The organism is Streptomyces sp. NK08204 (assembly GCF_020400585.1).
GTDB lineage: Bacteria > Actinomycetota > Actinomycetes > Streptomycetales > Streptomycetaceae > Streptomyces.
In genome coordinates this window covers 692,059-748,608 of record NZ_JAINVF010000001.1, presented here as the reverse complement: position 1 = coordinate 748,608, position 56,550 = coordinate 692,059, and the positions used below count along the sequence as shown (strand labels likewise).

The following is a 56,550-nucleotide window of genomic DNA, read 5'->3' as shown; positions in this document are numbered from 1 at the left end:
AGCGAGGCCAGCGGCACCCAGTCCTGGCCGGTCCGGGTCTGTTTGCGGGTCAGGTACGCGTCGAACCGGTCGAGGTAGAGCTCACCGATCCGGGCGGCCAGCCAGCGGCCGCTGTCCAGCACCAGGGCGAGCGGGCCGGCGAGTTCGCGCAGCACACCGGCGCCGAACTCGGCGTGCACCTCGCGGGTGGTGTCCTCGTACACCAGGGTCCGGCCCGCGTACGTCTGCCCGTGCAGGCGGGTGGCGGACTCACCGGTCAGCGACTCGAAGACGCCGTCGAGTCCGGCGAGCGCGTCGGCCAGCCGCTCGGGATCCCCGGCCCCCGCGGCCACCGTGTCGCGCGCGGCGGTGAGCGCGTCGAGATCGCGCAGCGCGGCCCGGCGGGCCGGGGCGTCGGGTATCCGGGTGAGGCGCTCGCGCAGCCGCACCTCGGGGTGGGTCTCCAGCGGCCCGCCGAGGTCCAGGCAGAGCACGTGCTTGCGCTCCAGTTCCCGGACCACCTCGGCCACCCGCTGCTCGGGCAGGTCCAGCGCGGCGGCGATCTCCCGCACCGTCCGCACCCCGTCGCACCGTCCGAGCACCGCCGCTTCGAGCGGCGCCAGCGGCACCGGCGCACCGGTGGGCCGCAGCACCTCGTCGCCGCGCACCAGGTTGGCGGGGACGGGCCGCGGCGGCAGCCCGGGGAGCAGCTCGGGCCGGGCGGCGAACTCCCGGGCGACACGGTCGATCGCCCAGGTCTCGAAGTACACCGTGCGCCGGCCCAGCAGGTCCTCGCCCGGCGTGACGCTCGTGTGTTCCACCGAGGGTGCCCAGTCGGCCCAGCCCACCGGGCCGAAGAAGCCGATCGACTCGTTCTTGGTGGCGTAGCGCTGCGCGTAGGCGACGATCGACGATTCACGCTTGCGTGCTTTGGCGTCGCGGTGCGCCCCGGCGCTCTCCCGGTCCAGGCAGGTGTGGACGAACGCCCGGTTCTGCCAGGTGACCGCCTCGCGGAAGCGGGGGTCGCGGGTCAGTCCGGCCACCACGCCGGCCACCCGGTCGGCGGCCGCCGCGAAGCGGTCCGCGTACTCCGTGGCGCGTCCCTCCTCCGGCCGGCGGCGGCCCTTGGCGGAGGTGTCCTTGTTGAGCAGGTCGGCCGCCTGCGCCAGAGCGGGGTCGGCGACGGCCTCGACGACCTGCCAGGGAAAACCGGCCCCGCGCAGCACCGCACCCTTCCACAGCCGCCAGCGGCTCTCGCCCAGCGGGATGTGATCCTCTGTCACGACTTCCTTCCCCAGTCCTCCAGAGCCCCTCCGCAACGCTCCAGACGTCGCAGATAGGCGGCGGCCAGCTCCTCGGCGTCCCGGTCCGGCAGCAGGGCGCGGCGGTGGACCACCGCGCCCGCGGGTCGCGCCGTGGAGGCGTCCAGCTCCAGCGCCACCAGCCGACGGCTGGTCAGTTCTCCCGGAATGCGCAGCGTGCGGGCCTCGAGCCCGGGTACGGCGAGCTCGGCACGCGGCTGCGCGTGGTAGCCGATCCGCACGTGATAGGCCGTCGGCAGCTCCAGGGCGCGCAGGACCCGCTGATAGTGGACGTCGAGCCGGCCCAGCGCCGCATAGTGTTCCGGGTGCAGCGTCCCGAGCAGCTCCCGCTCCGTCATGCCCGGTGTCACCCGCAGCGGGCAGAGCAGCATGTTGGTCAGGTCCCCGACCATGTCCTCGCAGCCCGGGGCGTGACGCAGCGCCACCGGACTGGCCAGCAGGAACGACTGTTCGCCGAGGACGTCCGCGATCCCCAGCGCCCAGGCCGCCGCGTGCGCCACGTACGGGCTGACCCGCACCTTCGCGGCGGCCGAGACCACCGAGTGCTGCAGCCCCTCGGGAACCTCGAGCCATGCCTTTCCGGCCCGGTGGTCCCCGGTCGTGGCGGCCGCGTCGACGAGCGCGCCCTGGGGCCGGAAGTCCTTCAACCTGCCCGCCCAGTAGTCGAGATGACGCTCCCATGACGCGCCCCGGGACCGCTCCCGCTGCCAGGCCGCGAAGTCCCGGAACCGGCCCGGCTCCGGGAGTGCCCGGCCCGCGTACAGGGCGCCGAAGTCGCGCAGTGCGAGCGCCATCGACCAGCCGTCGCAGGTCAGGTGGTGGAACAGGAACAGGGCGACATACCGCTCGGCACCCGTCTCGTACAGCCGTACGCGCACCTGTGCCTCTCGGCGTACGTCGAAGCCCCGCGCCCGCTCCTCGGCGATCAGCGTGAGCGCCGCCGTCCGGTCCCCGTCGGCGACCCGGATGTGCTGGACATCGACCGCGCCGGGCGCGAGTACCCGCTGCACCCAGCCGTCCGCACCCGGTTCGAACACGGTCCGCAGCGCCTCGTGCCGTGCGGCCAGCGCCCGGGCCGCCGCGGCGAACCGCGCCGGGTCCACGGGGCCGCGCAACTCCAGGACCCGGGCCAGTACGTACGGGTCGCCCTCGCCGTCACCCCGGGCCGCCGTGAGGAAGCCCAGGATCGACGCCTGGGTGTCCGATATCTCCGCTGTCTCCGGCATGTCCCGTGGCGCCGGTGTCCCGATCACGACCGTCCCCCGGCCGCCGCACGGGCGGGCAGCGCCTCGGTCAGCGAACCGAGCAGCTTCGCGCCCGCCGGATAGGCGGCTGCCGGCACACCCGGCGCCGGGACGACCAGCAGCCGCAGTCCCGCGCTCACCGCCGCCTGCGCACCGGTCACCGAATCCTCGAAGGCGACGCACGCCGACGCCTCGACCCCGAGCAGGGCACAAGCCGTCAGGTACGGCTCCGGGTCGGGCTTGGGCCGGCAGGAGCCGTGCGCGCCGACCACGGCCGAGACCCGGTCCGCCAGGCCCGTGGCCCGCAGCACGGCGCGGACCGCCGTTTCCGGACTGTTCGACACCACGCCGACCGGGAGCTCCTCGGCGAGCGCCTGCACCAGCTCCACCGCGCCCGGCATGGGGCGCACCCCTTCCCGGGCCACCGCCTCGGCGTACCGGTCGAGCAGCCGCCCCTCGACCTCGCGCTGCGTCAGCCCGGGGACGTCCACCAGCTCGTGCAGGCGTTCCACGGTCCGGGCGATGGACGCCCCGGTCAGCTCGTGCGTGAGCGCCGCCGTGTCGGTCTCCCGGCCGAACGAGCGCAGCACCAGCTCCATGGCGGTGCCCCACAGCGGCTCGCTGTCCACCAGCAGGCCGTCGCAGTCGAAGAGCGCCGCCGCCGGCCGCCTGCCCGGTTCGAACAGATCCCTCACGCCGCGGGCCCTTCCATCTCCTCCCGCAGCCGCGCCATCGCCGCGAGCGGCACACGCGGCCCGGGGTGCCCGCACTTGACGGCGCCGGCGCGGTTGCCCCAGGCCGCGGCCTCGCGGACGTCGGCGCCGCGCAGCCGGGCGGCGAGGAAGCCGGCGTGGAACGCGTCCCCCGCGCCGGTGCTGTCGGCGACCTCGGCAGGGAAGGCCGCCACGGTGAAGTGCCGCCCCTGCTCGTCCAGGCCGGCGCAGCCCTCGGCGCCCTTGGTGGCCACCACGACGGCCGGCCCGAGCGCGCGGACGTACGCCAGCGCCTTGGCCTCGTCGTCCGTGCCGGCCAGGGTGCGGATCACCTCCAGAGGGGCGGCCAGCTCGTCCACGTGGGCGAGCAGACGGGCCGCGTCCTCGCGGGCGACCTCCAGGTCCGCGAAGACCCGTACACCCAGGGAGCGGGCCAGTTCGGCGGCGGCCACGGAGGCCTCGAACTCGTGCCCGTCGGTGTAGAAGGCACGTGTGCGGCGCAGTGCATCGGCCGGGACCAGGTCGGCGCCGGCGGTCAGCCGCGGATCCTTGCACATCACGATCGACCGGGTGCCGGAGGTGGTGGCGACCGCCACCACCGCAACGTGGTTGGGACAGTCCGGCACGGTCACCGAGCCCTCCACGCTGATGCCGGCGTCGGTCATCGAGGCCCGGACCTGCTCCCCCCAGGCGTCGTCGCCGAACATCCCCAGGTAGTGGACGGCCAGCCCCAGTCCGGCCAGGTCCACAGCGACGTTCGATCCCTGCCCGCCCGCGTGCTGGGTCAGGCTGTCGGCGTAGACCTTATGGTCGGGGCGCAGTGCCTCCCGGCCGGTGAACACCAGGTCCATGGTGTTGAAACCGATCACGATCACATCGCTGCCGGTCATGGTCACAGCTCCTCTCCGGCGGACGCCGGGGTCAGGCACACCTTGAGGTGGCCGGTGGGCTCGGTACGGCATCCGGCTGCCAGGTCCACGCCCAGCAGGGCGAAGGCGCGGGCGAACTCCTCGAGGGGGACCTCGGCCGTCACGGCCCCGTCCAGCGGGAGCGCGCCGGCCGCCAGCAACTCCACCGCGTCGCCGAAGGTGCCGAGCGAGTCGATGGAGCCGAGCACCTGGATGCTGTTGTCGGCGATCCACGCGGGATCGATGGTGGCGCTGCCGCCGCTCAGCCCCACGAGCAGCAGCTGGCCACCCGGATTCAGCAGGGGGAGCGCCTGCTCCAGCAGGACGCCGGTGGTGTCCACCACCACGTCCAGGCCGCTGCCCGGCCGGGCCAGCCGGTCCACCGCCTCGGGCAGGTTCTCCACCACGGGCCACAGGCCCGGCAGCGTGGTGCGCAGTACCTCGGCCCGTGCGGCCGAGGCCTCCACCAGCACACCGGTGAGGCCCTGCTGGGCCAGCAGGGACGCGTACATCACGCCCATCGGGCCGCCGCCCAGGACGGCCGCGCGCAGTTGCGGGGTCAGCCGGAGCCGGCGTACGCCCGTCAGCGCGCAGGACAGCGGTTCGCTCAGCACCATCCCGGCGCGGTCGGTGCCTGCCGGGAGCGGATGGACGAACGTGCGCGAGGTCAGGTAGTACTCGGCGAACAGGCCGTCGGCCGACACCCCCGCCTCGGTCTCGTGCTTGCGTGCGCAGTGGTTCTCCCGGCCCGAGCGGCACGGCGCGCAGGAGCCGCAGAAGAAGGTCGGGTTGACCACCACCTGGGTGCCGACCGGCAGGTCGGTCACCCCCGGGCCGGTCTCGGCGACCTCGCCGACGCTCTCGTGACCGAGGACGACGCCCGGCTTGGCGGAGTACTTCCCGGTGGCGATCCCGATGTCGGTGCCGCAGATGCCGGTGCGCCGCACCCGCACCACGACATCGTCGGGTCCGAGGGCCCGGGGCCGGGGGCGCTCCTCCACCCGCAGATCGAAGGGGCCGTGGTAGACGAGGGCCTTCATCGTCGGTCACTCTCCAGGGTCTTGGTCGCGTCCAGCAGGGCCAGACGCAGCCGGGCGCAGATGTCGTCCAGATCCCGCTCCTCGGCGACGAGGGCGGGCCGGACCTTGACGACGTTGCCCAGTCCGTAGCGCGAGCCGCGCACCACCAGGTCGTGCCCGGACTCGGCGGCGGCGATGGTCTCCCGGGCGAGCTCCGGGTCGGGGGAGCCATCGGGCCGGGACAGTTCGATGCCCCACATGTAGCCCAGGCCGCGCACGTCGCTGACGGCCGGCACCTCGTCGGCCAGGTCCCGCAGCCTGGCGCCGAGCGTCTCGCCGAGCGCGTCCACCCGCTCCAGGAAACCGGGCTGTTCCAGCACATCGAGGGTGGCGTGGGCGGCGGCGAGGCCGAGCAGGCTTGCGCCGCTGGTGAAGGAGTGCTCGTGGGCGTCCAGGACGTCCAGTTCCTCGCGCATCAGCACCGCGCCGATCGGCAGCCCGATGCCGCCGAGTCCCTTCGCCAGGGTGATGACGTCCGGCTCCAGGCCGAGCCGCTGCGAGGCGAACATGTGGCCGGTGCGGCCGAGAGCGGTCTGCACCTCGTCGGCGATCAGCACGATCCCGTGCCGGTCGCAGATCCGCCGCAGCTCGCGGAAGAACTCCGGCGGCGGCACGATGTTGCCCCCGTTGCCCAGGACGGGCTCCACCAGCACCGCGGCCACGTCGCCGCTGCTCGCGTACTCCAGGAAATCCTCGATCCGGGTGGCGCAGAGTGCCTGGCAGCTCGGGTACGAGGAGTTGTAGAAGCAGCGGTGGCAGTACGCGCCCGGGACGACCAGCGTCTCGGTGGTGGCGGTCGCGGGGAAGTGGCGGCGGCGGAAGGCGTTGCCGGACATGGCCGTGGTCGCCATGGTCTGCCCGTGGTGGGACAGGAAGAAGCTGACGACCTGCCGGCGTCCGGTGTACTTCTGGGCGATCTTCACCGCGCACTCGTTGGCGGTGGATCCGGACACGTCGCGGATCCAGCCGCGGGACAGCTGCTCGGGGGCGTGCGCGAGCAGCCGGGTGGCCAGCGCAGCGCCGGCCGGACGGGTGAAGTGCGAGCTGGCGTGGGAGACACGGCCGGCCTGCTCCTGCACCGCGGTGACGACGTGCGGATGGGCGTAGCCGAGCGGCAGGTTGAACGTGCCGGACGCGGCGTCCAGGAGGCTGCGCCCGTCGGGGGTGTGCAGCCACAGGCCGTCCCCGCTCAGCGCGGAGTCCGCAGTGAGGGCACCGAGGCCCGAGGAGTCCCTGGTCACGGTGGTGTGGGTGGGATCGGTGGTCACTGGGCCCGCCACCACGCGGCCGTGTCCGCCGGAAGCGTGATGCGTTCGCCGTCCGAGACGTCGAACGGCGAGCTGGCGAGGAGGAGTTCACCCGGCCGCGGCAGTTCGGCCGCCCGGTCGCCGGTGTTGACCGTGCAGACGAAGCCGTCGCCGCGGCCGAAGACCAGGGTGCCCTGCGGGCCGGTCCGCCAGTCGAGGGGACCGTCGCCGAGGCCCTCTTCCTCCCGGCGGATCTGCAGCGCCGCCCGGTACAGGGTCAGCATGGACGCCGGGTCTTCCGTCTGGGCGGCCACGCTCAGCTTGGCCCATGCCTCGGGCTGCGGCAGCCACGTGGGCGCGGCGTCGTCCGGGCCGAAGCCGTACGGCGCGGCGTCGCCGTTCCAGGGGAGGGGCACCCGGCAGCCGTCGCGGCCCCGCTCGGTGTGCCCGGAGCGCTCCCACTGCGGGTCCCGGAGGGCCTCCTCGGGCAGGTCGAGCACCTCGGGCAGGCCCAGCTCGTCACCTTGGTAGATGTAGGCGGCGCCGGGCAGCGCGAGGGTGAGCAGGGCTGCGGCACGGGCCCGGCGCAGGCCCGGTGCGTCGTCGCCGTAGCGGGTGACCACGCGGTGGACGTCGGCGTTGCCGAGCCCCCAGGTGGCGACGGCGCCGACCGCCCCGTGGGCGGTCAGGGTCCGCTCGATGGTGGCGCGGAGCGCCTCGGCCTCCCAGGGGGCGGACAGGTAGTCGAAGTTCTGGGTGTGGTGGAGCTCGTCGGCGCGGACGTACCGCGCCAGGCGGTCCGCGTCGGGGGTGACGGCCTCGGCGATGGCGATGCGTTCGCCCGGGTAGCCGTCGAGGATCCGGCGCCATGCGCGGTGGATCTCGTGGACGCCGTCCTGGTCGAAGTACGGCACGGCCTCGCTGCCCAGCAGTCCGGCCTGGGCGGTGCGGCCGAGGTCGGGCAGCCCTGCCGCCTTCACCAGGCCGTGGGCGTCGGCGATCCGCAGACCGTCGGCGCCCCGGTCCAGCCAGAAACGGATGATCGAGCGGAACTCGTCCTGGACCGCCGGGGAGTCGAAGTCGAGGTCGGGCATCTCGGGGGCGAACAGGTGCAGATACCAGTCGCCGGGGGTGCCGTCGGGGTCGGTGGTGCGGGTCCAGGCCGGCCCGCCGAACACCGACTCCCAGTCGTTGGGCGGCAGTTCGCCGTCCGTACCCCGGCCGGGACGGAAGTGGTACCGCTCGCGCAGCGCGGAGCCGGGCCCTTCGCGCAGCGCCCGCTGGAACCAGGGGTGCTGGTCGGAGGTGTGGTTGGGCACCAGGTCCACGATCACCCGCAGGCCCAGGGCGTGGGCGTCGTCGATCAGCGCCTCGGCGTCGGTGAGGTCACCGAACAGCGGGTCGATCGTGCGGTGGTCGGCGACGTCGAACCCACCGTCGACCATGGGGGAGGAGTAGAACGGTGTGATCCACAGGGCGTCGACGCCCAGGTCGCGCAGGTAGGGCAGGCGGGTACGCAAGCCGGCGAGGTCGCCCGTGCCGTCGCCGTTCCCGTCGGCGAAGCTGCGCGGGTAGACCTGGTAGATGACGGTGTCCCGCCACCAGGCAGCTCCCGCACTGCTGTGGACATGCTGCATCTCTGGAACCAATCGTCGGTGGTCAGGAGTTGGCGCGCCGCAGCGAGGCTAGGAAATGGATCTTGAAGCCGTCAACACTCAACCTGCAATTTTCTGCAAGGACTTGCAGGTCGATGCCGAAGAATCGGGCGAACGCGGGGCCATTTGGCGCGTGAGTTGCAGAAATTTGCAGCAAGATCTTCCAGGCGCTGGGGAAGTGGCACTACTGTCCTGCCGAACAGCAGTCCCCAGCAGAGGAGCTCCCTCAGTGACCCAGACCGTCGCTGACGCACTGTCACCCGCCCCCAGCCCGACCGCCGACGCACGCCCCCCGGCCGTCCCCGAGTGGTGGCGCGGTGCGGTGATCTACCAGGTCTTCCCGCGCAGCTTCGCCGACGGCGACGGCGACGGCGTCGGTGACCTCCCCGGCGTCCGCACCCGCCTGCCCCACCTGCGCGACCTGGGCGTCGACGCCGTCTGGCTCTCGCCGATCTTCGCCTCCCCGCAGGTCGACGCCGGCTACGACGTCTCCGACTACCGCCGGATCGAACCGGTCTTCGGCGACCTCGCCGACGCCGAGGCGCTGGTCCGCGACGCCCACGCCCTGGGCCTGCGGGTGATCGTGGACCTGGTGCCCAACCACTCCTCCGACCAGCACGAGTGGTTCCAGCAGGCGCTGCGCGAGGGTCCCGGTTCCCCGCTGCGCGAGCGCTACCACTTCCGCAAGGGCAAGGGGGAGAACGGCGAACTGCCGCCCAACGACTGGGAGTCCATCTTCGGCGGTCCCGCCTGGACCCGTGTCGAGGACGGCGAGTGGTACCTGCACCTGTTCGCCCCCGAGCAGCCCGACTTCAACTGGGAACACCCGGCCGTACGCGACGAGTTCCGCTCGATCCTGCGCTTCTGGTTCGACCGTGGCATCGACGGCATCCGCATCGACGTCGCGCACGGCATGATCAAGGCCGACGGCCTGCCCGACATCGGCAGCAGGGATCAGCTCAAGCTGCTCGGCAACGACGCCATGCCGTTCTTCGACCAGGACGGTGTCCACGAGATCTACCGCGAGTGGCGCCGTGTGCTCAACGAGTACGGCAGCGACCGTATCTTCGTCGCCGAGGCATGGACCCCGACCGTCACCAGCACGGCCAAGTACGTCCGCCCCGACGAGCTGCACCAGGCCTTCAACTTCCAGTACCTCGGGACCGACTGGGACGCGGCCGCGCTGCGCGAGGTGATCGACGTCTCGCTGGACGCGATGCGCTCGGTCGGTGCCCCGGCCACCTGGGTGCTGTCCAACCATGACGTCACCCGGCACGCCACCCGGTTCGGCAACCCGCCCGGTCAGGGAACCCAGATGCGCTCCCCGGGCGACCGCGAACTCGGCCTGCGCCGCGCCCGCGCCGCCACCATGCTGATGCTCGCGCTGCCCGGTTCCGCCTACGTCTACCAGGGCGAGGAGCTCGGCCTGCCCGAGGTCACCGACCTGCCCGACGAGGTCCGTCAGGACCCCTCCTTCTTCCGGGCCTCCGGCCAGGACGGCTTCCGCGACGGCTGCCGGGTGCCCATCCCGTGGACCGTCGAGGGCAGTTCCTACGGCTTCGGCAGCGGTGGCAGCTGGCTGCCCCAGCCTTCCGAGTGGGGCTCGCTCAGCGTCGAGGCGCAGACCGGCGACCCCACCTCCACCCTCGAGCTCTACCGCAGCGCCCTGGCGATCCGCCGGCAGCACCCGGCGCTCGGCGCCGGCGACGAGGTCACCTGGCTGGACGCCCCTGCGGGCGTGGTCGCCTTCCGCCGCGACAGCGCCGAGGGCTCGTTCGTCTGCATCACCAACATCACCGGAGCGCCGGTCGAGATAGCGGCCCCCGGCACGGTGCTGCTCGCCTCCACCGGCGCCGGTCCGGAGGGGCCGACCGCGGTGATCGAATCGGACACCACCGTCTGGTGGACGGTCTGACCGCACCTCGACCCGAGCACGGCGCGACCGGGCGGCCCCCGGTCGCGCCACCGCTCCTTCTTCCCGCCGCAGTGAGGAACTTCCCCCGCATGGACACAGATGCGCGACCCCACGTGGTGTGGGACTGGAACGGCACGCTCCTCGACGATGCCGCGTTGATCGCGGACGCCATGAACGCCGCCTATCGCACGGCCGGTCTGGCCGCCGTCTCGCACGACCGCTACCGCGCGGCCTTCTCCCTGTCCGCCACGGAACTGATCCAGCGCACCCACGGCGTGGTGCCGGGCCAGGACACCATGAAACGGATGGGGGCCGCCTACCACGAGCACTACCGGAGCAGGCGCTGCGCCCTCGCAGCCGACGCACGGGAAGCCCTCGCCCTGGCCGAGGAGCGTGGAGCGACCCAGTCCCTGCTGTCCCTCCACCCCGAGGACGCCCTGGTCAAGGCCTTGGCCGAGCATGGGCTGGCGGGACGGTTCGCGCTGGTCACCGGGCGCACGGGGGACGCGGCCGGCGGCAAGCACCGGCGTCTGCTGGACCACATGGGCCTGCTGGCCCAGGCGGGCGTGACGGCCGGCCGGATCGTCCTGGTCGGCGACACCGGGGACGACGGCGACGCCGCACGGCGCGCGGGCGTCCGTGCCGTCCTGCACACCGGCGGCGTACAGGACCGGACCGCCCTGGCCCGCACGGGCTGGCCCGTGGTCGACTCGCTGCTGGAGGCCGTCCGGATGGCGACCACCGACGTGTCCTCCAGGACCCGTACGCCTCCGCCCATCTCCACGTCAGGGGCGCAGACCCGCACGGTGTGAGCCGGGCTTCCCGCGGACCCTGGTGGCGCGCCGCATCACGGTCCGCTCCCCGCCCCGCCCCGTGGCGCAGGCGCAGCCGATGCGGGTACGCAAAGTCGCCAAGTGGACGTACCGGACAACCATGCTCAGTTCGTCTGTCCCATGGCCGTCCGGGGCGGCACCCGGCGTGCCGCCGTCCGGACGTCGCCGCACACCTGGTGGGTCCGTGTCATACGTGACCGTGACGCCGAGGGCCGGCCGAATGACTGAAACTCCTGTCCCGGGTCATCGCGGCACGCGCTCCTGCAGGGAAGCCGGCATCGAGCGGGGCGGCGGGCGGCGTGGCCGCCCGCCCGCTGCTCAGCGCCAGGAGGGCGTCTAGGAGGCGTGCCCCCGGCCGACCGGACGCCGGCCGGAGGCCGACCAGTGCGCGGGCCGGCCCAGCGTGGGAGGCAGTTCGGTGGCCGCGTCGCCCTTGGCGGCGTTCAGCTGCGCCTGGGTGAGGAACAGGGCGCCGGTCAGGACCGCGCCGCTCAGGTCGGCGTCGCGCAGATCGGCGCCGATCAGGTCGGCGTCGCGCAGATCCGCCCCGCTGAGGTCGGCGGCGACGAGGAGGGCGCCGCGCAGGCTGGCCCCTCTCAGATCGGCGCCGGACAGCTTCGCGCCGATCAGATCGGCTCCGCGGTGGTTCTTCTTGCGGCCCGGTACCTGGGCCCGGACGAGCTCGCTCGCCTTCAGCAGCAGCGTGTTGACCTCGCCGCGCAGCGCGTTCACGTCCAGCCCGGCGACCGACTCGGCGCTGCCGCGGGTCAGGCCGTCGATGCGGGTCAGCGCCCGCCGCAGCTCCTTGTGGACAGGGGCGGCCGGTGCGAGGCCGAGGGCCTCGGTGACGTACCAGAGCAGCTCGTGCAGCTGCCGCATGACGGGGAAGACCTCGAACATGGGGCGCGCCGTCCGCGGCGCCCGACGCCAGTCGGTGCCGCCGAAGGTCACCTGCGACACCTTCTGCCCGGCGCCGAAGCAGTCGAAGACGGTGCAGCCGGGGTAGCCGCGGTCGCGCAGCTGCGCGTGGATGCCGCAGCGGAAGTCCGCCTGGAGGTTCGAACACGGCTGCCCGGCGCGCTTGTCGACGGCGAAGTCGGCGGAACGGGCGAACGGCAGGGCCACGCAGCACAGGCCGAAGCAGTTGGCGCAGTCGGCCTGCAGGTCCCTGCGGTCCTGCGGTGCCCGGTCCTGCGGTGCCCGGTCCTGCGGTGCCCGGTCCTGCGGTGCTCTGCGGTCCTGCGGCGGCTGGTCCTGCGGTGCCCTGCGGTCCTGGGCCCCGCGGTCCGGCCGGCTCCGGCCGGCCTGCCGGGCCTTCCCGGCAGAGGACCGCGTACGTCCTTCGGCGGCGGAGGACCGCTTGCGGCCCCCGGGGGAGGGAAGGGCTCCGTGCTGTGGCGACACCGTGCGTGCTCCTGTTGGGCGAGGCGCACCGCGTACCGCGGCGCTCCGAGGACGGCTTCCATTCTCACAGACAGCGTGTGATCCCGAGCGGGCGCGGGAGCGCGGCTGCCGGAATTCCCGACGGCACGAGAGTCCGGCGCGGTGTTCGACAACGGCGGGCCGCTCGTTCGGCGTTCACCCTCCTGACCATTTCTGAGCGAGTCAGACCGGAACGGCTTTCCCTCGGTACGGACAATCCGGCTCTCTTCTCGCTCTGCCGTACGAGGCTTCATACCAGAGCGGGATGCTCCCCGGGGGACTTTGGCAACTGCCCACCGCGCATGGTGTTCGGGCAACTACCGTGAGTGTCCGTCGCGCGTGACCGCTTCGCACGCCGCGCGAACAATTCCGGCCCGACGGACCCGTACGAGGACGCAGATGTCTCAGCTCCGTGCACCGGCCACCCGTGCCGACCGCCGCGAGGGCGGCCGGCACGGCCGACCGGTCGCCCGACCCGCTCCCGCGCTGCCCGAGACGCACATACGGCCACAACTCATGCGGCTCGCCGTGCTGCCGCCGCTCGCCGTCGCGCTCAGCGCCGGCGCGGCCGTCCTGTTCAGCATCCGCTCCGCCGGTGTGCCCAGCGACCCGTCGCTGTGGGCCGTGCTCGCCGGAGCGGTCACGGTGACCGTCGCGGGCATCCTCATCGCCGCCGTGGCCGCCGAACGCGCCGCCCGCTCGGTGAGCGACCGGATCGACGCGCTGCGCCGCGGTGCCGCCCGCGGCGAGGCCGACCTGCACGAGCTCGTCGACACGCTGCGCAAGGGGCAGACCCCGCCGCAGCGCAGAACGCGCCGCCGCCCGCCCGAGGGCGCCGACGACTTCGAACTCCTCGCCGCCGACCTGGCCCGTGCGCACGACGGCGCCGTCACCGCCGTCGTGCAGGCCGCCCAGCTCTCCAGCCACGCGGGCAGCGAGCAGAAACTCGAGGTCTTCGTCAACCTCGCGCGGCGGCTTCAGTCCCTCGTGCACCGGGAGATCTCGATCCTCGACGAGCTGGAGAACGAGATCGAGGACCCCGAGCTGCTCAAGGGCCTGTTCCACGTGGACCACCTCGCCACCCGCATCCGGCGGCACGCCGAGAACCTCGCCGTGCTCGGTGGTGCCGTCTCCCGGCGGCAGTGGACCAACCCGGTCGGCATGACGGAGGTGCTGCGTTCCGCGATCGCCGAGGTCGAGCAGTACTCCCGGGTGAAACTGGTGCCGCCCGTCGACGGCGAGCTGCGCGGACACGCCGTCGCCGACGTCATCCACCTGCTTGCCGAACTCATCGAGAACGCCACGGTGTTCTCCGCTCCGCACACCCAGGTGCTGCTGCGGGCCACCCTCGTCACTTCCGGGCTCGCCGTGGAGGTCGAGGACCGAGGGCTCGGCATGCCCGTCGACGAGCAGAGCCGGATGAACGCCCTGCTCGCCCACCCCGACCAGGTGAACGTCGCACGCCTGCTGGCCGACGGCCGCATCGGCCTGTACGTCGTCTCCCAACTCGCCCAGAGGCACGGCATCGACGTGCGGCTCCAGACCAATATCTACGGCGGCGTGCAGGCCGTACTCGTCGTCCCGCAGGCGCTGTTGGGCACGGCTGGGGACGCTGTGGACACACAGGGCTCCGCTTCCGCGGCGGGGACGGCCGGGGCCTCGTCGCCGGCGTCACCGCCCTCCGAGCACCAGAGGCAACGCGCCCCCCGGCAACCGCGGCAGCGACCGCAGCCGCAGCCGCACTCCTCCGTACCCGCCCCGGTGCCGCGACCGCCCGGAGGCGCTCCGGCGCCGCTGCCCGTGCGCGGGGTCCACGACGACCGGCGCAACCCCGCCGAGGCCGTGCCCGGTACCGGACCCGAGGACCGGGCCCTGGCCGACGCACACGCGGGCACGGGCATCCTGCCCAGCCCGCGCGGCGAGACGGTGCAGGACACCACGGACAAGCCCCGACTGCCGCGCCGCCGTGCCCAGCAGCACCTCGCGCCCCAGCTCCGCGGCGGACCCGTCCCGCGCCAGGACTGCGACACCGTCGCGGGCCACGACCCCGGACTGATGGCCGCCTTCCAACGCGGAATCGGACTCGCCGAGGCCCAGCAGCAGTTGGAGTAGTCCCCCGTACTGAAGCCACACGTCCCTGTGCCCCGTCCGACGGCGGCCACGCACCGGCCGCCCCAGGAGCGCACCGGCCGGTCGACCCCTGCATCCCACCCCCGTCCCCCTCACCCGCGCTCCGGCAGACCTTCGTGACCAAGGAGTCGATCCACCATGGCGAGCGATGCGCCGACCGTTCAGGCATCCGACCTCGACTGGCTGCTGAGCGGCCTCGTGCAGCGCGTACCGCACACCAGCAGCGCGGTGCTCCTGTCCTGCGACGGACTGGTGAAGTCCGTGCACGGCCTCGATCCCGACAGCGCCGACCACATGGCGGCGCTGGCCTCCGGCCTGTACTCCCTCGGCCGCAGCGCGGGCGCCCGGTTCGGTGACGGCGGGGACGTACGGCAGGTCGTCGTCGAACTCGACTCGACACTGCTGTTCGTCACCACCGCAGGCTCCGGCACCTGTCTCGCCGTCCTCGCCGGCCGCGAGGCCGACGCGGCCGTCCTCGGCTACGAGATGGCGATGCTCGTCAAGAGCGTCCGCCCCTGTCTGACGACCGCACCCCGGCAGCACGCCGTCGAACAGACCGCGATGAGGCCTTGAAGGTGGCCGCAGCCGGCGACGGACCCTGGCTGGACGACGCGGCCGGCCGGCTGGTGCGCCCGTTCACGGTCAGCAACGGCCGAACCGAGCCCAGCGTCGCCCTCGACCTGATGTCACAGGTGATGGCCACCGGCGTCACCCCGCTCGGCTACCTCGGCCCCGAGCACGCCCACGCGCTCGACCTGTGCCGGGGCCCCGTCTCGGTCGCCGAGGTCGCCGCGCAGCTGAGACTGCCCGCGGTGGTCACCAAGGTGCTGCTGTCGGACCTCGTCGACTGCGGGGCGCTCACCACCAAGGCGCCCGCGTACCACCACAACCCCACCGACCGGTCCCTGCTGGAGGCAGTGCTCGATGGACTACGACGACAGCTCTGACCCGTTCCCCACCGCGCTCAAGATCCTGGTGGCGGGCGGGTTCGGGGTCGGCAAGACCACCTTCGTGGGCGCGGTCAGCGAGATCGCCCCGCTCAGCACGGAGGAACTGCTCACCACGGTCAGCGCCGCGACGGACAGCCTCGACGGCATCGAGAACAAGCTCGAGACGACGGTCGCCATGGACTTCGGCCGGATCACCCTCGACGCGCAACACGTGCTCTACCTGTTCGGCACGCCGGGACAGGAGCGGTTCTGGTTCATGTGGGACGAGCTGTCCGAGGGCGCGCTCGGCGCTGTGATCCTCGCCGACACCCGGCGCCTGCAGGACTGCTTCGCCGCCGTGGACTTCTTCGAGGAACGCGGCCTCGCCTTCATCATCGCCGTCAACGAGTTCGAGGGCGCCCACCGCTACGACCCCGAAGAGGTACGCGCCGCCATCGGCCTCGCCCCGGAGGTCCCGGTCGTCCGCTGCGACGCACGGATCTCCAGCTCCGGCGTCCAGACCCTGCTCACCCTCGTACGCCACCTCCTCGCCCACACCCCCGAGCCCGCACCCAGCCACGGAGCACGGCCATGAGCTACGAGCCGCCCCGGCCGGTCCGGGGCCTGCTGCTCACCCCGGAGGACAAGGAAGCCCCCGCCCGGATCCACCGACTGCGCCGACTCGGCCTGGTGGACCGGCCCCAACCCGCGCTCGACGCCTTCGCGGACCACCTCGCCCGGCTCGTCGCGGCGCCGTACGCCATGGTCAACTTCATCGGCGAGGACCAGCAGTTCTTCGCGGGCCTCGTCACCCCCGCCGTCCCGCCCGTGCGGGAGGACGGCAGCAGCGCCGTGGTGGGCCGGGTGCTCCCGCGCGAGCACGGGTTCTGCCCCCATGTGGTGGTCCGCCGCAAGGCACTGGTGCTGGAGGACGTCCGCGACTACCCGAGGTTCGCCGGGAACCCGGTCGTCGACGAGTTCGGGATCCACGCCTATCTGGGCGCCCCGCTCATCGACAGCTCCGGCATGGCGCTCGGCACCCTGTGCGTGGCCGACACGGCGCCCAGGGCGTGGGGGAGAAACGTCCTGGACACCGTCAAGACGCTCGCCGCCGACCTCGTCGTGCGCCTCGAACGCGGCGCCGCGGACGGGCTACCCCTGTGATCCGAAGGCCGAGCCGCCTGGGGGCAGGCAGGCATGAAGCAAAGCTGAGGCGGCGGTTAAGAAAAGCTCGATGGACCCTGGCCCGCGCATACGGCAGATTGCGGGGTGATTCCACCCCCTCTTCCCGGTGCGGGCCGCCTCGACTCGCCCGCGCCCCGGGACCTCACCCACAGGAGCCGTAGCGTTGAAGGCGCTGGTCAAGGAGAAGGCGGAGCCGGGACTCTGGCTCACGGACGTCCCGGAGCCCGCCATCGGTCCCGGCGACGTGCTGATCAAGGTCATGCGGACCGGTATCTGCGGCACGGACCTGCACATCCGGGCCTGGGACGGCTGGGCGCAGCAGGCGATCAACACCCCGCTCGTGCTCGGCCACGAGTTCGTCGGGCAGGTCGTCGAGGTCGGACGTGACGTCACCGAGATCGGGATCGGCGACCGGGTCAGCGGCGAGGGGCACCTGGTGTGCGGCAAGTGCCGCAACTGCCTGGCCGGGCGCCGCCATCTGTGCCGGGCCACCGTCGGCCTCGGCGTCGGCCGCGACGGCGCCTTCGCCGAGTACGTCGCGCTGCCCGCGTCCAACGTCTGGGTGCACCGCGTCCCCGTCGACCTGGACATCGCCGCGATCTTCGACCCGTTCGGCAACGCCGTGCACACCGCGCTGTCCTTCCCGCTGGTCGGCGAGGACGTCCTGATCACCGGCGCCGGCCCCATCGGCCTGATGGCCGCCGCAGTGGCCCGGCACGCCGGCGCCCGCAACGTCGTCATCACCGACGTCAGCGAGGAGCGACTGGAGCTGGCCCGCAAGATCGGTGTGAGCCTCGCCCTGAACGTCTCCCGGACCTCGATCGCCGACGGGCAGCGGGAGCTGGGCCTGCGCGAGGGCTTCGACATCGGCCTGGAGATGTCCGGCCGGCCCGAGGCCATGCGCGACATGATCGCCAACCTGACCCACGGCGGCCGGATCGCCATGCTCGGCCTGCCCGCCGAGGAGTTCCCGGTCGACTGGGCCCGCATCGTCACCTCGATGATCACCATCAAGGGCATCTACGGCCGCGAGATGTTCGAGACCTGGTACGCGATGTCGGTGCTGCTGGAGGGCGGCCTCGACCTCGCCCCCGTGATCACCGGCCGCTACGACTACCGCGACTACGAGGCGGCCTTCGCCGACGCCGCCAGCGGCAAGGGCGGCAAGGTCATCCTCGACTGGACCGCCTGAGACGCGGACCGCGCAACCCCCTCAGCCGCACGCATATCCCAGGACATCCCAGGAGCTCTTCCCATGTTCGAGACCGTCCGCGACGACCTGCGCGCCACCCTCGACGAGATCCGCGCCGCCGGACTGCACAAGCCCGAGCGCGTCATCGGCACCCCGCAGTCCGCGACCGTCAACGTCACCGCCGGCGGCCTGCCCGGCGAGGTCCTCAACTTCTGCGCCAACAACTACCTCGGTCTCGCCGACCACCCCGAGGTGATCGCCGCCGCCCACCAGGCCCTGGACCGCTGGGGCTACGGCATGGCCTCCGTGCGCTTCATCTGCGGCACCCAGGAGGTGCACAAGGAACTGGAGGCGCGCCTCTCGGCCTTCCTCGGCCAGGAGGACACGATCCTGTACTCCTCCTGCTTCGACGCCAACGGCGGCGTCTTCGAGACGCTGCTCGGCGAGGAGGACGCGGTGATCTCCGACGCCCTCAACCACGCCTCCATCATCGACGGCATCCGCCTGTCCAAGGCCCAGCGCTTCCGCTACGCCAACCGCGACCTCGCCGACCTGGAGGCGAAGCTCAAGGAGGCCACCGAGGGCGGCGCGCGCCGCAAGCTGATCGTCACCGACGGCGTCTTCTCCATGGACGGCTACGTCGCCCCGCTGAGCGAGATCTGCGACCTCGCCGACCGCCACGACGCCATGGTCATGGTCGACGACTCGCACGCCGTCGGCTTCGTCGGCCCCACCGGCCGCGGCACCCCCGAGCTGCACGGCGTCATGGACCGCGTCGACATCATCACCGGCACCCTCGGCAAGGCGCTCGGCGGCGCCTCCGGCGGCTACGTCGCCGCCCGCGCCGAGATCGTCGCGCTGCTGCGTCAGCGTTCCCGGCCGTACCTCTTCTCGAACACGCTCGCACCGGTGATCGCGGCGGCCTCGCTCAAGGTCCTCGACCTGCTGGAGTCGGCCGACGACCTGCGCGTGCGCCTCACCGAGAACACCGCGCTGTTCCGCCGCCGGATGACCGAGGAGGGTTTCGACATCCTCCCCGGCGACCACGCCATCGCGCCGGTCATGATCGGCGACGCGGCGAAGGCGGCCCGCATGGCCGAACTGCTGCTGGAGCGCGGCGTCTACGTGATCGGCTTCTCCTACCCGGTCGTTCCGCAGGGTCAGGCCCGTATCCGCGTCCAGCTGTCCGCCGCGCACTCGACGGACGACGTCAACCGGGCCGTGGACGCGTTCGTCGCGGCGCGCGCGGAGCTGGAGAGCTGATCCACCCGTCCGGTTTGCGATAATCCAGGCATGATCGAAGCACGGCGGCTCCACATCCTCCGGGCGGTGGCCGACCACCGCACGGTCACCGCGGCAGCCGCCGCGCTCTACCTCACCCCCTCGGCCGTCTCGCAGCAGCTGACGGCCCTGGAGCAGGAGACCGGCCACCGTCTGGTCGAGCGCGGCGCCAAGGGCGTCCGGCTCACCCCGGCCGGTGAGATCCTGCTCAGCCACACCAACGCGGTCCTCGCCCAGCTCGAGCGCGCGGAGGCGGAGCTGGCCGCCTACGGCTCGGGAGAGGCGGGCACGGTCACCGTGGCGGCCTTCGCGACCGGCATCGCCGAGGTCGTGGCCCCGGCCGTGGCCCGCCTGGCCGCCGCCTCGCCCGGCATACGCATCCGGGTGCGGGACGCCGAGGGCGACGCCAGCCTGCCGATGGTCCTGGACCGGCAGGTGGACGTGGCCGTGGCCGTCGAGTACCGGGGCGCGCCGCCCGCCGACGACCCCCGCCTCACCCACGTCCCGCTGTACGCGGAGCCCTTCGACGCGGTCGTCCCGGTCGGCCACCGCCTCGCGGACGCCCCCGAGGTGCCCCTGTCCGAGCTGGCCAAGGACCCGTGGATCGGACCGTACCCCGGCAACCCCTGCCACGACGTGGTCGTCCTCGCCTGCGAGAGCGCCGGCTTCCAGCCCAGCCTCGAGCACTCCTCCGACGACTTCCGTGCCGTCGTCGCCCTGGCGTCCGCCGATGCGGGTGTGGCCCTCGTGCCCCGCTCCGCGCTGCGCGGCATGGACCTCACGGGCGTGGTCGTCCGTCCCGTCGACGGCGTGGCCCCCACCCGGCGGGTCTTCGCGGCCGTGCGGCGCGGCGCCGAGGGACACCCGCTGATCCGCCCGGTACTGGAGGCGCTGGGCGAGGCCGCCCAGGGCTGACTGTCAGTGCCGCGCGTTACGGTGCGTGCCATGCCGGACGCTGAAGACGCACGCCGTATCGCCCTGTCCCTGCCGGACACCACGGAGAAGACCGCGTGGAACATGCCCACGTTCCGGGTGGCGGGGAAGATGTTCGCCACCCTGCCCGAGGACGAGACGTCCATCGCCGTGCGCTGCCCCAAGGAGGAGCGCGACGAACTGGTCATGGCCGAGCCGGAGAAGTTCTGGATCGCCGGTCACGAGGCCCAGTTCGCCTGGGTGAGAGCGCGACTCGCCGCGCTCGAGGACGAGGACGAGCTGCGGGACATCCTCGCCGACTCCTGGCGGCAGGCGGCCCCGCCCCGGCTCCTGGAAGCCCACCCGGAGTTGGGCCTCCCGGACAGGCACTGAAAACCCCTCGGCAGGTCCGAAGGAGGCGTGGACCGCGCACCCAGAGGGACGACGGGGGAGGGGAGCGGCCGCGGTGACCGGCGCGGACGCACGGCGCCGGTCACCGGTCCCGGCAATGTCGATGCCAGGCGAAGAGGAACCCGGCGCAGAGGGAGCGGACGACCAGCCGGTGTCGCCCAGGGTGGCCGGGCTGCCGATAAGGGTGCGCGACCACCGACCCGGGTGCGGTATTGTTTCCCTGCACGTTTCGACCAGGGAAACTCCAGGTCAGACGGCATCGGGACGTGGCGCAGCTTGGTAGCGCACTTGACTGGGGGTCAAGGGGTCGCAGGTTCAAATCCTGTCGTCCCGACTTGCAAAAGTCGCAGTCAGGGGCCGTTTCAGAGAGATCTGAAACGGCCCTTTGATCGTTTTGCGGACCATGGGGGGCAACGCGCCTTTACCGCGTCCGAGGGCGACCATGATCGGGCCCTCCTGGGCTGTCCGGTCCGTTGACGCCGTACCCCGTGGAGGGGGACCAGTGGGGGACCAGCGGCCCTGACCGGCCCTGGTGTCACGAAGTGCGCCTGCGGCCGACCGGGCTACGACCGCTTCTCTCACGGGAAGTCGGCACGGCCTCTTCGCGTTCCCGGGCGTGCGGCTCCAGCGTCGGGGCTCTGCCTGGCGCCGGAGTCGAGACGACACCTTCGGGCGACGCCAGAACCGCTCGAACGCTCACGAGCCACCCTCTCGGACCACGGAAGCCTCACGGCCGGCCAGGGCCTCGGCGGCGGCGATGCCGCTCAGGCGGGAGCCACCGTGAGTGGCCAGCGAGGTCACTCCCCGTGAGCCGAAGATCTCGCGCACGCCGTGTCCGACGCCGACGTCGACCACCACCGCGTCCGGGCGGGCCTGCGTCAGGGCCATCGCGGCCCTGCGCATCCAGGGATGGCGGTGCGGGTCGCGTACCACGACCACCAGGGGGCGCCCGACGGCCGCGCCCAGCAGCGGCGCGATGTCCACCTCGGCGCCTTCGTCGGCGACCGGCGCGTGGAACAGCCCCGCCCCCTCCATCCGGGTGGCCGGTTCACCGGAACGGGAGACGGTGGTCCCGGGGATCAGCTCGGCGAGCGGCCTGGCGACGCCCCAAGGGGGGTCACCCGCGGCGATGTTGGGGGTCGGGAAGAGTTCGACGACGTGCGGAACGCCACTGATCGCGTGCAGTTCACCGTCGATCCGCAAGGCACGACGGGCCACGTCGAGGCCGAGGCCGCGGTCCGGGTCCCCGGCCACCGGGAACCGCCGGGCGGCGGCGGCCCAGCGGCCCAGTGCCCGATTGCGTTCGGCTGCCTCGTCAAGCCGTTCGGCGGACAGCCGGCCCTCACGCACGGCCCAGACCAGCGCATCACGCAGATAGAGGTACGCCTCCTCGTCCCGCAGCCCGCCGCCGACGCAGATGGTGTCCGCACCTGCCGCGATGGCCTCGACCGCGCCGGCGGCCACGCCGTAGGTGCCCGAGATCGCTCCCATCTCGATGCCGTCGGTCACGATCAGGCCGGCGAAGCCCAGCTCCTCACGGAGCAGCCCGGTCAGGATCGTGCGGGACATCGTGGCGGGGCGCTGCTCGTCGTACGCGGGGAAGAGGATGTGGGCGGTCATGACACTCTTCACGCCGGCTTCGACGGCGGCCCTGAAGGGCAGCAGATGCTGCCCGAGCTGTTCGTCGTCCAGCTCCAGCCGGGGCAGGCCGAGATGGGAGTCCTCGAAGGTGGCGCCGTGCCCCGGAAAGTGCTTGGCACAGGCCGCCACCCCGGCCGACTGCAGGCCCCGCACATAGGCGGCGGTGTGCCGGGCGACCCGCTCGCCGTCGGCGCCGAAGGACCGCACACCGATCACCGGGTTGTCCGGGTTGGAGTTGACGTCGGCGTCGGGGGCGTAGTCCAGGTTGACGCCCGAGGCCGCCAGGTCGAGGCCGATGGAGCGGGCCACCCGTTCGGTCAGGCCCACGTCGTCGACCTCGCCGAGGGCACGGTTGCCCGGGGACACAGAGCCGCCGGCCGCGCCCACGCGGGTGACCTCGCCGCCCTCCTCGTCGGTGGCGATCAGCACCTCGGAGCGGACTGTGTACAGATCGGCGGTGAGCTGGGCGACTTGCTCGGGTCCGGAGATGTTGCGGCCGTACAGGACGACACCGCCGAGGTTGCCCTCGCCCAGGTGGCGGCGGACCCAGTCGGGTGCGGTCAGCCCGGTGAAGCCAGGCTGGAGGACGGTTCCGGCGTCGGCGAGGAGCGCGGCGCTTTCCGTGTGGGAGGAAGACATGGTTCCTTCTGTGCGGGGAAGTCGTGCCGGTCGGCGCCGGGCCGGACGGAGGGGACGGACCCGTCCGGCCCGGCGCCGCTGTCACGCGGGGCGGACGAAGCGGAGGGTGGCCAGTTCGAAGGGGCGCAGCCGGAGCCGGACGGTGTCCCCGGTGACCTCGGCGGGACCTGCCGTCTCGTCGCCGCAGGGGCGTTCCAGCAGGTCACAGGTCCGCAGCCCGGTGAAGGCGAAGGACGTCGTCAGGCGGGCCTCGGCGCGCCCGCCCCCGGCCTCGTACAGCCGCACGATCACATCGCCGCTCTTGTCGTCGGCGAGCTTGACGGCGCTGACCACGACGCCGTCGTCGTCCAGGGCCACCAGCGGGGCGACGTCCGTGTCACCGGGGACACGCCGTTCGGGCAGGTTGATCCGGTAGCCCTCGCGTACGGCGTCGCCGATCCCCGCTCCGGGGACGAGCGCGTGGCGGAAGGTGTGCACCCCCTGGTCGGTGTGCGGGTCGGGGAACCGCGGAGCCCGCAGCAGGGAGACCCGGACCGTCGTGGTGGTGCCGCGGTCCGCGCGCACGGTACGGGTCACGTCGTGCCCGTACGTCGAGGCGGTGACCAGCGCCACGCCCCAGCCGGGCTCCTCGAGATGCACGAAGCGATGGTTGCAGGCCTCGAACTTGGCTGCCTCCCAACTGGTGTTGGTGTGCGTGGGCCGGTGCAGGTGACCGAACTGCGTCTCGGCGGCGTAGCGGTCGGTGTGCAGGTCGAGCGGGAAGGCCGCCTTGAGAAACTTCTCGGTCTCGTGCCAGTCGACCTCGGTGTCGATGTCGAGCCGTCCGGCCCCCGCCGTCAGGGTGAGGGTCTGCGTGACCCGGGACTGCCCGAAGGAGCGCACCACCCGCACGGACACGGCCTGCGGGGAGTCGGAGACGACCGTGATCTCGTCGGCGTCGGTCAGGTCCGTGACGGTGTTGCGGTAGAAGCGGTCGACGTCCCAGGCGTCCCAGGTGTTGGGGAAGTCCGGGTGGATCTGCAGCAGATTGGCCGCCTTGTCCGGGGCGATGGTCTCGCGGCCGCTGACGAGGTCGCGGACCGACGGCACCAGCCCCCGCTCGTCCACGACGACGCGCAGCAGGCCGTTGTCGAGCTGCAGGCCACCGCCGGGCAGGGCCGAGACCGTGCAGCCTCCAGGGGCCTCGCCGGCGGCGAGCGCACGGCCTGCTCCCGCCGGTACGCCCCCGCGCTCGTGCGGTGCGGCGTTGAACACCACCGTGCCACCGCCCGACGCGTCACCGGCCAAGGCCTGTTGGGCCCGGCCGATCATGTCCTCCAGTTCCTCCGCGACGGCGGCGTACGTCCGCACGGCCTCCCGGTGCACCCAGGCGATCGACGAGCCCGGCAGGATGTCATGGAACTGGTGCAGCAGCACCGTCTTCCAGATCCGGTCCAACTCCTCGTACGGGTAGGGGAGTCCGGACCGTACGGCGGCTGTGGCCGACCACAGCTCGGCCTCCCGCAGCAGGTGCTCGCTGCACCGGTTGCCCTGCTTGGTCTTCGCCTGGCTGGTCAGCGTGCCCCGGTGCAGTTCCAGGTACAGCTCGCCCACCCACACCGGCGGATCCGGGTACTCGGCCTGCGCCTTGGTGAAGAAGTCCGCGGGCCGCTCCCACACCACCCGCGCCGAGCCCTCGAGGTCCCGCATCCGCGCGGCCTTCGCGACCATCTCCCGGGTCGTGCCGCCTCCGCCGTCGCCCCAGCCGGTCGGCGCCAGCGAGTGCCGGGCCACCCCCTTGTCCTTGAAGTTGCGTGCCGCATGGGCGATTTCACGGCCCTGCATCGAGCAGTTGTAGGTGTCGACGGGCGGGAAGTGGGTGAAGATCCGGGTTCCGTCGATGCCCTCCCACCAGAAGGTGTGATGGGGGAAGGAGTTGACCTGGCTCCAGGAGATCTTCTGGGTCAGCAGCCACTTGGTGCCGGCCGCCTTGATGATCTGCGGCAGCCCGGCCGCGAAGCCGAAGGTGTCCGGCAGCCACGCCTCCTCGTTCTCGATGCCGAACTCCTCCAGGAAGAACCGCTTGCCGTGCACGAACTGACGGGCCATCGCCTCCGAGCCCGGCATGTTGGTGTCCGACTCCACCCACATACCGCCGGCCGGCACGAACCGGCCCTCGGCCACGGCCCTCTTGACCCGCGCGTACACCTCCGGCCGGTGTTCCTTGATCCAGGCGTACTGCTGGGCCTGAGACATGGTGTAGACGAAGTCGGGCTCCGTCTCCAGCAGCGCCGTCATGTTGGCCGTGGTCCGCGCGACCTTGCGCACCGTCTCCCGCAGCGGCCACAGCCAGGCGGAGTCGATGTGCGCGTGGCCGACCGCGCTGATGCGGTGCGCCGACGGCGCGGCGGGCGTCGCCAGCACCCCGGCGAGCTGCTCGCGGGCGCCGGCCGCGGTACCGCTCACGTCCTGCAGGTCGATCGCGTCCAGCGCCCGCTCCACGGCGCGCAGGATCTCCCAGCGCCGGGCACCCTCGACGGGCAGCTCGGGCATCAGCTCGCCCAGCACCTCCAGGTCCTGCACCAGCTGCCACACCGTCTCGTCGAAGACGGCGAGGTCCATCCGGGCCAGCCGGTACTGCGGCCGGGTGCCGGCCGTCTCCTTGTCGCCGAGTCCGGTGGGGGCGAAGGCCGGCCAATCGAAGACCACCGGGTTGGAGGCGGCCTCCACGTGCAGCAGCACCTCTTCGCCACCGACCGCCTCGGAGGCGATGCGCACCCACTGGTTGCGCGGGTTGATTCCCTTCACCGGCGTGCCGTCGGGACGGTAGACCAGCCCTTCGCACTGGAAGCCGGGCATGTTCTCGTCGAAGCCGAGGTCGAGCAGCGCCTCCACGGTCCTGCCGGCCCACTCGGCGGGTACCGTGCCGGACACGGTCAGCCAGCTCGTCCCCCATGGCGGGCCCCACTCCTCGCCCGCCTCGATGGGGGTTCGCGGTGCCGCCAGGCCCTCGGCGACCGGGACGGGCTCGTCGGGTGCGGTCCAGATGCCGGCCCGCAGCGGCACGGAGTGCGGGTAGACCGCCGGGCGGATGCGTTCGTCGAGCACGCGCTTGAGGCGGGCCTCGACCAGAGTACGGTCGTCATGCATGACAAGGCTCCAGTCAGTGGGTCTTCCGGACGGTGGCGGTCAGGCGCCGGAGTCCTGGCCGTGGGACCAGCAATGCACCCAGTGACCGTCGCCGGCCTCTGTGCGGGGCGGGAAGGCGGTGGTGCACTCCGGCCGGGCGAGGGGACACCGCGGGTGGAAGCGGCAGCCGGCGGGCGGGGCGACGAGGTCCGGGGGCTCGCCCAGCGGCTCCTCCTCGGCCAGGTCCGCGGCGCCGTCGAGGAAGCCGCCGCGGTCGGGGTCGGGGGCGGAGTCCAGCAGCAGTCGGGTGTACGGATGCCTGGGCTGTTCCACGACGGCGTCGGGCGGCCCGGACTCCACGAGCTGGCCGGCGTACAGCACCTTGATCTCGTCGGCGAAGTAGCGGGCACTGGCGATGTCGTGGGTGATGTAGAGGATCGCGAGGTCCTCGTCGTCGCGGAGTCTGCGCAGGAGGTTGAGGATGTCCAGCCTGATCGAGGCGTCGAGCATGGAGATGGGCTCGTCGCCCAGCAGGATCCTGGGCCGGGCGGCCAGGGCGCGGGCGATGGCGACGCGCTGGCGCTGTCCGCCGGACAGCTCGTGCGGGAACTTGTCGATGAACTGCTCGGCAGGGGTGAGCTCCACCCGTTCCAGGAGCTCCAGGACGTGCCGCTCCAGTTCCGCCCGGCCGCGTGCGTGGCCGTGGAGCTTGAGCGGGCGGCTGAGGATGTAGCGCAGCCGGTGTACCTGGTTGAGCGAGGAGAACGGGTCCTGGAAGATCATCTGGACCTGGCGGTAGTAGGCGCGTCGGGCCTTGGTCGTCCGGGCCCGCCGGACCACCGTGCCGCCCAGCAGGATCTCGCCCTCGGTGGGCGTGTGGACCATGGCCAGCAGCCGGGCGAGGGTCGACTTGCCGCTGCCGCTCTCGCCGACCAGTGCGGTGATCCTGCCGGGGTGCAGGGCGAGCGTGGTGGGTTCCAGGGCGTGAACCTGCTTGCCGTGCTGTCCGAGGCCGTGCCGCGGGAAGCGTTTGACGACCTGGCGGGCCACCAGCGCGGCGTCGGCGACCGCCTCGGGCGGCTCCTCAGGTGCCGGCATGGGTGTTCTCCTCACGTTGGCTTCCGGCAGGACCGCGGCCGGTGTGCAGATGGCAGGCGACCTCGCCGTCGTCGAGGGCCAGCAGCGGTGGGGCCGTGTGCGCGCAGGGCTCGAAGCGGCTGTGGCACCGTGGGTGGAAGCCGCAGCCCGTCGGCGGTGTGCGCAGTCCCGGTGGGGACCCGGGGATGCCGGTGATCTCCCGGCGCGGGCCCCGTACCGGCGGGAACGCGTTGCGCAGCGCAGCGGTGTAGGGATGCTTGGGATCGCTGTGGATCCGCCGGGCCGGCGCGGTCTCGACGACCTGCCCCGCGTACATGACCATGATCCGGTCCGCGATCTCGATCAGCAGGGACAGGTCGTGGGTGACGAAGACGACGGAGAAACCCAGTTCGCGTTTGAGCCGGGACACCTGACGCAGGATCTGGCGCTGCATCACGACGTCCACGGCTGTGGTGGGTTCGTCCATCACCATGAGGTCAGGTTGGCACGCCAGGGCGAGGGCGATGGTGGCGCGCTGCCGCATGCCGCCGGACAGCTCGTGCGGGAAGGAGCGCAGTCGGTCGGTCGGGATACCGACCATGGCCAGCAGCTCACCCGCGCGTTCCCAGGCCGCGCGGCGCGCGAGCCCCCGGTGCCGTCCGAGGACGTCGGCGAACTGGGCGCCGATCCGGAGCACCGGGTTGAGGGCGTTCATGGCGCTCTGGAACACGATGGCCAGGTGTTCCCAGCGCAGTTCGGCCAGTTCGCGGTCGGTGAGGCGGAGCAGGTCGACCGGGCGGCCGTCCGGTGTGCCGTGGAAGAGCACGGACCCGGCCGTGGTGACGGCGGGCGGGCGCTCCAGCCGGGTCAGCGCGGTGATCAGGGTGGACTTGCCGCAGCCGCTCTCACCGACGACGCCCAGGGTCTCACCGCGGTGCAGCGTGAGGTCGACCCCTCGCACGGCGTGCACGGGGTCGGTCCGGTCGAAGTAGTCGACGTGCAGGCCGCGGACGGTCAGGAGCGGTTCGCTCATGAGGCTGCCCCCCGGGCGGTGGATGACGGCTGGGCGGTGGTACGGCCAAGGCGCGCCGCCCGGGCCTGCTCACGCACCTTCCTGGCGGGCTGGCGCAGCCGGGGATCGGAGATCTCGTCGATGCCGAAGTTGACGAGGCCGGCCGCGACGCCGATGAGGGCGATGCACGCGCCGGGCGGGACGAACCACCACCACGCTCCCAGGGTGAGGGCGGAGCCGTTCTGGGCCCAGTACATCATCGAGCCCCAGCTGACGGAGTTGATGTCGCCCAGGCCGATGAAGGACAGTCCCGCGTCGGCGAACATCGACAGGACGACGGCGGAGAGGAAGCTGACGGAGATGATCGGCGCGAGTTGCGGGATGAGCTCGCGGGTGATGATGCCCCAGCGGCTCTCGCCGGTCATCTCGGCCGCGGTGACGAAGTCCCGGCCGCGCAGCGACAGGGTCTGGGCGCGCTTCTGGCGTGCCCCCCAGGGCCAGGAGGTCAGCGAGATGATCAGAGCGGTGGTCAGCGGGCCGCCGCGGCCCTGCACGTAGCTGGCGATGATGATGAGCAGGGGCAGACCCGGGATGACGAGGCTGACGTTGGTCAGGGCGGTGAGGACCGCGTCGGTCCTGCCGCCGAGGTATCCGCCGGCGACCCCGACCACCACCGACACACTGGTGGTGACGGCTCCGGCGATGAGACCGACCAGCAGCGAGACACGGCTGCCGACGACCATCTGGGCGAGCACGTCCTCACCGGTGGCGGTGGTGCCGAAGGGGTGCGCGGCGCTGGGCGGGCGCATCGCCTGCGCCGTGTCGATGGCGCTCGGCGACAGTCAGCTTCTCCAGCTTCGCGGAGTACTTCTTGACGGTCGCCTCGTCAGCCGCGTTGGCCATCTGGGCGAGCAGGTCGTCCGTCTGCTTGCTCTTGTAGTGCCCGTAGTTGGTCCACAGCCCGGCATTGCCGCTGAGAGCATGTCCCTGAAGAAGTTGTACGGGGTGTCGTAGTAGACGGCGCCGCCCACCACCACGTCGAAGTCGCCGCTCTTGCGCTTGGCGTCGATCTGGGCGGAGGCGATCGGCTTCACCTGCACGTCGATGCCGGCTGCCTTGAGCTCCTGGGCGATCACCTTGTCGCGCTGGATCGCGTCCGCCCACTCGGACACCTCCAGAATGGTGAAGGACAGCTGCTTGCCGTCGCGGCCGACGAGCTTGCCGTTCTTCTTCGTGTAGCCGGCCTTGGCGAACGCAGCGGCGGCCTTGGCGAGTCGGGGCCGGGCTGCTGTGCACCGGCGTACTCGGGTGCGATCCACTTGCCCTGGGTGGTGGAGTCCAGACCGGTGAGGTTGAGCGGGCTGAACAGGCCGGGGTTGCCCAGTGCGGCAGTACGAGGCTGCCCACCACGAGGTCCCGAAGGAGCTCACCGACGCCCTGCGTGCCGCCGGAGTCAGGCACTGGACCATCTGGCGTCTGCACCGGCGACTCCGATGCCCAGGTCCCGGGGGCCGGGGCGCGAGAACGGGCCGAGCACACCAGCGCGGAGTTCCGGATCCGGACCTTCAGCGGCGGGCATTTCTGTCTCGCCGACCAGAGCGAGTGGGTGACCGCGGCACTGCTCGAGGAGGTGGCCGGGTTCCAGGCACGCTCCCGGATCAGCGCACCGACCGCTGATCCGGGCGCTGGCCCCGTCGCGTGCTGCCGCACGACGGAGGAATGACGATGATTTCTGAGAACGTGTCGGTTTCCATGGCGGCCACGCGCCATATCCCGGCCGTGATTGCGGGAAGGGACACAGGCGGACGCGATCGTGGCCGAGCAGCTCTTACACCGTCCTTATTTCATGCTTGAACGCCCAAGGGGTCCGTTTCGACGAAGGCCGGGGTTGAACTGGGCGCGAGATGCGGCAAGTTGCTTTCGGGACGACCAGGCCCGGTGATCCTGCTGCTGTAACCGCCAGTAGCGTGCGCATGGTTGATGCACCGTCAGCTGCCTACCTGCAAGTCCTTGCTTGACACGAGATCACCGACGGGGGTTGGATGAAATTCGGCCAAGGGACTCGCAGGTAGATGTAACTGCACCTGGGGACGGCACCCCATGCGGGAGCCGGAGCAAACGATCACCGCCATGCGGTGGTTGCCCTCTCCTGGCCGGGAGAGGGAAGAACGGGGGTTCTGAGTGGTACTTGACTATGTCCTCGGCGGCGGCGAGCTGTACGAGCTGTTTCCGAGTGTGCAGCGCACCTGTGCGCACATGGCTGACTGGACCGGTATCGGCGTTCAGTGAATCTTCGATGAACAAAGAGAACCGGGACAGGAGTACGGCCAGGGAGTCGGTGCCATTCGCCAAGCGGCGGCCGTTCTCGGAAATCGCCGACGTAATCGCCGAAGACTGCGGAGATGCAGACCGAGGTCACGCTCCGGTGCCCGGGGGACGACCCGGTCGTGCTCGTCGGCCGGTCGTCGGATGGCTGGATCGCCGCGCGGTGCCGGGTGGCTGGAGGAGCGCGGCACGGTCGTGTCCACAGTCGTGATGTCCGGACAGATGTTCCAGCGTGAGAAGACGTTCGACGGGGTGGACGAGGTCCGGTCCACCGCGAGGGGCGGCTCCATGCCTCTCTTCACGGATGAGGAGTCGGCGTGGGGCGACCGGCTCACCCGGCTCGCCGTGACCGGCGACCACTCCACGATGACGGAGGACCACGCCGTCGTCACCGCCGGAGCCGTCCTCGACCGGCTTGCGGAGAACGTGTGAGGTGAGCCCGTGGCCGTGTGCCGTGTGCCGCATCGCTCGTCGCGAGAGAAAAGACGGAAGCCGGAAGGACGTCTGTAGTCCTTGGGCCGCAGTGTCCCTTCAGGGTCCGTCGATGACCGATTGCAGATTTGCAGTTTCAGAAAGAGGAGAAGAAGTGACGTCTTCGAACATCACCCCCGTCGGCGAGCAGGTCGGCCAGTTCTACGACCAGTTGGTGGGGGCGTTCGACGCCGCGCTGTACGGCCCGAACATCCACGTCGGCTTCTGGAACAGCCAGGACGACGCCACTGGGCTGGAGGACGCTGCCAACCGGCTCACGGACATGATGATCGAGCGGCTGCAGGTCGGCCCCGGTGACCGTGTGCTGGACATCGGCTGTGGTGTCGGCGGACCGGCGCTCCGGCTCGCCCAGGCGACGGGTGCCGAGGTGGTCGGCGTCAGCGTCAGCCGCAAGCAGGTCGAGAAGGCCAACGAGCTGGCCGAGGCGGCCGGTCTGAGCGGCAAGGTCAGCTTCCAGCACGGCGACGCGATGAACCTGCCGTTCGACGACGCCTCGTTCAGCGCCGTGTGGATGCTGGAGTCCGTCATGCAGATGCCCGACCGGACGGCGGCGCTCAGCGAGGCGGCCCGCGTGCTGCGGCCGGGCGGCCGGCTCGCGCTCACCGACAACTACGAGCGGGAGACCATCTCGCCGGAGCGGCGCCCGGTGATCGAGGGCATCCTCAAGCAGTACCTCACGCAGTCGCCGGCGTCCTTCGAGGCGTACCCCTCCATGCTGCGCGAGGCGGGCCTGCGCTGTGCCGAGATCATCGACGTCAGCGAGAACACCACCCGGCAGTCCGTCAAGCGGCTCGGCGAGGCGCTCGCCAAGAACATGGAGCAGTTCGCCGCCAAGGTCGACCCGGAGGTCCTCGCCAAGCTGAAGCCGGCCGAGGGGCAGAACCTGGAAATGCCCGAGGTGGGCTACCTGATCGTGACGGCCCGCCGGCCCGCGGCCGTGTGACCGCTTGCGACAGCGACCTGCCGCCCGGCCGGTTCCTCAAGGCCGGGCGGCACGTCCGCCCGAGTGTTGCCCGTCGTGCGGTCGGACGGCCGGCTCGACGTCCCGCCGTGACACCGCCAGATAGGCGACGAAGCCCAGGATCGCCACCGTCCAGGACACGGTGACCGGGCCGAGGCCCCAGGCCAGTCCGCCGCGGGAGGCGGGTACGGCCATCCAGTCGGCGATCGAGGCGCCGAGCGGGCGGGTGAGGACGTACGCCGTCCAGAACGCGGTCACGGCGCCGAGGACACCCGCCCGGTGCGCGAGGGCCGGCACGCAGATCGCCACCGCGAACAGGACGACCGAGCCCAGGTAGCCGAGGCCGGTGGTCGCGGTGAGGTCGCCCGCCGCGGTGCCGAGGGCGAACGTGGCCAGTACGGCCGCCCAGTAGAAGAACTCGCGCCGCCGGGTGCGGATGCCGTGGATCGACAGGGTCCGCTCGCTCGCGTACCAGAGGGCGAAGGTGGCCGCCAGAGCGGTCAGGAACAGCGGCGTGGACAGGGCGTAGGGGACACCGATGCCCACGTGGAGGACGTCGGCGGCCATCGTGCCGAACACGCTGACCATCACGATCGTCGTCCAGTACACCCAGGCCACGTACCGGCGGACGGCGAACTGGAGCACGAGCGAGGCCACGAACGCGAGACCGCCGAGACCGACCGCCGGAATCGCGCCGAACAGATGGGCCAGGAAGTCGGACGCCGTCTCACCCATGCCCGTGGTCAGCACCTTGATGATCCAGAAGTAGACGGTCACCTCCGGCACCTTGTTCGCGCCCGCGCGGACGCGATCGCGGGCGTGGCCGGGGACATGGCCACCGGGCCGGTGGTCGAGGACGTGCTCTGCGCTCATGCGTCGAACCCTCGCACGGCCACATGCCTTTCCCCCAGTCCCCTTTGCCATTGTTTTGGCGCTTGTGGTGCAGGTGTTGCCAAAGCCCGGTGCGAGCCCGTACGCAACCCGAACGCTTACCAAAATCGCCTGGTCACAGCCGCGGCAAAGCTGGTACGAAGATCAGTTGCGCGGTGTCAGGCGACCACGCCGACATGCGCGAGGGCCTGCTTCAGCAGCGCCCCGTGCCCGCCCGGCATCTCGCTCTGCACCGCCGGTGAGGCGGCCTCCTGCGGGGTGAACCACACCAGGTCCAGCGCGTCCTGCCGGGGCCGGCAGTCGCCGGTCACCGGGACGACGTAGGCGAGGGACACCGCGTGCTGGCGCGGGTCGTGATACGGCGTGATGCCCGCGGTCGGGAAGTACTCCGCGACGGTGAAGGGCTGCAGGGAGGCCGGGACGCGTGGCAGGGCGACCGGGCCGAGGTCCTTCTCCAGGTGGCGCAGCAGCGCGTCGCGGACCCGCTCGTGGTGCAGGACGCGGCCGGAGACCAGGGTCCGGCTGACCGTTCCGTCCGGGCCGATGCGCAAGAGCAGCCCGACGCTGGTGACTTCACCGCTGTCGTCCACGCGCACGGGCACGGCCTCGACGTACAGGATCGGCATCCGGGCCCTGGCCATTTCCAGCTCGTCGGAGGTCAGCCAGCCGGGAGTGGTTTCGGTCATGTCAGACATTGCTTGATCATACTTTCCAGGTGGGGCGCCCGCTCAGTGACGGGCCGGTTCGGATACGGGCGGTCCGTACAGTCGGCGGGCGTTGTCGCGGCCCGCCCAGGCCGCGATCCGCAGGGCGTCGGACAGGCTCAACTCGTCGGCTTCCACGCGGGCTTGGAGCAGCCCGGCCAGTCCCTGCCGGAAGGACAGCGCGCCAAGGTGGTGGAACTCGGCCACACCGCAGGCGTCAGAGCTGTACAGCAGCTTGCGGTACGGGGTGATCTCCATCGCCTCCTCCAGCACCGCCCGCGCGCGGGCCGGTCCGGTGTAGTGCAGGGCCAGCCCGACGTCCAGGTACACCTGCTCGAAGACGGTCGCCAGGTAGGCGGCTTGACGCTGGTACGGCCAGCAGTGCAGCAGCAGCACCGGGATCGTGCCCGCGGTCCGGTGCAGCCAGTCGGTCAGCAGCGCGGGATCGGCGCGGTGCAGCCGTACGTCGGCGTCGCCGAACCCGGTGTGCAGTTGCAGCGGCAGGCCGAGGTCGACGGCGGTCCACAGCAGGTGCCGTACCAGCACGGGGTCGGCCATCCGGCTCTTGCGCGCGAGCCACCGCCCGGCCGCCCCGGTCACCTCGGCGTCGGTGGGGCGGGCCGGGTCCAGGGCGAAGCCGGTGCGGTAGGCGGCGACCGACTTCACGGCCACCACGCCCGGCCGGCGGACGGCCTCCTCGGCCGCGGCCCGGAACACCGCCGCGTACTCGCCCGCCTCCACGCCTCGCGCCGCCACCGCCTCCGCGACCTGCTCCAGCCGTACGACCTCGTAGGCGGCGGCTCCGGCGGCCCGCGCCAGTTCGGCGGGGGAGGTGAACGGGTGCGGGGCGTAGCCGGTGTCCACGCAGAACACCTGCGTGCCGGATGCCCGCAGGAAGCGCCGGTTGACCTCCCGCCAGCCGAGCGCGGCGCGCCGGGCCAGGTAGTCGGCGGGCGGCGCGTGGCGCGGGAGGTCCAGCAGAGGTGCGCAGTGGCGGCGTACGGCCGTGCCGACCGGGCTGTCGAAGGGCGAGACGCCGGGCCAGGCCGCGCCTTCGGTGATCAGCGACTCGAACCGCTCGGGGGTGAGGTCGGCGGTGACGGCGCCGTGGCAGTGATGGTCCACCAGCGGCAGCGCGGCGAGCGCCTCGTGGACCGGTCCCGGTGCCGGCATGTCAGTACCGCCAGCGGTAGGCCGCCGCCACCCGCGCGTCGTCGAGACCCTCCACGGCGGCGGCCTCCCCCAGCCGTACGGCGGTCACCGCGTCCGCCAGGACCGGGCCGAGCGCTGCCCGCAGCACCTGATCGGCACGGAACTCCTCGACGGCCTGCGACAAGGTCACCGGCAGCCGCCGTACCCCCAGGGCCGCCGCCTCCTCGGGGCCGTACCGGGCCGGGTCCCCGGTGATCTCCCGCGGCAGCGGCAGCGCCGCCGTCAGCCCGTCGAGCCCGGCGGCGATGACGCAGCCGAGCGCCAGGTACGGGTTGGCGGCCAGGTCGACCGGCTTGATCTCCATGTTGGCCTCCTGGTCCTGGCGGCCCGCCGAGCCGGTCACCACCCGCAGCGCGGCCTCGCGGGTCTCCCGGCCCCAGGCGGTGAACACCCCCGCCCACTGGGAGGGCCTGAGCCGCAGATAGCTGGCCGGGCTCGGCGCGGTGACCGCGGTCAGGGCGGGCAGACGGGCGAGCACCCCGGCCGCGAACGACTCGGCCTCGGCCGTCATGCCGTACCGGCCCGGACCGCCGGCGTGCAGGTTGACCCCGGCGCGCCGGCAGGACAGGTGCAGATGGCCGCCGTTGCCGACACCGTCGGCGGACACGGCGGGCGCGAAGGACACCCTCAGACCGTGCCGCCGGGCGACCGCCCGGATCGTCTGGCGGATCAGCACGCTCAGGTCGGCCGCCGCCACCGGGTCGAGGGCGGCCACGGAGATCTCGAACTGCCCGGCCGCGTACTCGGGATGGATCTGGTGGACGTCCACGTCCTGTTCCGTGCACGCGGTCAGCAGGTCGGCGGTGAAGTCGCTCAGCTCGATCTGCCGGATCGCGCCGTACGCGGGTCCCGAGACGGCCGGGGCGAACTCCCCGGCGGGCGCCGAGCCGAGCCCGAGCGCCCATTCGACCTCGATGGCCGCCCGGAAGTCGAGGCCGTACCGTTCGGCGGCCTCCGTGACCGTCCGGCGCAGGAAGGTCCGGGCACAGCCGGGGTGCCGGGCACCCTCCTGGGTGATCCGGTCGACGGGCGCCCAGGCCCAGCCGGGCTGGGCGGCCAGCACCGTCAGCCGGTCGAGGTCGGGATAGAGCCGCAGATCGCCGTCCGGGGAGCCGAGGACGTCGGTGGTGACGACCGAGTCGTCCGCGAGGAACGTGTCGAACACCGGCGACATCCCGACACCCCAGGACACGGCCGCCTCCAGACGCGCCGTCGGGACCGTCTTGACCCGGGTGACGCCTGCCGTGTCCACGTACGCGAGCACGATCCCGCGTACGCCGCGCGCGGCGAGTTCGGCGGTGAGCGAGGCGACCCGGTCGAGGTCGCCGGGGCGCCCTCCGGGCACGGGGTCGGCAAGGGTGGTCATACGTCCTCCACGGCAAACCCACGGGATGGTCGAGGGTCCTCCTCGACGGGCACAGGGTGGTCGGGGCCAGGTTTTCACGGCCACCGCACCGAACTGCGGCACCGCCGCCGGGCGAGCCGTTCAGGACGCGAGCCCCACCGCGCCGTACAGCGAGACCGGCCCGTCCCCGTCGGCGTCGTCCTCGCGGCGCCAGTCCACCACCGACACGATGCCCGGGTCGAGCAGCTCGAGCCCCCGGAAGAACCCGGCCACTTCGGAGCGGGAGCGGGCCACCAGGGTCACACCGTCCGCTTGGTACGCCGCTATGCCCTTCGCCACCTTCTCCGGTTCCAGGTCTGCCGTCATCATCGACAGCACCAGACAGCTGCCCGGGGCCAGCGCCTCGACCAGCGTGGTGACCATGTCGTGGGCGCCGTCCTCGTCGGCGACCAGGTGCAGCAGGGCGATGAGGGAGAGGGCGACGGGGCGGTCGAAGTCCAGGACGTCCGCGGCCTTTTCGAGGACGGCGTGCGGGTCGCGGGCGTCGGCCTGCACGTACCGCGTCACACCCTCGGGGGTGCCGCGCAGCAGCGCGTCCGCGTGGGCCGGCACGATGGGGTCGTTGTCGACGTAGACCACGCGGGCGTCCGGGGCGACGGACTGGGCGACCTGATGGAGGTTGGGCTCGGTCGGAATGCCGGTGCCGACGTCCAGGAACTGGCGGATGCCCCGCTCCGCGGCCATCACGCGCGTGGCCCGGCGCATGAAGGCGCGGTTGGCGCGCGCCTGCCGTGCGACGTCCTGGTCGATCGCCGTGATCCGGCGGCCGAGCTGCTCGTCGACGGGGTAGTTGTTCCTGCCGCCGAGGAACCAGTCGTAGACCCTGGCCGGATGCGGCCGGGTGGTGTCGATGTGCTGCGCGGTCGGCTCGTTTCCGGTCACGTCCTGCTCCTCCGCTGGGCCGGCCCCGGCCCTCGACTCGGGGCGCGCACGGGCAGCAGTGTGACATGATCGGCCGCTGGTGCGCCCGGTCAGCGCGGCAGGGCCGTGTCCAGGAAGCGGATCAGCTCCGCGAAGACGGCCGCCCGGTCCGTCTCGTGGAACACCTCGTGCCGGGCTCCGGTGAAGATCCGCTCGGTGAGCCGGCCGCCGCTGAGCCGCTCCACGCCGATCCGGCTTCCGGACAGCGGTACCAGCCGGTCGTCGTCCCCGTGCAGCCACAGCACGGGCAGCGTGCCCACGTCACCGCCCTCGGCGACGGCCTCCAGGGTGCGGACGAACGCCTCCAGCGTCGGCCGCTTCATCGGCCCGTGCCATGTCAGGGGATCGGCGGCGTACGCGGCGCACACCGCCGGGTCGCGGGAGAGCGCGGCCGGGCTGACGGGGACGTCCGGGATCTCCGGCAGGGCCAGCAGCCGGCCCGGCAGCTCCCAGGCGCCGATCACGGGGCCGGAGAGCACCAGCGCGCTCAGCTCGTCGCCGTGACGCTGGGCGTAACGCGCCGCGATCAGGCCGCCCATCGAGTGGCCGACCATGACCAGCGGCAGACCGGGGTGCGCCGCGCGGGCCAGCTCGGCGACGCGGTGCACATCCGAGACGACGTCCTCGAAGTCCTCGATCACCACGCGTTCGCCGGCCGACTTCCCGTGCCCGACGTGGTCCGGTCCGTACACGGCGGCCCCGTGCCCGTTGAGGACGCCGGCCGGCCCGTCGTACCGGCCGGCGTGTTCGCCGTAGCCGTGCACCAGCAGGGCGAGGTAGTGGGGGTCGGCGTGCGGCCACTCGCGGACGGCGAGGGCGCCCCGGGTGCCGGCGAGGGTGTGCTCGCGGATCTCGGCCATGTTTCCTCCAGCGTGCCTCGGCCTGCCTGGGTGAAGGTCCGTGAGGATCTTCCCAGGGAGCCGGTGAGAGGTCTATAGTCGAAAACTAGCAGTGCTAATTAATTGCTGATCCACAGCGTCGTAGGTCAGGAGTCCAATCCGTGCGTCCCGTCCACTTCGCAGCCGCCCGCCGCACACCCATCGGCAAGCTGCGCGGAGCCCTGTCCACCGTGCGTCCCGACGACCTGGCGGCCACCGTGATCCGCCACCTGGTCGCCGACGTGCCCGCGCTCGACCCCGCCCGGATCGACGACGTCTACTGGGGCGCCGCCAACCAGGCCGGCGAGGACAACCGCAACGTCGCCCGCATGGCCGCCCTGCTCGCCGGACTGCCCGAGTCCGTGCCGGGCGCCACCGTCAACCGGCTGTGCGCCTCCGGCCTCGAAGCGGTCACGGCCGCCGCCCGTACCATCGCCGCGGGCGAGGCCGACATCGTCGTCGCGGGCGGCTCGGAGTCGATGAGCCGCGCCCCCTTCGTCCTGCCCCGCCCCGACGAGGCCCTGCCCCACCGCATGGAGACGTACGACACCCGCCTCGGCTGGCGTCTGGTCAATCCCGCCATGAAGGACCTGCACGGCCTGCTGTCCATGGGCGAGACCGCCGAGGAGGTCGCCGAGCGCTACGGCGTCTCGCGCGCCCGGCAGGACGAGTTCGCCCTGCGCAGCCACCAACGCGCCGCCGCCGCCCGCAAGAACGGCCACTTCGACGACGAACTCCTGCCGGTGCAACGCCCGGACGGCATCGTGGTCGAGCAGGACGAGTGCGTCCGCGAGGACACCTCGCTGGAGAAACTGGCCCGCCTGAAGCCGGTGTTCCGCGCCGACGGCACGGTCACCGCGGGCAACGCCTCACCGATGAACGACGGCGCCGCCGGGCTGCTGCTGGTCAGCGAGGACGCCCTGGACGAGCTGGGCCTGGAGTCCCTCGGCCGGTACGTCGCCGGTGCCTCGGCGGGCGTCCACCCGGACGTGATGGGCATCGGCCCGGTGCCCGCCACCCGCAAGGTGCTGGCCCGCGCCGGCTGGGCGACCGGCGACATCCAGGAGGCCGAGTTCAACGAGGCGTTCGCCGCGCAGGCACTCGCCTGCGTCGACCAGCTGGGCATCGACCCCGACCTGGTGAACCCGTACGGCGGCGCGATCGCGCTCGGCCATCCGCTGGGCTGCTCCGGCGCCCGCATCCTCACCACGCTGCTGCACCGCATGCGCCGCATGGGCGCGGAGCGGGGGCTGGCGACGATGTGCGTGGGTGTGGGACAGGGCAGCGCGGTGCTGGTCGAGAGGCACTAGACCTGTCGTCGAACTCCCACCTGCCCCACAGGTGCCCCCGGCGCGTGGGTTCACGGACACGCCGGCGCCGGGGCACCGTCGGCGGGCCGTCTCCCGGATCCGGGGCCACCGGGCGGGAGGCGATCACGCGCCCCGGACGCGTGCGCATAGCATCGGTGTCCGCATGAACACGATGACGCTCTGGCACATCACCGGCTGGGAGTTCGCCGCCCTCGCCTTCGCGGCCCTGCTCGTGGGCTTCTCCAAGTCCGCGGTGAGCGGCGCCAACACGGTCAGCCTCGCCATCTTCGCGGCCGTGCTGCCCGCCCGCGCCTCCACCGGTGTGCTGCTGCCGGTCCTGATCGCCGGCGACGTGCTCGCCGTGCTCACCTACCGGCGGCACGCCCACTGGCCCACACTGTGGCGGCTGTTCCCGGCGGTGGCGGCCGGGGTGGTGGCCGGCACGCTGTTCCTGCTGTGGGCCGACGACGGGGTCGTACGGACCTCGATCGGCGCGATCCTGCTGCTGATGGCCGGGGTCACGCTGTGGCGGCGACGCCGGACGGAAGCGGGGGACGGGCCGGAGGCGGTGACGACACGGGCCGGCCGGGTCAGGGCCCGTTCGTACGGCGTGCTCGGCGGGTTCACGACGATGGTCGCCAACGCGGGCGGCCCGGTGATGTCGATGTACCTCCTCTCCGCAGGCTTCCGCAAGCTCGGCTTCCTCGGCACATCGGCCTTCTTCTTCCTCATCGTGAACGTGTCGAAGGTGCCCTTCAGTGCCGGCCTCGGCCTGATCGACGGCCGCTCCCTGTTCCTTGACGCCGCGCTCGTCGTGTTCGTCGTACCCGGCGCGCTCTTCGGCAAATGGGCTGTGAACAGGATCAACCAGCGGTTGTTCGAGCAACTCGTGATCGCGGCGACGATCGTGGGCGGCGTTCAGCTGCTGCTGCGCTAGCCCCAGCTCCAGCGGGTCACGTCGGGCGGCATGTGGCAGCAGCTGCCGTCGGCGTCGTCCGGCCGTCCGGGACAACGGCCCACCGCAGGTCCACCGCGTGGACGAAGGCCCCGGTGTGAGCCAGGCCGCACCGCCTGGTCCGCGACGAACCGGGCTCGCGTGGTGACATGGGTTCCCTGGATCTCAGGCCAGGGAGCACGTCAACGCGTCAGTCCCAGCAGCTCGGGCAGACCGGCGAACGAGTCCACGACATGATCCGGAGCACCGTCGGCGCTCTCCTCGGTCTGCCGCTGATACTTCCCGGTCCTGACCAGCACCCCCGTGATCCCTGCGCGCTGTGCCGCGAGAACGTCGGACTCGATGTCGTCGCCCACCATCAGCGCCCGGTCCGCGTCCACGCCCAGCCGGGCCAATGCCGCCGCGAAGAACGCCGGGGACGGCTTGCCCGTGACCTCCGCCTCGACCCGCGCGGCCCGCTCCAGCCCGAGCAGGAAAGCACCCGAGTCCAACTGCAGTCCGGTGTCGGTCCGCCAGTACAGGTTGCGGTGCATGGCGATCAGCCGCGCCCCCCGCTGAAGGTGACCGAAGGCCCGGTTGAGCGCCGCGTAGTCGAACTCGGGCCCGGCGCCCCCGACGACGACCACGTCCGGACGGACCTCGTCCTCGTCGACCAGCGTGATGTCCCCGAGGTCCTCCGCGATGTCCCCGCTGTTCAGGAGGGCACAGCGGGCGCCCGGAAAGTGTTCGGCGAGATGGGCGGCGGTGACCGCGGGCGCCGTGAGCACGTCCTGCGCGCTCACCTCGAACCCGGCCCCCGACAGCGTCTCGGCGATCGACGCCCGCGTACGGGACGTCGTGTTGGTCACCAGAGCCACACCCAGCCCGGCCGCCCTGATCTCCCGCAGCGCCTGAACCGCTCCCGGCAGCGGCTTCCAGGAGACGGTGAGCACCCCGTCGATGTCGATGAGCACGGCACGCGTGGATTCCATGCCCCCGACGGTAGCGACCCGGTCTCCGAAACGGCCCGTACGACCTCGTACGCTCACCCCCATGTCCCCGCACGTCCTGATCCTCGGCGGCACCACCGAGGCCCGCCGCCTCGCCGCGGACCTCGCCGCCCGTCCCGGCATCCGCGTCACCACCTCGCTCGCGGGCCGCGTGGCCCGTCCAGGGGCGCTCGCCGGCGAGGTCCGGACCGGCGGCTTCGGCGGGGCGGAGGGCCTGACCGACTGGCTGCGCGAGCACCGGGTGGACGCCCTGGTCGACGCGACCCACCCCTTCGCCGCGTCGATCACGGCGAACGCGGCCCGCGCGGCGAAGGCCGCCGCAGTGCCCGCGGTCGTCCTGCGCCGCCCCGGCTGGCGGCCGGGCCCCGGTGACCGCTGGCACGAGGCGGCGTCCCTGGACGCGGCTGCCGGGATGCTGCCCGCCCTGGGTACCCGGGTCTTCCTCACCACCGGCCGCCTCGGCCTGTCCTGCTTCGCCCACCTGACGGACCAGCACTTCGTCGTCCGCTCGGTGGAGGCGCCCGAGCCGCCCCTGCCCCCGCACACCGACGTGGTCCTGGCCCGCGGCCCGTTCACGGTCGCCGACGAGACGGCGCTGCTGCGCGCCCACCGCATCGAGGTGCTGGTGACGAAGGACAGCGGCGGCGAGGCGACGGCCGCCAAGCTGACGGCCGCCCGCGAACTCGCCCTGCCCGTGGTCGTCGTGCGACGCCCCGCCCTGCCGGCAGGCGTCACACCGGTGCCGGACGTGGCAGCCGTACTGGACCGGCTGGGCCTCGGCCGGTCGTAGGCCCGCAGCAGGCCCTCACCGGCGCCGTCACTGCTCGCCGGGGTGCCTGCGCAGCAGATACGTGTCCATGATCCAGCCCTTGCGCTCCCGCGCCTCGGCCCGCACCCGCTCGATACGCGGCCCCGCCTCCCCGATCGGGCCGGAGACCAGGATCTCGTCCGGAGTGCCAATGTAGGCCCCCCAGTAGATGTCGATGTCCTGGTCGGCGTACTGCCGGAAGGTCTGGTGCGCGTCGAGCATCACCACCACGTCGTCCACCCCCTCCGGGAAGCCCTCGGCCAGCCGCCGCCCGGTGGTGATCTGCACCGGCCGCGCCACCCGGTTCAGCCCCGTGCGATGCCGGGCGACCAGTGAGGAGACGCTGCTGATGCCGGGCACCACGTCGTACTCGAACGCCACCGCCGCGCGCTCCAGCACCTCCTGAAGAATCCCGAGCGTGCTGTCGTACAGCGAAGGATCCCCCCACACCAGGAAGGCACCCGTGCCGTCCTCGCCCAACTCCTCGGCGATCAGCCGCTCGTAGATCCCGGCGCGGGCGCTGCGCCAGTCCCCGACGGCCGGCGAGTACGCGGCGCCGCCCGCCCGGCGGTCCCGGTCCGGGTCGCGGGCCTCGACCACCCGGTACGACCCCGGGGGCAGGTGTGCGTCCAGGATGTCCCGGCGGAGCTGGGTCAGGTCGCTCTTCACCTCGCCCTTGTCGAGCAGGAAGAACACGTCCGTGCTCCGCAGCGCCTTGACCGCCTGCAGGGTCAGCTGGTCGGGGTCGCCCGCGCCGATACCGATGACATGAATCTTTCGCACGGCCCCGAGTCTGCCGCATGCCACTGACGGCGCACCCACCGCCTCCATGTGTCCCGGGGGAGGGTGCTACGCGGTGAGCCGCGGCGCCTCGGCCTCCGCGTCGACGGGCCCGGCCCCGCGCTCCACCCGCCCGGCCAGCTCCCGCGCCCACCCGGCGACCGAGCCGAGATCGATCCCGTACGGCCGGCGCTCGCCGCTGTCCGCCGCCCACTCCTCGACGGCGTCCGCGCCGCGCCGTAGCAGCCGGGCGCCGCCGGTGGCGTTGCCGCGGGCCGCGTGCGTGAGCCCCACCGCCAGCTGGGCCAGCCCCCGCCACAGCGTGCGTTCCCTTCCGGGACCCGACTTCCAGGCGTCCTCGAACACCTCGTGCGCGTGGAACGGTTTCCCGGCGTCCAGCAGCGTCTGGGCCTCGGCGACCGTCTCCTGCGGGGTGCGTACGACACCCTCGGGCTGCCGGGGCACCCCCTGCGCGCCGTAGGGCAGGGGCCTGCCCAGCCCGTCCCGGGGCCGTGCGCTGCGCGCCCGCCCCTCCACGTCCCGGTCCCTGGCGTCCACGTCTCCCATGCGACCGATTGTCCCCCGCCCCCGCGGGGCCCACTTCGGAACAGCCGCGCAGGTGGGGTAAAGTGCTGTTCACGCGATCACGCGGGTCACCGTGAGTGAGCGTATCGGGACGTGGCGCAGCTTGGTAGCGCACTTGACTGGGGGTCAAGGGGTCGCAGGTTCAAATCCTGTCGTCCCGACTTGTGAGAGTCGCAGGTCAGGGCCGGTTTCGGAGGATTCCGAAACCGGCCCTTGATCGTTCTTGGGGGCCAGTGGGGGGACCAGCGGCCTTGACCGGCCCTGGCGGGTCACGACGATCGGGCTCGGCAGGGCGTGCGGGGCACGCAGCACACTCAGGTGCGCCGAGAGGGCCGCGCCGGCTGCAGTGATCTTGTGCATGGGGGCGGGGCCGGCGGACAAGATGCGTGGCGCGACGAGGGGCGGATTTCCTTCGTCGTTCCCCGGGCACCCTGACCGCCTCCATGACCGGCTCGAATCGCGGACCGACACGCAGATGGGTCTCCGTGGGGAACCCGCCCCGCGCCTGCCCGGTACGGGAAGCGCGGTGGCAGGGCTGGTGAGGACGGTCAGCGAAGCGTCTCGTCGCTGGAGTCGTGCGGGTGAAGGAACTTCACGGCTTTGCGGGCCAGGACGGAAGTGAAGTGTTCACGTGCGTCGGGGCGCAGTCGTGCCAGCGCGACCATGCCGGTGATGACGGCGTCGGCCACCTCGTCCTGGACGTCTGTCCACGTGTGGCTGTGCCCTTTCCGGGGATTGGTGCCGCGGGCGCCGATGACGGCCTGTGCGGCCTCGCCCACCTCCTCGGCGAGTTTGAGCACCTGCAGGGTCCATTGCTCCTCGTGTTGGAGACCGTTCCCGGTGTCGAGGCGGCTGAACGTGTCGGCCAGGCGCTGGATCGTGTCCCAGTCGTCGGTGGCAGCGGCGCGCGCGTGATGCTCGCGGGATTGCTGGGGCACTGCGGTTCTGCGCATGAGTGCCGGGTCGCCGGCGAATCCCAGGGCCTCGTACAGGGGCCTTGATTCATTGCTGGCGTGCAGTTCGAAGAGGGTGATGCCTTCCTGCTCCAGGTCGTCGAGGAGTGTGCTGAGGGCGGCCTTGGCGTAGCCACGGCTTCTGTAGCCGGGTCGGGTGGCGACGGCCTGGATGCGTGCGGCCAGTCCCTGTGGGTATCGGGGCGCGGGCAGTACGGGGCTGACCAGGGCCAGGGCGCAGGTGGCGAGTCCACCCCCGGGTGCGTCGACGACGTAGGCCCGGGCGTCACCACCGGACTGGAGGCGTTCGGCCAGCTGGTCTCGGCACAGGGTCAGCCAGGTCGCGTCGAGCGGTCGGGAGAGAATCAGCTCCGATCGCAGGAGGGTGATGCCTTCGGCGTCGGCGGGCGTTGCACGGCGTGGAGTGGTCACGGGGGTCCGTCCTTGTCGTCTCGGCGTCGGGGTGCCCGTGCGGTCCCGCCCGTTCAGGGCTGGGATCACGCGCGGGGGGTCGTGTGCGGGTCGGTGACGGGGGTGAAGCGGGCGGGTGCGTGGTCGAGGGGCAGATCGGGACGCCAGGCGGTGAGGATCTGGGCGCTGCACTCGAACAGGTCCGGCGGCAGGGCGTCCAGCGGCCACCAGCGCCAGTCGCCGACGCTCTCGTCGGGCTGGTCGGCCGGCTCTCCGCGCCAACGGGTGACGAGGGCGCCGAAGGTGACGCGGACGACGTCGCCGACCCGGTCGAGGAGCATGCCGAGAAGACGGACGTCGGCTGGGTCGGCGTACAGACCGGTCTCCTCGGCGAGTTCGCGCACGACTGCCTCCTGCAGTGACTCGTCCGGCTCCACAGTGCCGCCGGGCAGTTCTCGTGTGCCCAGCCGGTGCCGGCCCAGGAGCAGCCCCCGGGGCCCGAGCAGCACGGCGCCGACGCCGACGGCCGCGTGGGCGGCGGGCGGTCTCGTGGTACGGGGACGGGCGGTGATCCGGGCCGGCCGGTGGACCTGGAACAGCCGGTAGGAGGCGTGGTTGTGCTCCTCCGGAGCGTCGAGGACGGTGACGCTTCGCACGCGGAGCCCGTACTGCACGAGCAGGTCCTCCCACAACTCGGGTGTGAGCACCCACATGTGCACGGTGAGGTCCTCGCCGCCGGCCAGGCGCAGGGTCTCCGGGCGCGGCGTGACGGTTGACGTCGGGCCGTCGCCGGCGGAGTTGGTGTGCAGCACGGTGAAGAACAGCCGTCCGCCCGGCTTGAGGGCGGTCGCCAGGGCGGGCAGGAGTCGGTGCGGGTCGAGGAAGTGGAAGGTGCTGAGGCCGTAGATCATGTCGTACGGCGCTGCGGTGCCCAGGTGGTCGACGGCGTCGGCGTGGAGCAGCCGCAGGCCCGGCACATCGGGGTAGCGGGCGCGGGCCCGCTCGATCTGGCTGCGGGAGGCATCGACGGCGTCCACGTGTGCGCCGTAGATGCGGGCCAGGTGGGCGGCGTGGCGGGCGGGTCCGCAGCCGATGTCCAGGACACGCAGGCCGCTGAGGTCCCCGAGGATGTCGTCCCCCGGCCCGTTCGCCGTGGGGCCCCAGGTGAACCGGTCCACTTCCGTGAGGGGCGTACCCCGCCGCAGGTGGTGTTCGCCGTATGCCTCCCAGGTGAGGCGGGTCTGCCGTTCCATGTCCAATGTCGGCTCCGATGTTCAGGGGCGGAGGGCGTAGCAGCGCAGTACGTCGATGCCGCGGCGCGTACGACGGACCAGCCTGCGGTAAGGGTCTGGGCCTCGGCGGGGCTGATCCCGAGGTGCTGGCAGGGATCATGTCTTCGGCGTACGGTCTGCACGGGCACTTCCGGTGCGTGCGAAAGCATGGCGGGGCACTCTGCGCAGGCCGGCCTCGTCAGCGGCGGTGCGGAGGTGTCCGGCCGCGAGGAGCTGATCGACGAGCCGGTGCCGCAGGGTGCTGGGACCGTGGTCCTGGGCGGTGGTGGGAGGGAGTCGTCGCGCTGGGCCTTTCGAGCGGGTCATGCGGGATCTGCGACCGTGCGGGAGCCGGGGCGGGGGATGGTGCCGGAGGGGGCGTACTGAGCGGCCTGCGCGTCGAACATCGAGGCGTAGCGCCCCTTGGCGGCCATGAGTTCGTCGTGGCTGCCGTGCTCGACGAGCCGACCGTGGTGCAGGACGTAGATGCGGTCGGCGTGGCGGACGCCGGACATGCGGTGGGTGACCAGGACGACGGCGCGGTTCGGGGCGGCGAGCCGGCGGATGCGGTCGAAAGCGGCGATCTCCGCTTCCGGGTCGAGGGCGGAGGTGGGCTCGTCCACGATGAGCACACCGTCGGCATCCGAGGTGGAGCTGCGCCAGTGGGTTCGAGCGAGCCCGATCTTCTGCCACTCGCCGCCGGACAGTTCACTGGCACCGCGGAACATCCGGGCCAGCAGGCTGTGCAGGCCGTCGGGAAGCTTCGCGACGACCGGACCGGCACCGGCGTAGTCGACGGACGGCTGAAGGTCCTCGAGACCGGCTTCCCGGGCCGGCCGGCCGATCCGGATGTTCAACGCTGCGGTCACGGGCCAGCGTTGGAAGTCCTGGGTGAGCAGTGCGACGCGGTCGAAGACTTCGGCGCGGTCCAGGGAAGCGACGTCGGCATCACCCCACCGCACGGTTCCGCTCTGCGGCAGCAACAGGCCCGACAACACCTTCATCAGAGTGCTCTTGCCGGAGCCGTTCTCGCCGACCACGGCGGTCACCGAGCCCATGGGCAGCGTGAGTGACACCCCGTCCAGGGCGGCGGCCTCGCGGTCCGGGTAGCGGTAGCCGACCCGGTCGAGGACGATCTGCCTCACCCGTGCCGGAACGGGATCGCCCCCGCTGGGAGTGGTGCGTCGTGCCGCCTCGTCCAGGAACCGGGCATGGTCGCGGACGTAGAGGGACTCCTCGTGCAGCTGGTTCACGTTCATCACCAGCGCGCCCAGGCTCGCCGAGCCGGACCGGACGGCGATGACGGCGGTACCGGCCACGGCCAGACTCATGTGGCCGCTCGTGATCAGCAAGAACATGGCCGCGTAGGTCGCCGCCATGGCGAGGCCGGACAGCGAGGCGGCCACCCACTCGGTGACGGCTTTGCTGGAGGCGAGGCGCTCCTGCTCGGCCTCGGCGCTCTCGGCCATCCGCTCGTAACGGCTGAGCAGGAACGGTCCGACGGCGTGGATGCGCACTTCCTGTGCGGCGGTGCGCTCCGTGAGCAGGTTGCCGATGAGGCGGCTGGCCCGCACATGCTCGATCCAGCTCATCACCGACACGTACCGTTCCTGCGCCACCCGCATCGCACCCCAGCCGCGCGGCACCGCGATCAGGATCAGCATCGGCAGGAGGAGCGGGTGGAGGATGGTGAGGACGCCGGCCGTGGAGATCAGGGAGATGGTCCCGTTCAGCGCGGCCACGCAGGCGCCGATCATACGGCGGGCGGATCCCGCGCCGTACTGGGCGACGTCGATCAGCCGCCGGAACTCCGGGTCCTCGATGGCCTCGAGCTCCACCGACGCGGCGGCGGCCAGGTACTGGGTCGTGGCGATCCGCTCGACCAGCGGCTCCAGCCGGCCCGCACGCGAGGTGGACCATCCGGCCAGGCCCGAGTTGACCACGGCCGCTCCGGCGGCGGCGGACAAGCCAGGGAGCACCGCGTGCAACCGCTGCCCGGGGGGACCCGAACCGAGCAGCGCGTGCATGACGGCGTTGACCGCGAGCAACCCGACGGCCGCAGCAACACCCTGCCCGATCTCGCTGAGCGCGACCGTGAGCAGAGCGCGGCGGTCCGCCTGCCACGCCATCCGCAAGGCCGCCCCGACCAGCCTCGGCATGGAGCGCAGAGCCGACATCATCGTCAAGTCGAGCCGGGCACGCTCGTGTTCCGACCAGCCGAAGTCGTAGCGCAAAGGACCGCCGAAAAGCTCCTTCTCGGCGTCGGAGACCTCCGGCTCGGCCATCTGCACACGTCCGAGGAACCTCTTCACAGGGCGCCTCCCGGCCCGGACCAGCTCAGCGCGCGGACAGCGGGCGGGGGCAGCCGCCGCGCCGTGGTGGTCGTGCTCATCGACACGGGGGTCCTGCGGCTGGACTCGTCGCGGTACGGGCGCTCGCCGCCCTGTGCGAGGTTGTCGGGAGCCGGTTGGGCTTGTCGGGTGGCCGAAGTCAACGTGGTGCCCCTTCACGGTTGTGCGGCTGGTTCGTGTGGCTCAACGAGGCAGCCGGAATTTCGAACACATGTGTTTCGGTCGCGTCGGTGGCCCCGGGATTGAGCGCGCGCCGGAACATGCGGGTTGCATCGACCCTTGCGGTGCATGGGCCAGGGGCTGGAGCGGTGATGGCCAAAACGCCGAGCGTGCCGTTGGTTCCGGCGCCCTGGGCCGGGGCGCGGTCTCGTGGGAGCGTGCGCGCAGAGCACCGGACTTGGGCCGCGGTCGTCGTCCGCGGCCCTCAAGAGGAGGTGGAGGTCGCACGCTCGGTGTGAGTGCGCACCAAGGTGCCGGCCCTCGCGAGGTCCTCGGGAGTGCCGACCGCCAAACCTTCGTCCGCGACGCCGAGCATGCGTACGCCGTGGCCGTGTTCGATGAAGCGCAGCGTCTCCACGTCTTCGGTGGGTCGCAGCGGGTCCCGGGGGAGATGCCGAGACGTGCGGTTCACGCAGGGCGGCGCCGGCAGGGGGGCTTGGTTGCCCGGCTCGTTGTGGCCGCCCGGTGCGAGGGCGTTGCCTGTGGCGTTGTGCCGGAGGCGGAGCACCCGGTCGTGGCTGTCGATGACGATGGCGCTGCAGAACACGTGGTGGAAGACGTCGTGGGGCTGGTCGGGTCGTCCTTGCCGGTGGGTCAGGGCCGCGATGACGTCGAGTGTCTCGGCCTGAACGAGAGGGATGCGGGTCCCTTGAGGCGGCGCCGGGCACGAAGCTGCCGGCGCCGCCGTCGGCGAACCGGCGTCCCTTCGGTGCCGGTTGGAAACCGCGTGCTGATCAGCTTGGCCGCGGGTGTCCGAACAGCAGGTCGTAGCCCGGCGGGAGCTGGAGCAGGACGCGGTTCGTCAGGTCCTCGCCCGCGACATCGGTGACGACGCTGAGTACCGCGCCGACGTCCCACGTGGCGGTCTTCTCCGTGGCGCCTTCGATCCAGGCGGCGGTTGCCCGGACGAACCGCTCGGGTGTCAGCGGTTCATGCGCCTGCAGCGGATTGAGCAGGACGAACGCCAGCGTTTCAGGAAGCCGTGCGGCCAGCTCGGCGCGCACCTCGCCCACCAGATGCGCGCCCAGCAGCGCCAGGACGACCCGCGAGGCTCGTTCTGCTTCCTGCTGCGAAGGATATTCACCGCGTTCCTGGACCGCGGTGATGAAGGCGTCCCAGTGCATGCGCATGACGTCCTCCCGCTGTGGTCGGCCACCGACGGATGCCCGCTGGTGTCAAGGGGGCGGCAGTGGCGTGGAATGGGTGTCCTTGTCCGGTCCGGATGGTCTCGTCCGCCGAGCAGCAGGGCGCGTTCGTGCCGCCGGTGGCAGAACGTGGAGAGCTGCCCCTGCGCTGACGCTCTCTTCGCGCCGTAAGGAAGGGCCGCGCACATCCGGCCGGACGGAACCGTCTACATCCCGGACGCAAGGGTGTTGCTCGCCTTCGAGCGGGTTCCGCGCCGGCGGAGCCGGCCCGGTGACTTCCACGGTGGCCGGACGCAGCAGATGGTCGCCGAGGCGGTAGCCGGGCCGCAGGACAGTCGAGCAGACCAGGCTCTCGGCGTCTTGGCGGACGTTGTGGGCCAATGCGTCGTGACAGGTGGGGTCGAACGGATCGCCCACCTCGCCGAACGACGTGACTCCCAGCGAGCCGAGCTGGTCCTTCAGGCTCCCGGCGATGTCCTTCAGGCCCGGCGTGAGCGGCTCGTGCGCGCACGCCCGGTCGACAGCGTCCAGCACGGGCAGCAGCGCCCGGAACACGTTGGCCACCGCGATCTCGCGTACGGCCAGGCGGTCCCGCCGCACCCGCCTGCGGTAGTTGTCGTACTCAGCCTTCACCCGCTGCAGGTCGGCGGTCCGCTCCTCCACCAGGCGCCGCAGCTGTTCCAGTTCGGTGCTCCGCGACCCGCTCCCGGTCATCGTCAGCCAGCCTCCGGCTTGTCGTCGTCGACGATCTCGGCGTCCACCACCTCGTCGTCGGGCGAGCCACCAGCCGTGCCGCCCGCGGCCGCCCCCGTCGGCTGCTCGGCCCGCGACTTCTCATACAGGGCCGTGCCGATCCTCTGCGCTGCCTGCGCAGTCCGGTCGATGGCCTGCCGGATCACCGCCGCGTCAGCGCCCTCGTCCTTCAGCTGCTCCTTCAGGTCGGCCAGCGCGGTCTCCGTCTCGCTCTTCGCATCGGCCGGGATGGTGTCCGCGTTCTCCTTGAGGAGCTTCTCGGTGGAGTAGACGAGTTGCTCGCCCTGGTTGCGGGTCTCGGCCGCCTCGCGCCGCCGGCGGTCCTCCTCGGCGTGCTGCTCGGCCTCCTGGACCATCCGGTCGATGTCCTGCCTGGGCAGCGCGGACCCGCCGGTCACCGTCATCTTCTGCTCCTTGCCGGTGCCGAGGTCCTTCGCCGAGACGTGCATGATGCCGTTGGCGTCGATGTCGAAGGCGACCTCGATCTGCGGCACCCCGCGCGGAGCCGGGGCGATGCCGGTCAGTTCGAACATGCCGAGCTTCTTGTTGTACGCCGCGATGTCGCGTTCGCCCTGGTAGACCTGGACCGTCACCGACGGCTGGTTGTCCTCGGCCGTGGTGAAGATCTCCGAACGGCGGGTGGGGATCGTGGTGTTGCGCTCGATCAGCTTGGTCATGATGCCGCCCTTGGTCTCGATGCCCAGGGACAGTGGCGTGACGTCCAGCAGCAGGACGTCCTTGACCTCGCCCCTGAGCACCCCCGCCTGCAGCGAGGCACCCACGGCCACCACCTCATCGGGGTTCACGCCCTTGTGCGGCTCCCTCCCGGTCAGCTCCTTCACCAGCTCGGTGACCGCGGGCATACGGGTGGAACCGCCGACCAGGACCACGTGGTCGATGTCCGACACCTTGATCCCGGCGTCCTTGATCGCGTTGTGGAACGGCGCCTTGCACCGCTCCAGCAGATCAGCGGTCAGCTGCTGGAACTGGGCACGCGTCAGCTTCTCGTCCAGGTGCAGCGGACCCTCGGCGGATGCGGTGACGTACGGAAGGTTGACCGTGGTCTCCGACGAGGACGACAGCTCGATCTTCGCCTTCTCCGCCGCCTCCCGCAGCCGCTGCACGGCCATCTTGTCCTTGGACAGGTCGACGCCGTAGTGGTTCTTGAACTGCTGCGCCAAGTGGTCGACGATCCGCTGGTCCCAGTCGTCACCGCCCAGATGCGTGTCGCCGTTGGTGGCCTTCACCTCGATGACGCCCTCGCCCATCTCCAGCAGGGACACGTCGAAGGTGCCGCCGCCCAGATCGAAGACGAGGACCGTCTGGTCGTTCTCCTTGTCCAGGCCGTACGCCAGCGCGGCCGCCGTCGGCTCGTTGACGATCCGCAGCACGTTCAGGCCGGCGATCTCCCCGGCCTCCTTCGTCGCCTGCCGCTGGGCGTCGTCGAAGTACGCGGGCACGGTGATCACGGCGTCGGTGACGTCCTCACCCAGGTATGCCTCAGCGTCCCGCTTCAGTTTCTGCAACACCCGCGCGGAGATCTCCTGCGCGGTGTACCGCTTGCCGTCGACGCTGCCGTGCTCCGGGAACCGCCAGGTGTGGTCCCCCATGTGCCGCTTCACCGAGCGCGCGGTGCGCTCCACGTTCGTCACGGCCTGCCGCTTGGCGACCTCGCCGACCAGGACCTCGCCGTTCTTGGCGAAGGCCACCACCGACGGGGTGGTCCGGGCGCCCTCCGCGTTCGTGATGACGGCAGGCTCGCCGCCCTCGAGGACCGAGACCACCGAGTTCGTCGTGCCGAGGTCGATTCCGACCGAGCGCGCCATTTGGTTCTCCCTCCTCACCCATGCTCCGACTCAGCTTCACACCTTTTTGTCCGGTCCTCAGCGGGACCTCCGCTCCCACCGGACGGGACCGGCGCGCAGCGGCGGCTCGGGGCGGGCGGTCCCGAGCACCACGAGGTACGGCCGCGCGGGGCTGACCGGCCGTGTCAGGCCGGGCCCGCGGCCGTATGCCCGCTCGGCCATCCGTTCGTACGTCTGGTCGTAGGCCGCACGCAGTACCGGATCACGGAGCGTCTCGTACGCCGCCCGCACCTCGCCGAACCGCCCGGCGGTCGCCGCGTCCACGCGGGTGTCGGGGCGCAGTTCCCGTACCCGGGCGCGGAAGGCCGAGGTGATCACCTCGGCGGTCGCCGAGGGCTCCACCCCCAGCACCGCATACAGGTCCGCTCCTTGATCCCGCGCCTGCATCCCAGCCACCTCCCCGCCTGTATGAACTGCGGTTTCACCCTGTTCTTGCCTCTAGTCCTGAAATAAAACTTGAGCCCCATCTTGTCAAGGATTGCTCCGGGGAGGTATAGGGGTTGTCAGAGGCATTCCGGGCTCCCGGAGCCCGGGTGGGCAGACCGCCGGCAGGCGGTCCCGACCAGGCGAAAGGAGGCGCATGATGGCTGCGCTCATCCGTACGGACCCCTTCCGGGACCTCGACCGGCTCACCCAGCAGATGTTCGGCACCCTCGCCCGGCCGGCCGTCATGCCGATCGACGCCTACCAGATGGGCGACGCCTTCGTCGTCCACTTCGACCTGCCCGGCGTCGATCCCGACACCGTTGACCTCAACGTGGAGCGCAACGTGCTGACCGTGCGAGCCGAGCGGCCCGGCCCGGACGCTGACGAGGTCGACCTGCTGGTCGCCGAGCGACCCCACGGTGTCTTCAGCCGCCAGCTCCTGCTGGGCGACTCGCTCGACCCTGAGAAGATCACCGCCCACTACGACGCGGGCGTGCTCACCCTGAACATCCCGGTGATGAAGGAGGCCAAGCCTCGCCGCATCGAGATCAGCCGAGGAGACGCAGAGGCGAAGCAGATCGAGAGCTGACCCACCGCGCGCGGAAGCGGAGGGAAGAAGCGGACGGCGGAAGCGGACGGAGGAGGAAGCGGACGGCGGAAGCGGACGGCGGAGGAAGCGGACGGAAGAAGAGGAGACGGAGGGAGGAGATACACCACTGCGGACCACAGCATCGACGACATGGCCGTGAGCCGCCGCACCCACCGGAGCGCGCCGCGTGTGCGGCGGCCCGGGGTCAGCGTCGTCGGCTGGACCGTGTGAGCTGCGGCATTGCCGACGGGAGCGGGAAGCCGCCACGATGAGGCGGACGACCGGCTTCAAGGAAAGCAGCTCCTCATGGGTGATCATGTGCATGTGCGACTCAGCCAGGGGCTGAGCGTGTCGGAAGAAGGAGAACTGGTCGAGTACTCGCGCTGCCGGTGCGGTGCCACCTTCACCAAGGTGTTCGACGCCGACGGCGGGGAGCCGGAGTACCCGGGCCGATCCTGACCGGCGCGCCCGGCGCACGCACGGTGCGCTGTCGCCGTTACACCCTCCCCGCATCGCCGTCGGTCGCGCCGCGGGCCGTCACCCGGACGGCTGAACCCCCGTGGAGTGCCTCCGTGCCCGTGACAGCGCAGGGCGGGCCGGGTTCCGGCACCGTCACTGCTCGTGGGCGCGCAAGGCTCCCGGCGGGTGATCTTGGCACGGCCCCTGCAGGATGATCCCGGCTGCTCAGCCGGAGGAGGACGGTCGGCAGGGCAGCCGCTGAACGCCAGCCGACCCCGCATGCAGGGAGCAGCCCCCCATGGTGACGACGCAGACCCTGATACCGGCGCTCGAGGATGCCCACCACGCCCACGAGGTCGCACGCGACCGACTGCGGGCGGATGCGGCTCTTGTGCCGCCCGGCCCACACCGGCAGATGCTCGAGCGTCAGGCCGACGACATGCAGGACCGAGTGGACCGCATCGAACGCCATGTCCGCGGACTGCGGCCCCGCGGCCTGCTCGACGACGCGGCCGACATGGCGGTCTTCGCCGCCCGCACCACGTGGAGGACGGTCACGCTCCCGCTGACCATGGGGCAGAAGGTGGTGACCGGGGTGATGCGCGCCCGTGGCCCGGCCGACGAGCGGCATCTGCTGAGGAACGCCGAGGACGAGTACGCCGTCGCGGCCCGGGCCCTGGCCACCACTCGGGCCGGCGAGGTCCTCGCCGACCAGGCCCATGACCGCGCGTCCCTCGAACTGCTCCGGGAGATCCGCGGTGAGGATCAGGAGTTGCTGGCCCTGCTGGAGGACAGCCTTGCCTGGCAGGCCCGATCGGTGGCCGCCGCGAGCGACGGCTTCCGTGTGGAACAGACGGCGTACGGCAGCCTTGCCGATGCGGCCACCCGCCCGTTGCGTGCCGTCGCCGACCGGCTGCGCCAGATGGTACGCCCCGGACAGCACCCCGGCGCCGAGGAGCCGGTGGCGCAGGAGCTGGAAGCGACCGCCGCGGCCGAGCAGATCCAAGGAGCGGTCAGCAGCGAGGAGAGCCTGCCCATCATCGGCTTCAGCCAGCTCAGCGTCGAGGAGATCGAGCGGCGCCTCCCCACCCTGTCCGGGGCCGACCTGCACGTCCTGGAGGGATACGAGCGCACGCACGCGCATCGCAAGGGGGTCCTGGAGGCCATTGAACGGCTGACCTCCACCCGGTCCTGACCGACAGCCGAAGCCGCCGAGCCCCGCCCGGACCGCCACGCCACACCGCCGCCGGCCCGCCCGCATCAGCGCGACGCAGTGTCGCGGCCCTCAGCGTGCACCCGTCATGCGCGGGCCCCGCGCCTCCGGCCCGCCATCACCGCGTAGACGACGATCCCGGCGAACAGGAACAGCACGCCCTGGTACACCGCCGCGTACCCGGCGCCCGCGACCAGCCAGACCGAGAAGGCGACCGCGATCGCGGTGACCACGCAGTCGCGTACCAGGCGGGTCCGGTCGACGCGGTCGTGGTGGCCGGAGACGAGGTGGAAGACCTGGGCGGAGGTGGCCAGGAGGTAGGGCACGGTCGCGGTGAAGGTGGTGACGAGGACCAGCATGTCGAACACCTTCGCCGAGCCCGCCAGGTAGTTGTAGACGGTGAGCAGCGACGCGAGGGCGACCGTGACCCCGACGCCGACCGTCGGCACGCCTCGGCGGCGGCGCGTGAAGGCGGCCGGGAACAGGCCGTCCTGCGCGGCGGCGTACGGGGTCTGGGCGCTCAGCAGCGTCCAGCCGTTGAGGCAGCCGGCGATCGACACGAGCGCGGCGAGTGCGACGGCCCAGCCGCCCCAGGAGCCGCCGAACATGGCGTTCACAGCGTCCGAGAACGGCGCGGTGGACGTCACCAGCCGGTCGTGCGCCACCGTGCCGAACACGGACAGCGTGCCCAGCAGGTAGACCAGCGCGGCCCCCGCGGTGCCGATGACGGTGGCCCGGCCGACATTGCGGCGGGCGTTCTTCACCTCGCCCGCACTGACGGCGGCCGACTCCACCCCGAGGTAGGAGAAGAGCAGGAGTGCGGCGCAGGCGGACACCGCGCCGGCCGTGCTGCCACCGCCCGCGTGGAACGGGCCGAGCTTGTGCGGGTCGAAGAAGAACAGCCCGCCGACGGCGACGAGCAGCAGGGGTGCGAACTTCAGCACCGTGGAGACGAGCTGGACGGCTCCCACGTAGCGGCTGCCCGCGAAGTTGGCGAGCACGGGCAGCCACTGGATGGCGAGCGCGGCCAGGCACGCGCTCCAGCGGTGACCGCTCACCGGTATCAGTACGTCGAGGTACCCGACGGCGGCGACCGCGAGCGCGGCGTTCGACACCCAGGTGGTGATCCAGTAGGCCCATGCGGCGAGGAAGCCGGCGAAGTCACCGAAGGCCTCGCGGGCGTACACGTACGGTCCGCCGGTGCGCGGGTCACGTTCGGCGAGCCGGCCGAACACGAGGGCCAGGGCGATGGCGCCGACGGTCAGCACGCCGAAGGCGACCAGGCTGACCGTGCCGTAGGGGGCCACGGAGGCGGGGAGCAGGAAGATGCCACCGCCGATGATGTTGCCCATGACCAGGGCGGTGGCGACGGGCAGTCCGAAGCGGCGGGCATGCCTGCCGGTGTCGCCTTGGGGGTCCCCGGCGGGTACCGCGTGGGTTTCCGACGGGGCCGGAGCCGTTTGCGTGGCGGTTCCGGTGACGTGCATGGGTGGTGCGCCTCTCATCGAACGGTTGTCCAGGGATCGCCGGGACGGGCCCATGGTCGGGTACGCCCCGGCTTGCGGACAAATCGCCGTTTCTTGTCCTGTCAGGCCTTTCCCCTCGCGTAAGACATGCGTTTTCGCATGCTTTGCGCAGCGATATGTTCAGCCCTTGCCGGAGCCCAGGGTCAGGCCGCTGACGAACTGGCGCTGGAGCACGAAGTACACGACCAGGGTCGGGACGGCGGTCAGCAGGGAGCCGGCCGCGACCAGGTTGGGATCGGTGAAGTACTGGCCGGAGAGGTTGTTCAGCGCCGAGGTGATCGGCATGTTCTCGCCGGTGGAGATCAGCACGAGCGCCCAG

Annotated in this window: 54 protein-coding genes and 2 tRNA genes (2 of these 56 cut by a window edge); 22 read left to right on the top strand and 34 right to left on the bottom strand. The window is 71.9% G+C overall.

Annotated features, from left to right (window positions below; translation table 11 throughout):
• The 7 genes in view from K7G59_RS03110 to K7G59_RS03080 are tightly spaced (at most 23 nt apart) and all read right to left on the bottom strand, a layout consistent with a single transcriptional unit that may run on beyond the window.
• On the bottom strand, positions 1-1,262 hold the 5' portion of the coding sequence (locus tag K7G59_RS03110) for a lantibiotic dehydratase (protein WP_225830211.1). It extends 1,060 nt beyond the left edge of the window; 1,262 of the gene's 2,322 nt are visible here — the first part of the coding sequence; its start codon is at positions 1,260-1,262; the stop codon falls past the left edge of the window.
• Positions 1,259-2,527, bottom strand: coding sequence for a condensation domain-containing protein (locus K7G59_RS03105; RefSeq protein ID WP_225830210.1), 1,269 nt, complete (start codon positions 2,525-2,527; stop codon positions 1,259-1,261). The genes K7G59_RS03110 and K7G59_RS03105 overlap by 4 nt, the downstream gene beginning before the upstream one ends.
• A gap of 23 nt (positions 2,528-2,550) precedes the next feature.
• On the bottom strand, positions 2,551-3,240 hold the full coding sequence (locus tag K7G59_RS03100) for an HAD family phosphatase (protein ID WP_225830209.1): 690 nt from the start codon (positions 3,238-3,240) through the stop codon (positions 2,551-2,553).
• Entirely contained in the window at positions 3,237-4,148 is a 912-nt protein-coding gene (locus tag K7G59_RS03095; RefSeq protein ID WP_225830208.1) for a carbohydrate kinase family protein, read from the bottom strand. Before K7G59_RS03095 ends, K7G59_RS03100 begins: the two co-directional genes overlap by 4 nt.
• Positions 4,149-4,150: 2 nt before the next feature.
• A complete protein-coding gene (locus K7G59_RS03090) occupies positions 4,151-5,206 on the bottom strand; it encodes a zinc-binding dehydrogenase (RefSeq protein WP_225830207.1) in 1,056 nt (351 codons plus the stop codon).
• On the bottom strand, positions 5,203-6,513 hold the full coding sequence (locus tag K7G59_RS03085) for an aspartate aminotransferase family protein (RefSeq protein WP_225830206.1): 1,311 nt from the start codon (positions 6,511-6,513) through the stop codon (positions 5,203-5,205). Before K7G59_RS03085 ends, K7G59_RS03090 begins: the two co-directional genes overlap by 4 nt.
• Complete coding sequence (locus K7G59_RS03080) at positions 6,510-8,129, bottom strand: alpha-amylase family glycosyl hydrolase (protein ID WP_225830205.1); 1,620 nt, start codon at positions 8,127-8,129, stop codon at positions 6,510-6,512. The genes K7G59_RS03085 and K7G59_RS03080 overlap by 4 nt, the downstream gene beginning before the upstream one ends.
• A gap of 247 nt (positions 8,130-8,376) precedes the next feature.
• On the opposite strand from K7G59_RS03080, the gene K7G59_RS03075 reads away from it, so the two are divergent.
• Both K7G59_RS03075 and K7G59_RS03070 read left to right on the top strand, forming a co-directional pair.
• Positions 8,377-10,062, top strand: coding sequence for a glycoside hydrolase family 13 protein (locus K7G59_RS03075; protein ID WP_225830204.1), 1,686 nt, complete (start codon positions 8,377-8,379; stop codon positions 10,060-10,062).
• Positions 10,063-10,151: 89 nt separating this feature from the next.
• The gene (locus tag K7G59_RS03070) at positions 10,152-10,874 is read left to right on the top strand and encodes an HAD family hydrolase (RefSeq protein WP_225830203.1); all 723 of its coding nucleotides are present in this window, start codon (positions 10,152-10,154) and stop codon (positions 10,872-10,874) included.
• 357 nt (positions 10,875-11,231) lie between these two features.
• On the opposite strand, the gene K7G59_RS03065 is transcribed toward K7G59_RS03070, so the two are convergent.
• Entirely contained in the window at positions 11,232-12,059 is an 828-nt protein-coding gene (locus K7G59_RS03065) for a pentapeptide repeat-containing protein (protein ID WP_225830268.1), read from the bottom strand.
• Positions 12,060-12,716: 657 nt separating this feature from the next.
• Between K7G59_RS03065 and K7G59_RS03060 the strand changes: the two genes are divergently transcribed.
• The 10 genes from K7G59_RS03060 to K7G59_RS03015 all read left to right on the top strand — a co-directional run bounded on the left by K7G59_RS03060 (position 12,717) and on the right by K7G59_RS03015 (position 20,691).
• A complete protein-coding gene (locus tag K7G59_RS03060) occupies positions 12,717-14,429 on the top strand; it encodes a sensor histidine kinase KdpD (protein WP_225830202.1) in 1,713 nt (570 codons plus the stop codon).
• A gap of 156 nt (positions 14,430-14,585) precedes the next feature.
• A complete protein-coding gene (locus K7G59_RS03055; protein ID WP_225830201.1) occupies positions 14,586-15,020 on the top strand; it encodes a roadblock/LC7 domain-containing protein in 435 nt (144 codons plus the stop codon).
• 2 nt (positions 15,021-15,022) lie between these two features.
• On the top strand, positions 15,023-15,394 hold the full coding sequence (locus tag K7G59_RS03050; RefSeq protein WP_225830200.1) for a DUF742 domain-containing protein: 372 nt from the start codon (positions 15,023-15,025) through the stop codon (positions 15,392-15,394).
• A complete protein-coding gene (locus K7G59_RS03045; protein WP_225830199.1) occupies positions 15,372-15,971 on the top strand; it encodes an ATP/GTP-binding protein in 600 nt (199 codons plus the stop codon). Before K7G59_RS03050 ends, K7G59_RS03045 begins: the two co-directional genes overlap by 23 nt.
• The gene (locus K7G59_RS03040) at positions 15,968-16,540 is read left to right on the top strand and encodes a GAF domain-containing protein (protein ID WP_225830198.1); all 573 of its coding nucleotides are present in this window, start codon (positions 15,968-15,970) and stop codon (positions 16,538-16,540) included. The genes K7G59_RS03045 and K7G59_RS03040 overlap by 4 nt, the downstream gene beginning before the upstream one ends.
• Positions 16,541-16,724: 184 nt before the next feature.
• Positions 16,725-17,753 (top strand): L-threonine 3-dehydrogenase, encoded by a 1,029-nt coding sequence (gene tdh / locus K7G59_RS03035; RefSeq protein ID WP_225830197.1) that lies wholly within the window; start codon positions 16,725-16,727, stop codon positions 17,751-17,753.
• A gap of 63 nt (positions 17,754-17,816) precedes the next feature.
• On the top strand, positions 17,817-19,016 hold the full coding sequence (locus K7G59_RS03030) for a glycine C-acetyltransferase (protein ID WP_225830196.1): 1,200 nt from the start codon (positions 17,817-17,819) through the stop codon (positions 19,014-19,016).
• Positions 19,017-19,046: 30 nt separating this feature from the next.
• On the top strand, positions 19,047-19,949 hold the full coding sequence (locus tag K7G59_RS03025; protein ID WP_225830195.1) for a LysR family transcriptional regulator: 903 nt from the start codon (positions 19,047-19,049) through the stop codon (positions 19,947-19,949).
• A gap of 30 nt (positions 19,950-19,979) precedes the next feature.
• Positions 19,980-20,339 carry an MmcQ/YjbR family DNA-binding protein gene (locus tag K7G59_RS03020; protein WP_225830194.1) on the top strand — a complete coding sequence of 120 codons (360 nt, stop codon included), beginning with the start codon at positions 19,980-19,982 and terminating at the stop codon, positions 20,337-20,339.
• A gap of 278 nt (positions 20,340-20,617) precedes the next feature.
• Positions 20,618-20,691, top strand: a tRNA-Pro gene (locus K7G59_RS03015).
• A 362-nt stretch (positions 20,692-21,053) separates the two neighbouring features.
• Here the strand turns inward: K7G59_RS03015 and K7G59_RS03010 are convergent.
• The 6 genes from K7G59_RS03010 to K7G59_RS02985 all read right to left on the bottom strand — a co-directional run bounded on the left by K7G59_RS03010 (position 21,054) and on the right by K7G59_RS02985 (position 29,153).
• On the bottom strand, positions 21,054-22,637 hold the full coding sequence (locus K7G59_RS03010; protein WP_225830193.1) for a glycoside hydrolase family 3 protein: 1,584 nt from the start codon (positions 22,635-22,637) through the stop codon (positions 21,054-21,056).
• Between the two features lie 81 nt (positions 22,638-22,718).
• On the bottom strand, positions 22,719-25,766 hold the full coding sequence (locus tag K7G59_RS03005) for a glycoside hydrolase family 38 C-terminal domain-containing protein (RefSeq protein WP_225830192.1): 3,048 nt from the start codon (positions 25,764-25,766) through the stop codon (positions 22,719-22,721).
• A 39-nt stretch (positions 25,767-25,805) separates the two neighbouring features.
• Entirely contained in the window at positions 25,806-26,843 is a 1,038-nt protein-coding gene (locus K7G59_RS03000) for an ABC transporter ATP-binding protein (RefSeq protein WP_225830191.1), read from the bottom strand.
• Complete coding sequence (locus K7G59_RS02995; RefSeq protein WP_225830190.1) at positions 26,830-27,855, bottom strand: ABC transporter ATP-binding protein; 1,026 nt, start codon at positions 27,853-27,855, stop codon at positions 26,830-26,832. The genes K7G59_RS03000 and K7G59_RS02995 overlap by 14 nt, the downstream gene beginning before the upstream one ends.
• Positions 27,852-28,643, bottom strand: a complete 792-nt coding sequence (locus K7G59_RS02990) for an ABC transporter permease (protein ID WP_225830189.1) — start codon at positions 28,641-28,643, stop codon at positions 27,852-27,854. The genes K7G59_RS02995 and K7G59_RS02990 overlap by 4 nt, the downstream gene beginning before the upstream one ends.
• Before the next feature lie 33 nt (positions 28,644-28,676).
• Entirely contained in the window at positions 28,677-29,153 is a 477-nt protein-coding gene (locus tag K7G59_RS02985) for an ABC transporter substrate-binding protein (RefSeq protein WP_225830188.1), read from the bottom strand.
• Positions 29,154-29,217: 64 nt separating this feature from the next.
• Between K7G59_RS02985 and K7G59_RS35235 the strand changes: the two genes are divergently transcribed.
• The 3 genes from K7G59_RS35235 (at position 29,218) to K7G59_RS02970 (ending at position 31,594) form a co-directional block, all read left to right on the top strand.
• A complete protein-coding gene (locus K7G59_RS35235; RefSeq protein WP_374114180.1) occupies positions 29,218-29,511 on the top strand; it encodes an L-rhamnose mutarotase in 294 nt (97 codons plus the stop codon).
• Between the two features lie 843 nt (positions 29,512-30,354).
• Positions 30,355-30,591 carry a hypothetical protein gene (locus tag K7G59_RS02975; protein WP_225830187.1) on the top strand — a complete coding sequence of 79 codons (237 nt, stop codon included), beginning with the start codon at positions 30,355-30,357 and terminating at the stop codon, positions 30,589-30,591.
• Positions 30,592-30,745: 154 nt separating this feature from the next.
• Positions 30,746-31,594 carry a methyltransferase domain-containing protein gene (locus K7G59_RS02970; protein WP_225830186.1) on the top strand — a complete coding sequence of 283 codons (849 nt, stop codon included), beginning with the start codon at positions 30,746-30,748 and terminating at the stop codon, positions 31,592-31,594.
• 36 nt (positions 31,595-31,630) lie between these two features.
• Here the strand turns inward: K7G59_RS02970 and K7G59_RS02965 are convergent, their stop codons facing one another.
• The 6 genes from K7G59_RS02965 to K7G59_RS02940 form a co-directional block, all read right to left on the bottom strand.
• A complete protein-coding gene (locus tag K7G59_RS02965) occupies positions 31,631-32,485 on the bottom strand; it encodes a hypothetical protein (protein WP_225830185.1) in 855 nt (284 codons plus the stop codon).
• 176 nt (positions 32,486-32,661) lie between these two features.
• Positions 32,662-33,189 (bottom strand): NUDIX hydrolase family protein, encoded by a 528-nt coding sequence (locus K7G59_RS02960; protein ID WP_225830267.1) that lies wholly within the window; start codon positions 33,187-33,189, stop codon positions 32,662-32,664.
• Positions 33,190-33,231: 42 nt separating this feature from the next.
• Entirely contained in the window at positions 33,232-34,380 is a 1,149-nt protein-coding gene (locus tag K7G59_RS02955) for an amidohydrolase family protein (RefSeq protein ID WP_225830184.1), read from the bottom strand.
• A gap of 1 nt (position 34,381) precedes the next feature.
• Positions 34,382-35,785: a glutamine synthetase family protein gene (locus K7G59_RS02950; RefSeq protein WP_225830183.1), complete on the bottom strand. Its 1,404-nt coding sequence runs from the start codon at positions 35,783-35,785 to the stop codon at positions 34,382-34,384.
• Positions 35,786-35,905: 120 nt separating this feature from the next.
• Positions 35,906-36,706 carry an SAM-dependent methyltransferase gene (locus tag K7G59_RS02945; RefSeq protein ID WP_225830182.1) on the bottom strand — a complete coding sequence of 267 codons (801 nt, stop codon included), beginning with the start codon at positions 36,704-36,706 and terminating at the stop codon, positions 35,906-35,908.
• 89 nt (positions 36,707-36,795) lie between these two features.
• Complete coding sequence (locus K7G59_RS02940; protein ID WP_225830181.1) at positions 36,796-37,605, bottom strand: alpha/beta hydrolase; 810 nt, start codon at positions 37,603-37,605, stop codon at positions 36,796-36,798.
• Positions 37,606-37,745: 140 nt separating this feature from the next.
• On the opposite strand from K7G59_RS02940, the gene K7G59_RS02935 reads away from it, so the two are divergent.
• Together K7G59_RS02935 and K7G59_RS02930 are read left to right on the top strand one after the other, a co-directional pair.
• A complete protein-coding gene (locus tag K7G59_RS02935; protein ID WP_225830180.1) occupies positions 37,746-38,933 on the top strand; it encodes a thiolase family protein in 1,188 nt (395 codons plus the stop codon).
• A gap of 163 nt (positions 38,934-39,096) precedes the next feature.
• Positions 39,097-39,870: a sulfite exporter TauE/SafE family protein gene (locus tag K7G59_RS02930; RefSeq protein WP_225830179.1), complete on the top strand. Its 774-nt coding sequence runs from the start codon at positions 39,097-39,099 to the stop codon at positions 39,868-39,870.
• A gap of 200 nt (positions 39,871-40,070) precedes the next feature.
• Here the strand turns inward: K7G59_RS02930 and K7G59_RS02925 are convergent, their stop codons facing one another.
• Positions 40,071-40,859, bottom strand: a complete 789-nt coding sequence (locus tag K7G59_RS02925; protein ID WP_225830178.1) for an HAD-IIA family hydrolase — start codon at positions 40,857-40,859, stop codon at positions 40,071-40,073.
• 61 nt (positions 40,860-40,920) lie between these two features.
• On the opposite strand from K7G59_RS02925, the gene K7G59_RS02920 reads away from it, so the two are divergent.
• The gene (locus tag K7G59_RS02920; protein ID WP_225830177.1) at positions 40,921-41,667 is read left to right on the top strand and encodes a cobalt-precorrin-6A reductase; all 747 of its coding nucleotides are present in this window, start codon (positions 40,921-40,923) and stop codon (positions 41,665-41,667) included.
• A gap of 27 nt (positions 41,668-41,694) precedes the next feature.
• On the opposite strand, the gene cobF is transcribed toward K7G59_RS02920, so the two are convergent.
• Together cobF and K7G59_RS02910 are read right to left on the bottom strand one after the other, a co-directional pair.
• Positions 41,695-42,468, bottom strand: coding sequence for a precorrin-6A synthase (deacetylating) (gene cobF / locus K7G59_RS02915; protein WP_225830176.1), 774 nt, complete (start codon positions 42,466-42,468; stop codon positions 41,695-41,697).
• Between the two features lie 66 nt (positions 42,469-42,534).
• Positions 42,535-43,032, bottom strand: coding sequence for a DUF309 domain-containing protein (locus tag K7G59_RS02910; protein WP_225830175.1), 498 nt, complete (start codon positions 43,030-43,032; stop codon positions 42,535-42,537).
• A 105-nt stretch (positions 43,033-43,137) separates the two neighbouring features.
• On the opposite strand from K7G59_RS02910, the gene K7G59_RS02905 reads away from it, so the two are divergent.
• Positions 43,138-43,211 (top strand) — tRNA-Pro (locus K7G59_RS02905).
• A 387-nt stretch (positions 43,212-43,598) separates the two neighbouring features.
• Here K7G59_RS02905 and K7G59_RS34920 read toward each other — a convergent pair.
• The 9 genes from K7G59_RS34920 to K7G59_RS02855 form a co-directional block, all read right to left on the bottom strand.
• Positions 43,599-44,435, bottom strand: coding sequence for a GNAT family N-acetyltransferase (locus K7G59_RS34920; RefSeq protein WP_308294982.1), 837 nt, complete (start codon positions 44,433-44,435; stop codon positions 43,599-43,601).
• A gap of 65 nt (positions 44,436-44,500) precedes the next feature.
• Entirely contained in the window at positions 44,501-45,667 is a 1,167-nt protein-coding gene (locus tag K7G59_RS02890) for a bifunctional class I SAM-dependent methyltransferase/NUDIX hydrolase (RefSeq protein ID WP_225830174.1), read from the bottom strand.
• 341 nt (positions 45,668-46,008) lie between these two features.
• The gene (locus tag K7G59_RS02885) at positions 46,009-47,997 is read right to left on the bottom strand and encodes an ABC transporter ATP-binding protein (protein WP_374114179.1); all 1,989 of its coding nucleotides are present in this window, start codon (positions 47,995-47,997) and stop codon (positions 46,009-46,011) included.
• Positions 47,994-48,179: a hypothetical protein gene (locus K7G59_RS02880; RefSeq protein ID WP_225830173.1), complete on the bottom strand. Its 186-nt coding sequence runs from the start codon at positions 48,177-48,179 to the stop codon at positions 47,994-47,996. Before K7G59_RS02880 ends, K7G59_RS02885 begins: the two co-directional genes overlap by 4 nt.
• A gap of 281 nt (positions 48,180-48,460) precedes the next feature.
• Entirely contained in the window at positions 48,461-48,802 is a 342-nt protein-coding gene (locus K7G59_RS02875; RefSeq protein WP_225830172.1) for a hypothetical protein, read from the bottom strand.
• A gap of 187 nt (positions 48,803-48,989) precedes the next feature.
• Positions 48,990-49,385, bottom strand: a complete 396-nt coding sequence (locus K7G59_RS02870; RefSeq protein ID WP_225830171.1) for a DUF2267 domain-containing protein — start codon at positions 49,383-49,385, stop codon at positions 48,990-48,992.
• 45 nt (positions 49,386-49,430) lie between these two features.
• Positions 49,431-50,114 (bottom strand): nucleotide exchange factor GrpE, encoded by a 684-nt coding sequence (gene grpE / locus K7G59_RS02865; RefSeq protein ID WP_225830170.1) that lies wholly within the window; start codon positions 50,112-50,114, stop codon positions 49,431-49,433.
• Positions 50,115-50,116: 2 nt separating this feature from the next.
• Positions 50,117-51,979: a molecular chaperone DnaK gene (gene dnaK / locus K7G59_RS02860; RefSeq protein WP_225830169.1), complete on the bottom strand. Its 1,863-nt coding sequence runs from the start codon at positions 51,977-51,979 to the stop codon at positions 50,117-50,119.
• Between the two features lie 57 nt (positions 51,980-52,036).
• Positions 52,037-52,405, bottom strand: coding sequence for a J domain-containing protein (locus K7G59_RS02855; RefSeq protein WP_225830168.1), 369 nt, complete (start codon positions 52,403-52,405; stop codon positions 52,037-52,039).
• A 196-nt stretch (positions 52,406-52,601) separates the two neighbouring features.
• Here K7G59_RS02855 and K7G59_RS02850 point away from each other — a divergent pair, with 196 nt between their 5' ends.
• The 3 genes from K7G59_RS02850 to K7G59_RS02840 all read left to right on the top strand — a co-directional run bounded on the left by K7G59_RS02850 (position 52,602) and on the right by K7G59_RS02840 (position 54,687).
• Complete coding sequence (locus K7G59_RS02850) at positions 52,602-53,033, top strand: Hsp20/alpha crystallin family protein (RefSeq protein WP_225830167.1); 432 nt, start codon at positions 52,602-52,604, stop codon at positions 53,031-53,033.
• Positions 53,034-53,339: 306 nt separating this feature from the next.
• Positions 53,340-53,492, top strand: coding sequence for a hypothetical protein (locus K7G59_RS02845; RefSeq protein WP_225830166.1), 153 nt, complete (start codon positions 53,340-53,342; stop codon positions 53,490-53,492).
• A 298-nt stretch (positions 53,493-53,790) separates the two neighbouring features.
• A complete protein-coding gene (locus tag K7G59_RS02840) occupies positions 53,791-54,687 on the top strand; it encodes a hypothetical protein (protein ID WP_225830165.1) in 897 nt (298 codons plus the stop codon).
• A 104-nt stretch (positions 54,688-54,791) separates the two neighbouring features.
• On the opposite strand, the gene K7G59_RS02835 is transcribed toward K7G59_RS02840, so the two are convergent.
• Both K7G59_RS02835 and K7G59_RS02830 read right to left on the bottom strand, forming a co-directional pair.
• A complete protein-coding gene (locus tag K7G59_RS02835; RefSeq protein WP_225830164.1) occupies positions 54,792-56,192 on the bottom strand; it encodes an amino acid permease in 1,401 nt (466 codons plus the stop codon).
• A 159-nt stretch (positions 56,193-56,351) separates the two neighbouring features.
• Positions 56,352-56,550: the end of a carbohydrate ABC transporter permease gene (locus K7G59_RS02830; RefSeq protein ID WP_225830163.1), read on the bottom strand. 689 nt of this gene lie beyond the right edge of the window; 199 of the gene's 888 nt are visible here — the last part of the coding sequence; its start codon lies off the right edge, out of view — the gene reads right to left on this strand; it ends in the stop codon at positions 56,352-56,354.

Coding starts and splice junctions, on each gene's coding strand:
- K7G59_RS03070 (WP_225830203.1), top strand. CDS start 10,152: ATGGACACAGATGCGCGACCCCACGTGGTGTGGGACTGGAACGGCACG.
- K7G59_RS02890 (WP_225830174.1), bottom strand. CDS start 45,667: ATGGAACGGCAGACCCGCCTCACCTGGGAGGCATACGGCGAACACCAC.
- K7G59_RS02850 (WP_225830167.1), top strand. CDS start 52,602: ATGGCTGCGCTCATCCGTACGGACCCCTTCCGGGACCTCGACCGGCTC.
- K7G59_RS03095 (WP_225830208.1), bottom strand. CDS start 4,148: ATGACCGGCAGCGATGTGATCGTGATCGGTTTCAACACCATGGACCTG.
- dnaK (WP_225830169.1), bottom strand. CDS start 51,979: ATGGCGCGCTCGGTCGGAATCGACCTCGGCACGACGAACTCGGTGGTC.
- K7G59_RS03030 (WP_225830196.1), top strand. CDS start 17,817: ATGTTCGAGACCGTCCGCGACGACCTGCGCGCCACCCTCGACGAGATC.
- K7G59_RS03060 (WP_225830202.1), top strand. CDS start 12,717: ATGTCTCAGCTCCGTGCACCGGCCACCCGTGCCGACCGCCGCGAGGGC.
- K7G59_RS03105 (WP_225830210.1), bottom strand. CDS start 2,527: ATGCCGGAGACAGCGGAGATATCGGACACCCAGGCGTCGATCCTGGGC.
- K7G59_RS02965 (WP_225830185.1), bottom strand. CDS start 32,485: ATGAGCGCAGAGCACGTCCTCGACCACCGGCCCGGTGGCCATGTCCCC.
- K7G59_RS03055 (WP_225830201.1), top strand. CDS start 14,586: ATGGCGAGCGATGCGCCGACCGTTCAGGCATCCGACCTCGACTGGCTG.
- K7G59_RS02835 (WP_225830164.1), bottom strand. CDS start 56,192: ATGCACGTCACCGGAACCGCCACGCAAACGGCTCCGGCCCCGTCGGAA.
- K7G59_RS03010 (WP_225830193.1), bottom strand. CDS start 22,637: ATGTCTTCCTCCCACACGGAAAGCGCCGCGCTCCTCGCCGACGCCGGA.
- K7G59_RS03090 (WP_225830207.1), bottom strand. CDS start 5,206: ATGAAGGCCCTCGTCTACCACGGCCCCTTCGATCTGCGGGTGGAGGAG.
- K7G59_RS03045 (WP_225830199.1), top strand. CDS start 15,372: ATGGACTACGACGACAGCTCTGACCCGTTCCCCACCGCGCTCAAGATC.
- K7G59_RS02940 (WP_225830181.1), bottom strand. CDS start 37,605: ATGGCCGAGATCCGCGAGCACACCCTCGCCGGCACCCGGGGCGCCCTC.
- K7G59_RS02950 (WP_225830183.1), bottom strand. CDS start 35,785: ATGACCACCCTTGCCGACCCCGTGCCCGGAGGGCGCCCCGGCGACCTC.
- grpE (WP_225830170.1), bottom strand. CDS start 50,114: ATGACCGGGAGCGGGTCGCGGAGCACCGAACTGGAACAGCTGCGGCGC.
- K7G59_RS02960 (WP_225830267.1), bottom strand. CDS start 33,189: ATGACCGAAACCACTCCCGGCTGGCTGACCTCCGACGAGCTGGAAATG.
- K7G59_RS03080 (WP_225830205.1), bottom strand. CDS start 8,129: ATGCAGCATGTCCACAGCAGTGCGGGAGCTGCCTGGTGGCGGGACACC.
- K7G59_RS02925 (WP_225830178.1), bottom strand. CDS start 40,859: ATGGAATCCACGCGTGCCGTGCTCATCGACATCGACGGGGTGCTCACC.
- K7G59_RS02930 (WP_225830179.1), top strand. CDS start 39,097: ATGAACACGATGACGCTCTGGCACATCACCGGCTGGGAGTTCGCCGCC.
- K7G59_RS02855 (WP_225830168.1), bottom strand. CDS start 52,405: ATGCAGGCGCGGGATCAAGGAGCGGACCTGTATGCGGTGCTGGGGGTG.
- K7G59_RS02910 (WP_225830175.1), bottom strand. CDS start 43,032: ATGGGAGACGTGGACGCCAGGGACCGGGACGTGGAGGGGCGGGCGCGC.
- K7G59_RS02920 (WP_225830177.1), top strand. CDS start 40,921: ATGTCCCCGCACGTCCTGATCCTCGGCGGCACCACCGAGGCCCGCCGC.
- K7G59_RS03005 (WP_225830192.1), bottom strand. CDS start 25,766: ATGCATGACGACCGTACTCTGGTCGAGGCCCGCCTCAAGCGCGTGCTC.
- K7G59_RS03040 (WP_225830198.1), top strand. CDS start 15,968: ATGAGCTACGAGCCGCCCCGGCCGGTCCGGGGCCTGCTGCTCACCCCG.
- K7G59_RS02840 (WP_225830165.1), top strand. CDS start 53,791: ATGGTGACGACGCAGACCCTGATACCGGCGCTCGAGGATGCCCACCAC.
- K7G59_RS02870 (WP_225830171.1), bottom strand. CDS start 49,385: ATGCGCATGCACTGGGACGCCTTCATCACCGCGGTCCAGGAACGCGGT.
- K7G59_RS03025 (WP_225830195.1), top strand. CDS start 19,047: ATGATCGAAGCACGGCGGCTCCACATCCTCCGGGCGGTGGCCGACCAC.
- K7G59_RS02990 (WP_225830189.1), bottom strand. CDS start 28,643: ATGCGCCCGCCCAGCGCCGCGCACCCCTTCGGCACCACCGCCACCGGT.
- K7G59_RS02845 (WP_225830166.1), top strand. CDS start 53,340: ATGGGTGATCATGTGCATGTGCGACTCAGCCAGGGGCTGAGCGTGTCG.
- K7G59_RS02955 (WP_225830184.1), bottom strand. CDS start 34,380: ATGCCGGCACCGGGACCGGTCCACGAGGCGCTCGCCGCGCTGCCGCTG.
- K7G59_RS02995 (WP_225830190.1), bottom strand. CDS start 27,855: ATGAGCGAACCGCTCCTGACCGTCCGCGGCCTGCACGTCGACTACTTC.
- K7G59_RS03000 (WP_225830191.1), bottom strand. CDS start 26,843: ATGCCGGCACCTGAGGAGCCGCCCGAGGCGGTCGCCGACGCCGCGCTG.
- K7G59_RS03020 (WP_225830194.1), top strand. CDS start 19,980: ATGCCGGACGCTGAAGACGCACGCCGTATCGCCCTGTCCCTGCCGGAC.